37 protein-coding genes and 1 pseudogene (2 of these 38 running past the window's edge) are annotated in these 57,671 nt (G+C 64.7%); 12 read left to right on the top strand and 26 right to left on the bottom strand.

Annotation, left to right across the window (positions count from 1 at the left end; translation table 11 throughout):
• From IPM18_06360 to IPM18_06335, 6 genes and pseudogenes are all read right to left on the bottom strand, one after another.
• Positions 1 to 2,045 carry the 5' portion of a glucosamine-6-phosphate deaminase gene (locus IPM18_06360; protein MBK9119211.1) on the bottom strand. It extends 289 nt beyond the left edge of the window, so only the first 2,045 of its 2,334 coding nucleotides appear in the window; it begins with the start codon at positions 2,043 to 2,045; its stop codon lies off the left edge, out of view.
• 225 nt (positions 2,046 to 2,270) lie between these two features.
• On the bottom strand, positions 2,271 to 3,383 hold the full coding sequence (locus tag IPM18_06355) for a GntR family transcriptional regulator (GenBank protein ID MBK9119210.1): 1,113 nt from the start codon (positions 3,381 to 3,383) through the stop codon (positions 2,271 to 2,273).
• Between the two features lie 123 nt (positions 3,384 to 3,506).
• Positions 3,507 to 5,234: a hypothetical protein gene (locus tag IPM18_06350; protein MBK9119209.1), complete on the bottom strand. Its 1,728-nt coding sequence runs from the start codon at positions 5,232 to 5,234 to the stop codon at positions 3,507 to 3,509.
• A 66-nt stretch (positions 5,235 to 5,300) separates the two neighbouring features.
• Positions 5,301 to 6,260, bottom strand: coding sequence for a type II secretion system protein (locus tag IPM18_06345; GenBank protein MBK9119208.1), 960 nt, complete (start codon positions 6,258 to 6,260; stop codon positions 5,301 to 5,303).
• A gap of 107 nt (positions 6,261 to 6,367) precedes the next feature.
• Positions 6,368 to 7,477 carry a hypothetical protein gene (locus IPM18_06340; protein MBK9119207.1) on the bottom strand — a complete coding sequence of 370 codons (1,110 nt, stop codon included), beginning with the start codon at positions 7,475 to 7,477 and terminating at the stop codon, positions 6,368 to 6,370.
• Between the two features lie 340 nt (positions 7,478 to 7,817).
• A pseudogene (locus IPM18_06335) lies at positions 7,818 to 8,760 on the bottom strand (DUF4434 domain-containing protein).
• 288 nt (positions 8,761 to 9,048) lie between these two features.
• On the opposite strand from IPM18_06335, the gene IPM18_06330 reads away from it, so the two are divergent.
• From IPM18_06330 to IPM18_06315, 4 genes are read left to right on the top strand one after another with little or no spacing between them, the layout of a single operon-like run.
• Entirely contained in the window at positions 9,049 to 11,877 is a 2,829-nt protein-coding gene (locus IPM18_06330) for a family 20 glycosylhydrolase (GenBank protein MBK9119206.1), read from the top strand.
• 41 nt (positions 11,878 to 11,918) lie between these two features.
• Positions 11,919 to 12,365 (top strand): hypothetical protein, encoded by a 447-nt coding sequence (locus IPM18_06325; protein ID MBK9119205.1) that lies wholly within the window; start codon positions 11,919 to 11,921, stop codon positions 12,363 to 12,365.
• A complete protein-coding gene (locus IPM18_06320; GenBank protein ID MBK9119204.1) occupies positions 12,362 to 14,191 on the top strand; it encodes a hypothetical protein in 1,830 nt (609 codons plus the stop codon). Before IPM18_06325 ends, IPM18_06320 begins: the two co-directional genes overlap by 4 nt.
• A 22-nt stretch (positions 14,192 to 14,213) precedes the next feature.
• Positions 14,214 to 16,352 (top strand): hydantoinase/oxoprolinase, encoded by a 2,139-nt coding sequence (locus tag IPM18_06315; protein MBK9119203.1) that lies wholly within the window; start codon positions 14,214 to 14,216, stop codon positions 16,350 to 16,352.
• Between the two features lie 22 nt (positions 16,353 to 16,374).
• Here the strand turns inward: IPM18_06315 and IPM18_06310 are convergent, their stop codons facing one another.
• Positions 16,375 to 18,057 (bottom strand): hypothetical protein, encoded by a 1,683-nt coding sequence (locus tag IPM18_06310; GenBank protein ID MBK9119202.1) that lies wholly within the window; start codon positions 18,055 to 18,057, stop codon positions 16,375 to 16,377.
• A gap of 352 nt (positions 18,058 to 18,409) precedes the next feature.
• On the bottom strand, positions 18,410 to 19,078 hold the full coding sequence (locus tag IPM18_06305; protein MBK9119201.1) for a methyltransferase: 669 nt from the start codon (positions 19,076 to 19,078) through the stop codon (positions 18,410 to 18,412).
• Positions 19,079 to 19,179: 101 nt separating this feature from the next.
• On the opposite strand from IPM18_06305, the gene IPM18_06300 reads away from it, so the two are divergent.
• Complete coding sequence (locus IPM18_06300; protein MBK9119200.1) at positions 19,180 to 19,698, top strand: GNAT family N-acetyltransferase; 519 nt, start codon at positions 19,180 to 19,182, stop codon at positions 19,696 to 19,698.
• A 124-nt stretch (positions 19,699 to 19,822) separates the two neighbouring features.
• On the opposite strand, the gene IPM18_06295 is transcribed toward IPM18_06300, so the two are convergent.
• The 4 genes from IPM18_06295 to IPM18_06280 all read right to left on the bottom strand — a co-directional run bounded on the left by IPM18_06295 (position 19,823) and on the right by IPM18_06280 (position 26,894).
• Positions 19,823 to 21,916: an elongation factor G gene (locus tag IPM18_06295; GenBank protein MBK9119199.1), complete on the bottom strand. Its 2,094-nt coding sequence runs from the start codon at positions 21,914 to 21,916 to the stop codon at positions 19,823 to 19,825.
• Between the two features lie 390 nt (positions 21,917 to 22,306).
• On the bottom strand, positions 22,307 to 22,789 hold the full coding sequence (locus IPM18_06290) for a DoxX family protein (protein MBK9119198.1): 483 nt from the start codon (positions 22,787 to 22,789) through the stop codon (positions 22,307 to 22,309).
• Between the two features lie 29 nt (positions 22,790 to 22,818).
• On the bottom strand, positions 22,819 to 23,346 hold the full coding sequence (locus tag IPM18_06285; GenBank protein ID MBK9119197.1) for a winged helix-turn-helix transcriptional regulator: 528 nt from the start codon (positions 23,344 to 23,346) through the stop codon (positions 22,819 to 22,821).
• A 110-nt stretch (positions 23,347 to 23,456) separates the two neighbouring features.
• A complete protein-coding gene (locus tag IPM18_06280; GenBank protein MBK9119196.1) occupies positions 23,457 to 26,894 on the bottom strand; it encodes a serine/threonine protein kinase in 3,438 nt (1,145 codons plus the stop codon).
• Positions 26,895 to 27,050: 156 nt separating this feature from the next.
• On the opposite strand from IPM18_06280, the gene IPM18_06275 reads away from it, so the two are divergent.
• The gene (locus IPM18_06275; protein ID MBK9119195.1) at positions 27,051 to 27,590 is read left to right on the top strand and encodes a hypothetical protein; all 540 of its coding nucleotides are present in this window, start codon (positions 27,051 to 27,053) and stop codon (positions 27,588 to 27,590) included.
• Here the strand turns inward: IPM18_06275 and IPM18_06270 are convergent.
• Both IPM18_06270 and IPM18_06265 read right to left on the bottom strand, forming a co-directional pair.
• Positions 27,587 to 28,162, bottom strand: coding sequence for a sigma-70 family RNA polymerase sigma factor (locus IPM18_06270; protein ID MBK9119194.1), 576 nt, complete (start codon positions 28,160 to 28,162; stop codon positions 27,587 to 27,589). The two genes, IPM18_06275 and IPM18_06270, sit on opposite strands and share 4 nt — an antisense overlap.
• A 93-nt stretch (positions 28,163 to 28,255) precedes the next feature.
• Positions 28,256 to 29,917, bottom strand: a complete 1,662-nt coding sequence (locus tag IPM18_06265; protein ID MBK9119193.1) for a glycosyltransferase family 39 protein — start codon at positions 29,915 to 29,917, stop codon at positions 28,256 to 28,258.
• A gap of 95 nt (positions 29,918 to 30,012) precedes the next feature.
• Between IPM18_06265 and IPM18_06260 the strand changes: the two genes are divergently transcribed.
• Positions 30,013 to 31,176 (top strand): metallophosphoesterase, encoded by a 1,164-nt coding sequence (locus IPM18_06260; GenBank protein MBK9119192.1) that lies wholly within the window; start codon positions 30,013 to 30,015, stop codon positions 31,174 to 31,176.
• Positions 31,177 to 31,372: 196 nt separating this feature from the next.
• Here IPM18_06260 and IPM18_06255 read toward each other — a convergent pair whose 3' ends face one another.
• Positions 31,373 to 33,769 (bottom strand): S9 family peptidase, encoded by a 2,397-nt coding sequence (locus tag IPM18_06255; protein ID MBK9119191.1) that lies wholly within the window; start codon positions 33,767 to 33,769, stop codon positions 31,373 to 31,375.
• Positions 33,770 to 33,849: 80 nt separating this feature from the next.
• On the opposite strand from IPM18_06255, the gene IPM18_06250 reads away from it, so the two are divergent.
• Positions 33,850 to 34,443, top strand: coding sequence for a hypothetical protein (locus IPM18_06250; protein ID MBK9119190.1), 594 nt, complete (start codon positions 33,850 to 33,852; stop codon positions 34,441 to 34,443).
• 25 nt (positions 34,444 to 34,468) lie between these two features.
• Here IPM18_06250 and IPM18_06245 read toward each other — a convergent pair whose 3' ends face one another.
• Positions 34,469 to 35,782 (bottom strand): LemA family protein, encoded by a 1,314-nt coding sequence (locus IPM18_06245; protein ID MBK9119189.1) that lies wholly within the window; start codon positions 35,780 to 35,782, stop codon positions 34,469 to 34,471.
• A 167-nt stretch (positions 35,783 to 35,949) separates the two neighbouring features.
• Positions 35,950 to 39,336: a hypothetical protein gene (locus IPM18_06240; GenBank protein ID MBK9119188.1), complete on the bottom strand. Its 3,387-nt coding sequence runs from the start codon at positions 39,334 to 39,336 to the stop codon at positions 35,950 to 35,952.
• 444 nt (positions 39,337 to 39,780) lie between these two features.
• Here IPM18_06240 and IPM18_06235 point away from each other — a divergent pair, with 444 nt between their 5' ends.
• The 4 genes from IPM18_06235 to IPM18_06220 all read left to right on the top strand — a co-directional run bounded on the left by IPM18_06235 (position 39,781) and on the right by IPM18_06220 (position 43,903).
• Positions 39,781 to 40,575: a hypothetical protein gene (locus IPM18_06235; protein MBK9119187.1), complete on the top strand. Its 795-nt coding sequence runs from the start codon at positions 39,781 to 39,783 to the stop codon at positions 40,573 to 40,575.
• Positions 40,569 to 41,834: a glutathionylspermidine synthase family protein gene (locus IPM18_06230; GenBank protein MBK9119186.1), complete on the top strand. Its 1,266-nt coding sequence runs from the start codon at positions 40,569 to 40,571 to the stop codon at positions 41,832 to 41,834. Before IPM18_06235 ends, IPM18_06230 begins: the two co-directional genes overlap by 7 nt.
• Positions 41,821 to 42,603, top strand: coding sequence for a hypothetical protein (locus IPM18_06225; GenBank protein MBK9119185.1), 783 nt, complete (start codon positions 41,821 to 41,823; stop codon positions 42,601 to 42,603). Before IPM18_06230 ends, IPM18_06225 begins: the two co-directional genes overlap by 14 nt.
• Before the next feature lie 94 nt (positions 42,604 to 42,697).
• Positions 42,698 to 43,903: a hypothetical protein gene (locus IPM18_06220; protein ID MBK9119184.1), complete on the top strand. Its 1,206-nt coding sequence runs from the start codon at positions 42,698 to 42,700 to the stop codon at positions 43,901 to 43,903.
• 16 nt (positions 43,904 to 43,919) lie between these two features.
• On the opposite strand, the gene IPM18_06215 is transcribed toward IPM18_06220, so the two are convergent.
• The 9 genes from IPM18_06215 to IPM18_06175 form a co-directional block, all read right to left on the bottom strand.
• Positions 43,920 to 44,489: a metallophosphoesterase family protein gene (locus tag IPM18_06215; GenBank protein ID MBK9119183.1), complete on the bottom strand. Its 570-nt coding sequence runs from the start codon at positions 44,487 to 44,489 to the stop codon at positions 43,920 to 43,922.
• Positions 44,490 to 44,519: 30 nt separating this feature from the next.
• Positions 44,520 to 45,767: a transcription termination factor Rho gene (gene rho, locus IPM18_06210; GenBank protein MBK9119182.1), complete on the bottom strand. Its 1,248-nt coding sequence runs from the start codon at positions 45,765 to 45,767 to the stop codon at positions 44,520 to 44,522.
• A 221-nt stretch (positions 45,768 to 45,988) separates the two neighbouring features.
• Positions 45,989 to 46,780 carry a fumarylacetoacetate hydrolase family protein gene (locus IPM18_06205; protein ID MBK9119181.1) on the bottom strand — a complete coding sequence of 264 codons (792 nt, stop codon included), beginning with the start codon at positions 46,778 to 46,780 and terminating at the stop codon, positions 45,989 to 45,991.
• A gap of 43 nt (positions 46,781 to 46,823) precedes the next feature.
• Entirely contained in the window at positions 46,824 to 47,309 is a 486-nt protein-coding gene (locus tag IPM18_06200) for a hypothetical protein (GenBank protein ID MBK9119180.1), read from the bottom strand.
• Positions 47,310 to 47,543: 234 nt separating this feature from the next.
• The gene (locus IPM18_06195; protein ID MBK9119179.1) at positions 47,544 to 51,179 is read right to left on the bottom strand and encodes a S8 family serine peptidase; all 3,636 of its coding nucleotides are present in this window, start codon (positions 51,177 to 51,179) and stop codon (positions 47,544 to 47,546) included.
• A 396-nt stretch (positions 51,180 to 51,575) separates the two neighbouring features.
• A complete protein-coding gene (locus IPM18_06190) occupies positions 51,576 to 53,072 on the bottom strand; it encodes an MATE family efflux transporter (protein MBK9119178.1) in 1,497 nt (498 codons plus the stop codon).
• 165 nt (positions 53,073 to 53,237) lie between these two features.
• The gene (locus tag IPM18_06185) at positions 53,238 to 54,698 is read right to left on the bottom strand and encodes a Gfo/Idh/MocA family oxidoreductase (GenBank protein ID MBK9119177.1); all 1,461 of its coding nucleotides are present in this window, start codon (positions 54,696 to 54,698) and stop codon (positions 53,238 to 53,240) included.
• A 552-nt stretch (positions 54,699 to 55,250) separates the two neighbouring features.
• On the bottom strand, positions 55,251 to 56,549 hold the full coding sequence (locus IPM18_06180) for a beta-ketoacyl-[acyl-carrier-protein] synthase family protein (protein MBK9119176.1): 1,299 nt from the start codon (positions 56,547 to 56,549) through the stop codon (positions 55,251 to 55,253).
• Positions 56,550 to 56,601: 52 nt separating this feature from the next.
• Positions 56,602 to 57,671: the 3' portion of a beta-ketoacyl-[acyl-carrier-protein] synthase family protein gene (locus tag IPM18_06175; GenBank protein MBK9119175.1), read on the bottom strand. 271 nt of this gene lie beyond the right edge of the window; only the last 1,070 of its 1,341 coding nucleotides appear in the window; the start codon falls outside the window, past its right edge — the gene reads right to left on this strand; the stop codon is at positions 56,602 to 56,604.

Below are 57,671 nucleotides of genomic sequence, written 5' to 3'. Positions count from 1 at the left end.
GAACTCGGCACGTACAGGTTCGCCTCGGACGGGTGAAACTCGAACCACACGTTACGGTAGCCGAGGACGCGGATATCCATGCGGGCCGCCTGCTCCTGGTACATCTTCAAGCCGGCGGCGACGGCCTGCAGCACTTTGTAATGCGTATCCGGACCACTTCCTTCGGGATCGAAGGCGCACGTCACGATGTCCGGATTGACCTCGAGCAGCAGATCGCGGACCGGCAGCACGTCGCGGTCGATCGTGGGTGGCTCGGTGAAGATATCACCCTTGTAGAAGCCCAGTCGCAGGTGTCGCACGGCCTCCCCGGTGAATCCGTAGTAGGCCCATTTCAGGTCGGACTCGAATTCGCGCATGCGCCCCTTGAGCTGCTGCACGACGGCGATGTCCTTCTTCCCGGGGTATTGCGTCAGGAAGTAATTCCGCAGTTCGGCCAGACGCTGCTGGATGTTGGTGAGGTTGTCGTCCTCGTACAGTTCGATCAGGTTGCGCAGCAGGCGCTGCGCCGTGGCCTCGGCCTTCAGTTCCTCGCGCATGCTGGCCACGCCCTGGTGGAAGTGTGAAGTATCCAGCCGGCGGGCGAGGCGGTTCTTCGGGTCGAAGAAGTCTGTTTCCATCAGGGGGCGGAAGGCGCCGCGTTCCAGCCGTTCGTGCAAATCCTGCATGACGCTGTACATGTAGCTGTTTGTGACCGCGTTAAAACCGCTCGTCAGATACGCGAACCAGTGTTTCGTGCTGCGGCGGCGCACGGCATTGGTCACATAGGGGAGGTAGCCCAGGATGATGTCATCGTGGTGCGGCGCGGTGTGCAGCAGCGTCTTGTGCTCCACCGGGGCGTGCCCGCGGCGCAGGTTCTCGAGCACGCGCTCCTCGGTCTTGGCACACAATTGTTCATGGTTCAGGCCGGTTTTCCGCAACAGCTCAGCGCCGAAGCGATCGTCGAGAAACTCATCGCGGCGCAGGTGCCGGATCGGTTTGCGGCAGTTGAGTGAAAGATCCATCACAATGCGGTGCAATTGCTCGTCGAGCACCGTCTCGCGGCGCTGCAACTCGACAAAGAGCCGGTTGGTCAACCGCACCGCGGCCCCACTGGTCAGGTAGAAGCGGGCTTGTGGCAGCAGTTGCAGCACCGAACCAGGAAACTCGTTCGAAACCGAACTGTGCAGCGTTCGCGCCACGATCTTCGCCTTGGCTTCACCCGCGGCGATGATCAGGGCGACCGCCGCCGGGTTGTATGTGATCGTGGCCAGTCCGATCGTGATCACGCTCTTGTGCCGGGCGACCTCCATGCCGCCGAGGTCGGCCGCTGCGCCCGCCTTCGTTTCGTAGTTGGGATCGAGCAGGCGTGTCGTGGAGTACACGTCTGATCCGCGGATGTTGAACGCGATGTGTCCGTCCGGTCCGATGCCGCCCAGAAAGAAGCCGATCCCTCCCAGCTCACGCACCTTACGCTCGTAATCTGTGCAGTACTCATCGACGGCCTTGAGCACTTCCTGTTGCCGCTTTTCCAGCAGACTGGTGGCTTTGCGCACGCGCAGGGCCAGGTCCACCGCCAGATCCGGAAAAACGTCCTTCAAGGCCAGCCCGCGCGGCAGGCCGATCTCGTTCGGATCGATCAGCAGCGCACGGTCCGGGTTCATCCCGAACCCCTTGAGATAAAACTTGTTGACGAAGTAGTAGAAGCTGTTGTGCTGCTTGGTGTCGATGGGATAGAACTCGTCGATCTGCACGAAACGCAGACCCGAGAGCCGGGGCTTCTGTGCGGTCGGCACCCCCACCGCTGCGAGCGCTTCCTGTACGTCCCGCTTGTCCCAGTTTTGCAGCCAGTGTTGCGTAAACTTGATGAAGTATTCCGGGGTTTTCCCGGTCGGCAGGGCCACCACCCCCTCGGGATTGGCGAGTACCCATTCCAGAAACCGCGCGGCCGTCAGCCGACCCAGCGCCGGAAAGTTCGGCACCACGATCGAAGGAATTTTCTCCTCCGGACCATAGATCAGTTCGTATCCGCTGCTATCCAGGGCGATCTGCTCGACTCGGCTGGACAGTGTGAATGACGATTGTGCCGCCGGTTGCTGCGCAAGCTCCACTGCCACGCCCGAATCCTCCTGATTCGCTGCCGACACCGCGCCCCGGTGCGGCTTCTCGGTTGAGCTCATCCAAATCCCGCGGCCGCTCGCCGCGAAACCACCCCAAGATAACAGTTTACTCGATCGTGCCGGCGCTTTCCGCCCCCCAAGTGGCCGGGCGGGCTGAGGGTTCCGCCCCCGGTGCTACCGCTCGTGGAGTACTGGGCCGGTTGAGCCGCGCACCACCAGTTCGGTCGGCAGTGTGCAGGCCGTGCCCGCTACCGAACGGCGATTCGCAATCGCCTCGCAGATCAGCCGGTAGGCCTGTGCGGCCATTTCGCCGAGCGGCTGTCGGACAGTTGTCAGGGGGGGGTCGAGCAGTGGTGCCGATTGGGGATCGTCGAATCCAACCAGGGATAGGTCGGTCGGAATGCTGCGCCACGCGCGTCGGGCCAACTGCATCACCGCCAGCGCGAGGTAGAAACCACCCGCGAGTACGGCCGTGGGACCATCGCTCGCGCGCAGCCGGTTTTCCACCTGGGCGCGCGTCGACTCGTCGAGCACCACGCTGTCCAGCGAGATCGGCTGATCAACGGGCGATACGGAGAGCCCCGCGGCCGCCAGCTCATCCAGCGCCCCTACCGCGCGGTCGCGTGAATTGCTCAGCACCATGGGTCCGGACAGGACCATGAATCGCCGATGGCCCAATTCGAGCAAGTGCCGGATCGCCGCCTTCGCGCCGCTGACGTTGTCGCAGTCTACGGCCGCTGCGGGCACGTCTGGCACCGTGCCGCCCAGTACGACGAGCGGGGCCTGCCGCGCATATCTTTCAACCTCAAGCCGTGCGTCGAGGGGCGGGTGGAACCAGATCGCCCCGATATCGCGCCGGTTGCGCGCTGGGGTCGGCCGATCGAGAAAGGAGAAATCCACGCGCCGTGTGTCCATCTGGGCTTCGCGCCGCAGGCGATTGATGATCGTGCTGTGGTAGTAGTCGTCGATGTTGACGGCCTGGTCCAGAAGCAACCCGATACCGATCGACGTCTCGTGCCAATGGGCGGGATCAAGGTCGTCACGTACGTAGGTGCCACGCCCCACCTCGCGCCGCAACCAGCCGGTTTCCACCAGCCCCTCGAGCGCCTTGTGGGCCGTAATCAGACTGATGTCGATCAGGGAGCTCAATTCCTTGGTGGAAGGCAGCTTTGCCCCCGGCGTCAGCACGCCCCCCCGAATCGCGCGCACCAGAATTTCCCGCGCCTGCAGGTATTTGGGCGTCGGATCGCGTTCATCGACCTTTGGAAGCGTCAGCACGCTGCTCATGCCCGCCACCTTCCCAGCGACCGCGGGTTCACCGCGGCCGGGTTCCAGGATGGATTACCAGGGCGCGCACTGCCACGCCCATTGCGCACGGCACTGCGCCTCGAAACGGCGCAGACCGACCGGTCAAGGCACATCGCCGAGTGTATCCCAAACCTCCACCAGCGCGAGGAAGTCCTCAAAATCCACATCACAGTCTTCATTGCTGTTCATACGCATGCATGTCAGTGAGAGCGTACCGCCCGCTTCCGACCCCGTGAAGCAGAGCTGGAAGCCGGCCAGATCCCGCAGGTTGAGCGCGCCGTTCCGGGTGTAATCGAAACGTGGAATCATCGGCCCTCCGACGAGCTGCGCACGGTACACGAACAGCAGCCGGCGTTCGAACTCCAGCACGACCAGCGTACCCGTCTCCGGGTCGTAGTCCATGTCGTAGATCGCCACGCCGCTCGCCGGGCTGACGGCTGGTAGGGGCGAACACGGCAGCAGGAGGCGCGCTGTTTCGTCACCCGCGGTCGTGAAGAAACGCAGGTCGGTCGCCTGATTTGCACCGAAGACCGCACGGTTGTTCGCCAGCAGCCAATCCTCATCGAGGGCTGCCAATACGTCGGCCGTGATCACCGCCAGACCCTGGCCCTGGGGGTTGTTGCCGGCGGGGAAGCCGTCGGGATCATTCGGGCAATTGCCATCCGGATTGCCGACGATACGGCTGGTCACCAGAGCCGATGTGCTGAGAACGTCGTCACCCGCCGGCAAGGTGTCGAGCACGCCATTCGGCCCCACGCCAATGATGTTCTCCGACGGACCGACCAACGCGCCGAGCGGTACGAGCTGCTCATCATCACCCTGGGCCAGGGTGTCCGCGCTGCCGTTGCCGCCGGCGCTCGGTTCGCGAATGAAGCGTGCGTACGGCCGGAATGGCGCAACCTGCTGCCGCGTATCGCGGGGCACATACTGGATCCCGTTCAGCACGCGGGCGTAAAACTCCCCGGTGACGGGGTGGAACTGCGTTCCCCGGAAGGCGGTCGAGCCGCACTGCAACTGCTCGCCATCCGTGACGAACACCAGTTGTGGGCCGGCGTTGGGATCGAGCGTGTTGAAAAGCGCGAGCGTACCGAAGCCCTGCACCGGGTGCACGATCCAGGTTGGATCAAGGTTGTCAACCGCAAGTCCGCCCAGCAGCCGTTGCTCAACGCTGGTGCCGGGATAGACACCGGCGAGAGGATTCTGCCGTTTCCACAGGGCCTGTCCGTACGTCGGGCTGTCCTCGTCCGCGTCGATGGCCGCAATATAGCTCTCGTAGAATTGCCACGGTAGCCCGGCGTTCGGCAGAATCGCAGGGTTGGGTGGGTTGTTGGCGTCATAGGCCACATACAGAATCTTGTGGGCAGCGTCATAGTCGATACCGGTCATCCAGTCCGTGTTGAGGATGCCCGGTCCTACCTGCAATGTGCCAGGGTAGCGCACATGGTTGCCGCCGAAGCCGGACTGGGTCCAGATGTCGCGGACCTCCGCGACACCCGTTGCGGCATACCAGGCGGCGCGGTTCGCATCGACAGGGCCGAAACGGTTGAAGTTCGCCCCGTTGTAGAAACCTCCTACCCAAGCCCGGCTCCCAGCCACCGCGACCACCGACGGGTTTGTCCCGAGCCGGGGGGCCGCGGAGTATTCCGCCCAGTTGGAGGGTGTCTGCGAAATGGGATCAAACTCGTTGTCGAAACCGCTGATCGAGAACAACTCGAACAGATCCACGACGTTCACCAGGGTGAACGGATGATCATCGGCCCGTGCGGCGCTGCTCAGCGACAGGGCCAGGCCGGCCGCTCCCACCCATAGAAGACCCACAATACGCTTCATGACCGCTTCCTTCTCTCTCGGTTAGGCCTGCGCGCCGCGGGAGGCGGGCAGACGCGACGTTTTTTACTACCACCAGTAGGTCGGCCGGTTTGAGCCGCCCGTAAAGGCCCGATCAATAAGCAGTCGTGGCCGGACCTGCCGCTGCGTGCGCCACTCGACGTGACCATCGACATAAGCGAAATTGCCGCCCTGCACCCGCAGACTGCTCCCGGGAGTGTGGCCGGTCCAGGGGTGGTTGCCCGCTTCGGGCAGCAGGCGCTGGGCTTGAAAATCCGTTCGGATCTGCGGCGCCAGGCGGTTGAAACTGGCGAGGTAGTCGCCGTACATCGGGACTTCGCTGCTGCTGTTGGGCACGCGACGATGATCGAGGCGCGCCGCGCTGAAAGGCAGTTCGTACAGCGCCCACTGATCACTCGGATTGTTGGGATCGCCCGGCAGGACGTTCTGATCGTCATCCAGCACGCGGTAGAATCCGTCAGCCGTCAGCGCCTGCAGCTTGCCGCCGATGCGCATGGACGAGGGGCCGATCCAGCCCCAGAATTGTGCGTAGTCCATGAAGCTGCCGAAGGTGGACGGATTACCCCACGTCGGGAAGTTCGCCGTTGCCCCGTTCGCGTTGCCGGTCTGCGGGCAGTAGAAGATTTTGCCATTGCGCGCCGACAGCGCAAGATCTTCATCCCGAAATTTCAACCCCGCGTTGCCGCGCACGGGTGGATCCATGTTCATGTAGGGCATCAGCAGTTCACCCAGGTGCCACTCGTTGCCGAGTGCCTGGATCGTTGAAGAGTTGCGAACATAGACGTAATCCGGCTCCGGGCCCTGGTGCACGGGGACCCGATCCCGATTGTCGAGCGTGTAACTGATGGTCGCCTGCGCGATGCTACGCAGGTTCGCCGAGCAGACCGCTTTCTTGGCCTGATCGCGGGCTTGTTTCAGAGCTGGCAGCAGGATGGAGATGAGGAGTGCGATGATGGCCACCACCACCAGCAACTCGATCAGCGTGAACCCGCGTCCACGTCGCGTCATGGCTGCACCTCTGCCTTGTCGTTGCAGGCGGCCACGCCGACCGCCGTTCACCGGCGCGACGTCCGGCCCGCGGGCCGGACGCCGTCGCCGAAACACGTTCTCACCACCTATCGCCGCCGCGCCAGACCCGCGGCGACCGCGAACAACAGCAGGGCCGCCGGCTCGGGCACCGGAATGGTTTTGAACTGGTAGACCTGCCGGTTCGTGAAATCGAGCACCAGCAGCGTCTCGTTCGCCGCATTCCAGGCGAAGTCGTAGTAGCCGTTTCCGTTGGCGAAACCGAGGCCGAGCGCATCACCCAACCCATCGAGCAGTTGGGCTGCTGCCGGCGTACCGTCCGGGTTAATCAACTTGACGACATCGCTCCAGAGCTGGCCGAGACCCGCGTTCGGCCGGGCGTTGTAGATCACGAGATCGCCGCCCGGCATCCCCGCGAGGTAACCGATGTTTTGTCCGTTGACGAAGTCGGCGGTGGTCTCGTCGGCCACCAGCACGCGATCACCGACCGCGTTCGCACCCGTGCGCGGGGCCGATATCACCTTGTTGCCGCTGCGGAGCCAGATGTCGCCGTTGGGCGCAAAGTCCATGTCGCGCCAGAACGTGCCGACGCCCCCCAGCGAGATGATCATGCCGTCGCTGGTCGTGTAGATGTCGGCGCCGGTGGCACCGTTCTGCAAGGCCCGCCGGCCTGAGCCGAACGTGGTCCACGCCGCGCCCAGGCCTTCGCCACCGAAACCGGGGTCGACACCGACGCCGCTGCCACCGCGGACGTTCTTCGCCCACAGTTGCGCGCCACTGGTCGCATCCCAGCCCGCCAGGCCATTGGGACTCGCCGCGCCATTGTCATAGGCCGAATACACGGCATTTACGGCTGGGTCATAGGTGAGACCGCTGAAGCCGCGCGCGCCGGGTGTGCCGGCGATCGAGGTGACCTGCACCGCGCTCGGCGCGCCCCAGGGGTCAAGAATCTTGACCACGCCGGCGACCTGGTTGACGCTGGTGCCACCGTTGAACCCCGCGATGAACAGACTGCTGCCGTCTGTCGCGATGGCCGAGGGGTTGGTCCCATACGGCGACTCATTGTTGAAAAGTGGATTGGTGAAGAAGTTGCTGTTGCTGAGGTCGAGCGTGTTGTGCAGGTACAGATTGGCCGGCGCCGCCGCCGCCACAAGACCAAGACACGCGAAACCTAGCCCGATTCGAACTGCGCTTCTCATGGTCGTGGACCTCCTCCGAAGAAAGTGATGGGACAGCAGAAATGAACTCCGAACGCCTCCAATAGCCCCCGGCCGTGCCGATGTGCGGGAGCAGTGCGTGTCGGTATGCGGCGGGGCCGAAGCGAGGGTACAGATGCTCCGGGTCGTCGCGCTGGATCTCGGCAGATATGTTGTCCGAGTGTCCACGTACTGTTCCTGCCTCTTGGGCTATTTGTAAGGTTATATAATTATAAAACCAATTTCAAGATACTCGCGCGCGGAATTCTCGGCCGCAGCAGCGCTATGGCGTGCGCGTCCGATAATCGGTTTGTGGTCCCTCCAAGAAGGACGTAATTCAATGTTAAAAAATAGGTTGCGCGCTTTGTGCAGCCAGATCCGCTGGTAGGCCGAACCGCTCGCAGTATCGCCGAAAAAGCTGCCGCGCGCTGGGATACATCGAGTGGGGGCTCAGGAAATGTGCGAACTCGAAGGTAATCAGCTTATCCACTCCCGCCTCCCGGGCGGCATCCATTTTGAACTCCAGCTTCCGCCAGTCGATCGGAGGGAACTTGATCGGCATGTCTCGGTCAAAAGTCTCGACGTTCGACCAGCAGCGAATTCCGGCTTCGCGTGCCAGACGGAGATTCATCTGCAAGTATTCCGGCAGATCCAAGTACTCAATATGCCCATCCTGGAACGCGACAATGTCAATGCATTCTCGGATGCGCGCGAAGATACTCCGCCATTCATCCTCGTGCTGCTGCCGCGAGACGGCCTGTTCGCCCGGTGGCGCCTTGGGGACCCGCCATATAGGGGGATATCAGCGTGGGCAAGTCGGGTGATAGTGCTTTGGCGGTGCGGCCGGCTTCAACCACCAGTTCCACCTGGTGCGGCTGGTTGCGTGACAACTCGAAGGTTACATACCAGCCCCCGAATGCTGGATGCCCGCCGAACTTCTGCTGCACCTCGCCCATGAAGCGCTTGTTGAGGCCCAGGGCCGCGTAGGCGTCCAGCATCCAATCACCGGGGTCGTAGATACCCCAGAACAGTTGCATGCCATTGGCTTGCGCGAGGTCGAGGAACAACTGTCCCAGGTTGATCCGTGTGGGCAACATCGGGCGCGATTCGCGCAGAACCCACGAGTTGAACACCGCCTGGTCGCGGTAGCCCGAACGAATGATGATGACCGTGTCGATTCCAATCCGGCGCATCAGGTCAAATTCGGCCGCCCACTCTTCCGGTCCCCAGTTCTGTGCAGGAATGTCGTGGGTGATCTCGTCGATGAAGGTGCCGGTGATCCGCATACGCATTTGTCTCCATGCACCGCGGCCAGCCGCCGCACGAATCCGGAAGTATAACCGCGCCACAGATCACCGCTCACGGGCGTTGCTAACGGTCATGAGCAGAGGGTTTGCGTCCTTCCGATGATCACCGTATGCTAATCGTTATATAATGAACAGCCGCCAGCGCCTCATTTCAAGACTGCTCCAGGTGCCGCCATGCTCTCCTGCACAGGCCTTGGTTCCCTTCCTGCAGCACCATCCGCACAACCCTGCGGTCCGATTGTCCTGCGGTTCGCCCTAGTCCTGGCCATGAGTGCGCTGCTGACGTGCGGCAATGTGACAGCCGCAGCAGCCCCACCCACCCATGAGCAGGCCGCGAATCCCCACCGGCGGGTGCTCGAAGTCGGCCATGTGCGCGTCGTCGTCGAGCCCTGGCAACAGGGTGTCAGTATTTTCTGCGACGGCATCCCGATCAGCACCGGCAGCAACATGGTCGTGACCACCCCGCCCTGGACTCCCCACTTTTATCTCGGTCCGGATCAAGCCGCGGTCGCGGGTGCCACCGTTGCAGAGGTTGAAGGCGGGCTGCGGCTCACGATGCGACACCGCGGACGACACGATGCGTTCCTCGCTGAGGATGTCATCACGGTGACCGCCGGTCGCGTCGAGCGTGTCTTGACCGGCGAGTTCACTCCGGAAGAGGGCGAAGCCCTGATCCAGTGGCGGGTTGCCTCCCTCGCACCCACGCCTATCATGGGACGGGGCTTTCGGGCGACCTATCCGCAGCGTGAGCCGCACGTCGGCACGGTGCCCGTTGTCGCGATCAGCGGTGACGTCGAGCCGTCCACGGTTGCGAACCGCTTCGAGACACTCGAATTCGACACGCGTATCGGCCCAGTCCGTCTGACCGTAGATGCGCCGCATGCGCTCATCTGTTACGACTTCCGAATGAACAAGTGGGCGGACCCCGCCCGACCGTTCTTCTGGGTCGGCGACACGGGGACGCGCTTCCGCAAAGGGACGCCGCTCCGCTACCGTTTTCTTTTTGAGCTGCCGCCGCCCGCGGCCGCCACGGAGGAGCGCGCCGTGGAGCACAAGCTAACGGTGAATACACACCCTGCGGCGCAGACCTTCCCATTGGACGAACCACCGGTGCTGATTCCTCGGCCGAAGGAGGTCACCTGCACCGCGCGCGACTTCGAGCTGGGTCCCCGGGGGGTCACGGTGGACCGTGCCCTGCCGGCGTTCATTCCGGCTGATGACCATCCGGCACACGGTCCGGCGCTGGTGCTGGCGGAATTCCTGCGGAAACGGGTGGTGTTGAAGGAAGGTGGTGCCGAGCGGTTGCAATTTCGTATTGTGCCGGCCGACGCTTCCCGGAGTGAAGAATGGTACAAACTTTCGGTCAGTTCCGACGGAATTGAGCTGGGTGCGCAAAGTACGGCCGGCTTCTTCCACGCCGTGCACACCTTGCAGCAACTCTTCGCGGAACGGCCCGATGGCAACGCGATCTTCCGCGGTGCAGAGGTGCAGGACTGGCCGTCGCTGCCGTTCCGCGGCATCCATCTCTTCAGCGGCGGCCGGGGTCCGGAGACCCACCTGCGGTTGATCGAGCACCTGCTTGGGCCGCTCAAGCTCAATCACCTCGTCTTCCAGTGCGAGTACATCCGCTGGGACGCTGCGCCGGAGATTCATCATCCGCGCTATGGCATGCCGAAGGATGATGTTCGCAAGATCCTGGCGGCGTGTCGTCGGCTCGGGATCGAGGTTACTCCACTCGTCATGTCCCTGGGGCATTGCGACTGGATGTTCATTCACAACCAAAACCTCGACCTTGCCGAGGATCCCGAAGCGAAGTGGGCCTACTGCGTGACCAACCCGCGGACCTATGAGTTCATCTACGCGATCTATGCCGAGGCGCTGGAGCTGTTTCAGCCGAAGTGGTTTCATATCGGGCATGATGAGTTCACCGAGCGCGGCCGTGTTCCGTATCGCGAGTCAAGCAGACCCTATACAGCTGAAGAACTGTTCCTGATGGACACCCAGCGTCATCATGAGTGGTTCGCCGAGCGGGGCGTGCGGGTCATGATGTGGGGCGACATGCTTCTCGGGCCGGGTGAGGCGCCGGATGCCGCCCACGCGAAAAGCGTCGAGAGCGCCCGGCGCAAGCGGGACGCCTTGCCGAAAGACATCCTGATTGCCGATTGGCACTACGTCACGACAACACCGGAGAACTACCGCAACCTCGAGGTATTTCGGGACGCCGGCTTCACGCCGATCGCCGCGACGTGGTATCGACCTGCGAACATCACGAATTTTGCACGGGCCGCCTACGACCGCGGCGCGCTGGGGTTGCTTCAAACGACCTGGGCGGGTTACTCCCTCGATCCGGAGAGTTTCGAGCGTGAGTTGCACCAATACGCCGCGTATGTGTTGGCGGCCGAAGCCGCCTGGAACGCCGACAACCCCCCGTCTCCCGACGAATACCCCGCCGGTACCTTTTTTCTCGACCTGATGGGTATGAGCGCGCTGCCGCCGGCCAACCGCCGTGGCTGGACCGCGGACCTCGCGACAGCCACCAATTACGATCTCGCCGCGCACGATGCCGCCGGCTGGTTCGGGTTGGGGCCGGATCACGATCTGCGCTCCGTGCGAGCTGGGAATGTGCGGCTCGGAGGTGTGAAGTTCTGTCTGTCAGCCGGTGCGGCAGAAGGCACCGCCCGGGGCGTGCTTTTTCGCAGCCGCCTCACGCGCGACGAAGCGCTGCCGACCCAGATGACCTTCCGCCTGGAAGGGCCGACCGATACACTTGCGTTGCTGCTGGTGTCCGGATTCGCAGCGGCCACGGGGGAGGACGTCGGAACCCTTTCTGCGACATGGGACGATGGTACGACGGCCGAGCTTGTGCTGCGCTATGGTGAACACGTCTTTGCCTGGAACGATCTCAACGCCGCTCCCGCCGCGCCGATTGTGTGGCGTGGGCGCTCCTCGTCCGGCGAGCTGGCCGCCCTGCGGGCCGTCATCTGGAACCTGCCGCCGAAGAGCAGTCGGCTGAAGTCGCTCACCCTGCACAGCGCTGCCGGCGCCGGGGGGCTGTTGCTGCTTGGAATCACCGGTCTGGAGCATGCCCAGCCCTGAATGGGGCCATTCTGGGCTCCTGTATGTCTGCGAGAGACGTGATGCATCCATCCACGTCAATGAACCAGCCACCGCCGGTCGCCGTCGCCCCGGCCGCCGCGGCGCGCTACTGGGCAGCGCGCAGTGCAGGTGCCGCGCCCCACACGTGGCTGGGGGAGCTGGGTATTACGCTGCGCGTGTGCCGTGCCGTGCTCGAAGGCCGTCATCGCCGCATCTGGGGAGCGTGGGATCCGCTCTTACGTCGCATCGAGCTTTATGGCTGTGAAGGTGTGCGTTCGAATGCCGCGTTGGTGACCACCCTGGGTCACGAATTGGCTCACGCCCTGGCGGAAAACCCCTGCGACGAGGGGGCGGCGGATGAGTTTGCTGCGGCCTGGTGCGCTGCGCTCGGCGCGGCGCGGGTCGCGCGCTGCGCGGCTGCGCTGCGTGCTTGTGCAAGCAACGCCGAAACGGATGTACCGGAGTCCGTGACGGGGACCTGGCTATGACAGCCATTGTCGGCTTGATCCTCATCGCCGCCTTCCTGACGTTCGCGGTGCTCCTCTTCCTTGAACGACTCTCGGCATTGCTCGCACTTCCGCTGATGGCGCTCACATTTCTGCTGGTTGCGACCACCGCGGATGTACTGCAACCGGCCCGACTTCTCCAGCCGCAGATCAGCGTCACGGTGGACGAATTCGGGCGCCCGACCCGCGCCATGGCCATGGTTGAGCAGCCCACGCGGTTTGCGCAGTGGGTGGACTTGCGCCACAATGCGGCCGCCCGACTCGCCACCAAGGCCGCGCTCTATCGGCAAACAGTGACTGAATTGCGGGCGCGGATTGTTCAGAACACGGATGAGGCGGCCCTGCGGGCACAGGTCGCCGCGGCCGCCGCGGCGGAAGCGGCGTTCGACCGTGAAACGCTTGCCCGCCTCGCGCCTTTGCAGCAGTACTTCACCCGCGAGCCGCATGATCCCGGTCCGCTGGCTCGCTTCCGGACAGAGCTGCGCGCCATCGCCATGACCAGCACGCTCAGTACGCTCGTCACGCTGCTCGACGAGGGGCAGTCCCCGGACGGTCCGGCCGTGACGACGTTGCTCACGCGGGCCGCGAGCGACGCCGAGCGGGCCATGCGCCGCCATGCGCCGCCGTCACCGGCCGAAACGCCTGCCTTTCGAGTCCGTGCCGCGCTGGACTACCTCGGCACCGCAGTGGCACACCTATTCCGTGCCGGTAGTCTGCGCCTCTCCGCCGCCATCATCGCGACGATCTTTGGTGGCATGTTCGCGATGTACGTGAAGAACCTGAAGGTTGCGGAGCGCGCCGTCTACTGGACGGCCGAGTATGCCGGCGAGCACCCGTTGTGGATCACCCTCGCCGTGTTTCTTGTGACCGCGGGCATTTTCACCTCGATCGGCGGCCTCGGTACGGTCATCATGCTGGGCACGATCATCCTGCCGATTCTTCGGTCGATCGGCCTTGGGCCGATTGTGGCGGCCGGCACGTTTCTTCTCGCGATTTCGATGGGCGGCACCCTGCAACCCGTCTCGCGCCGCATGTGGCTGGAGTTGTACGGCATTCCGGCGGTGGAACTCGATCGGGTGCTGTGGACCATGGTGGGAGTCTATTTCGCCTGTGGCCTGGGATGGATCTGCTGGGGCACGCGCCGCCGCCTGTTGAGCAGTTTCCAATCCGAAGCGGGCGGGTCTGCCCGTCCCGCCGGCGAGGTTCCGGCACGCCTGATGGTCGCGCCACTGTTCCCCGTGGCGCTCGTCTATTTCGGCGGTGTTGAGGAGATTACCGCGTTCTCCACCGCCATTGTGTACATGTTCGTATGCGTTTGCCGGCGCCCCGGCGCCGTACGCATCCTCGCGCGGTCCCTGATCGAAGGGGCCCAGACCGTGATGCCGCCTGTGCTGCTGATGCTTGGCATCGGCATGTTGGTAGGCACCCTGGAGACCGCCCCGGTCCAGAGCGCGCTGCACCCGCTGCTTTCGGCCGTGGTGCCCAACACCCAGCTTGGGTACATCGTGCTGTTCGGGCTGGCGGCGCCGCTGGCACTGTACCGCGGTCCGTTGAGTGTCTGGGGCATGGGGCTCGCGGTCGCGGGGTTGCTGCTGGCGACCTCGCCGCTGCCGCCGGTCGCGATCCTCGGCGCATTGCTTGCGGCCGGCATGCTCCAGGGTGTCTGCGATCCGACCAATACGGCCAACGTCTGGATCGCGGGCTTCCTCGGCGTCACCGTAAACCAGATTCTGCGTTACACGTTGTTGCCCGTGTGGGCGGCGGCGATTGTGGCCGTTGTGATCTTCGGCCTGCGATATCTTTCGTAGCCCTGCGGAGGTTGCTGCGCGCGTGTCCCCGGCCTGTTCCGTTCGCATCGGCATCGACGTCGGCGGCACCTTCACGCATGCCGTTGCGCTTGATGCCGCCACGCGCGCCCTCATGGGTAAAGCCAAGGTACCCACCACACACAGTGCCGCCGAGGGTGTCGCGCGGGGGGTCGTGGACAGTCTCCTGAGGTTGCTGGGCGACTGCGGTCTGCGCCCGGACCAGGTTCTACTGATTGCGCATTCGACGACACAAGCCACGAATGCGTTGCTTGAAGGAGATGTCGCGTCGGTTGGCATTGTGGGTGTGGCAGCCGGCCCGAGTGCCCTGCTGGCAAGGCGTCAAACGGCAATTCGATCGATCCCGCTGGCCCCGGGGCGCTACTTGCGGACCACGCACCGCTTCCTGCGCGCTGAACAGCTCTCCGACGCTGCCATCGACACGGCGCTCGACCAACTCACGGACGCCGGCGCCGTCGCCATCGTCGCGGCGGCGGCGTTCAGCGTGGATGACCCCGCCATCGAGGAGCACATTTGCGCCCGCGCACAGGCCCGCGGCTTGCCGGTCACCGCGACGCACCACGTCAGCCGATTGCACGGCCTCGGCATCCGCACCCGCACCGCGGTGATCAATGCCAGCATGATTCCGCGCATGCTTGCGACTGCGAACATGACTGAGCAGGCCGTCCGGGCCGCCGGGATCCAAGCCCCTGTCATGATCATGCGCAGCGACGGTGGCGTGATGGATATCGCTGAGATGCGTCGCCGCCCCATTCTCACAATGCTATCCGGACCGGCCGCGGGCGTGGCGGCCGCACTGCTCTACGCCGGCATTTCCGACGGCGTCTTTCTCGAAGTTGGCGGCACCAGCACCGACATCAGCGCGATCAAAAACGGCCGCTGTCGGATTCGCAGTGCCGAGATCGGCGGCCAGAAGCTGCATGTCAGCACGCTCGACGTGCGTACGGTCGGCGTCGCCGGCGGGTCGCTCGTCTACCTGCGCGATGGTCAAATCGCGCAGGTGGGCCCACGCAGTGCCCACATCGCGGGCCTCCAGTATCTCAGTTTTGCGGATTGTCCCCCCGCGGCGCTGTCCGCCGCCCCGTTCGAGTTCGAGGGCGAGCGTTTCCTGACCGCCTCCGCCGCCGGCGAGCCCCTCGCCGTTACGCCGACGTGTGCCAGCAATCTGCTCGGCCTCGTACCCGCGGAAGATCCCGCCCGCGGCCGATCCGCAACGATCGCGGCCGGCTTCGAGCAGCTCGCGACGGTCGTGCAACCCGCGGCGGACGCGCGCACCCTTGCGGCCCGGATTCTTGATCTGGCAGCACGTGCCGTTGCTCGGATCGTTGAGGGTTTCGCGCGCGACTACAAGCTCGACCGCAGCATCATCCGGCTGATCGGCGGCGGTGGTGGGGCCTCGGCCATCGTGCCTTATGTCGCCCAGGACCTCGGACTGCCGAGTGAACTGGTGCGAGATGCCGACGTGATCAGTGCGATCGGCGTTGCCCTTGCGCTGGTGCGCGATTCCGTCGAGCGCACGGTCATCGAGCCCGGGGAGGAGGACATTCGTCGTATTCGTGAGGAGGCCTTTCAGAGCGTACTGCGCATGGGTGCTGCGCCGGATACGATCGAGGTTTTCGTCGAAGTCGACAGCAAGCGCAACCTGCTGCGCGCCACCGCCGAAGGTTCCACCGAAATACGCCGGCATGCGCAGGATGATCGGGTCCGTGACACAGCCGAGCGGGCAGCGCTCGTGACCGCCAGTCTGCCGCCCGGCCCGCCGCCGGAATGTGCCGCGACCGCCGGCGGGTTCGAAGTCTGGACCGCGCCGCGCTCCGTCGCGCGGCTCTGGCGCCTGTTGCGGGAAAAGCGGCTCGCCGTGCGCGTGCTTGATCGCCGCGGCAGCATCCGGTGGGCCAGCAACCACGCCGATCTGCGTACCGCCACGGTGGCCACCGCGGAGCGCGAGTTGACCACCCTCGCCGAACGGTACACGCGCTATTCAGATGCGGGCGCCACCATTCCCCGTTGCTTCGTTCTGGTCGGTGGCCGCATCATCGATCTCTCCGGCTTATGCGAGTTACGGCAAGTGCTTGAGGTGCTGCGGCTCGACCTGCAACGCTATCCCGGCCAGGACACCTGCCTGTTGCTGGTTGATCGCTGAGCGCCGGCGCTGCGGCCCGCTCCTATTCTTCTTCCAGGCGCAAGGTTGCCAGGCGATTCTGCAGTGCGCGCCAGGTCGGCACGTCCGGCTCGGCCGCCACGGCCGCCGCCGCCGCCTGCGCTGCCTCTACCCATTTGCCGGCCACCGCCAAAGCGTTTGCGCGCAGGGCATAGGCCTCGGCTGGTGCCGGGTCACGCTGCGCTGCCATGGCATACCCATCGGCCGCCAGCTCATACCTTTGCAGCAGTTCCGCCATGGCAGCCCGACCATAGTGCCCTGCGGGCAGATCCGGCCGGAGCTGTACTACCGCCGCGTAACTTTGCATGGCGGGGGCGAACTCACTCCGGGCCGCGGCAAGTGTGGCGAGTTCAAGGTGCACGATGGCGGTACGGGGCTGCGTTCGACCGATGTGCTCCCATAAGGTGCGCTCGTCGGTCCACGCGGGTAACGTTCGCGCTGTGAGCCAGGGCAGCACTGCGGTAACGAGTAGCCCGATGATGCTGCCGGCATAGGCGCCCGTCCGCCAGTTCTCGTGGCGCTGTGTGTAGCCCCACGCAACCAGTACCGCGAGTCCACACATGATCGGGATCAGGGCGGTGTAGGCGTAACGGTCGGCGGCGCGCTCATGGATCGACTGCGTCAGCAGCACGGTCGGTGCGAGCAACGCCAGGTATGCAACCACCACTGTGAACAGGCCCGGCAGGCGGCGCGCCAGGGCGCCGGCGCCCAGCAGTACTACGACCGTGGCGGAGATCGCCAGCCCAAGCCCGGTACTCCAGGCGAACTCGGCCGGACGCTCATAGACCGCCGGCAATGGCAATGGCCAGATCGTCCGCATGAGGTAGAACACCGCGCCATCGGCCCACTGTGCCGTGCGCTCCACGAGTGGTGCTGCCGCCTGTGCAGTGTGTGTGGCGTGCAACCCGCCCGCCATGCCGGCCACGATGATGAAGGGAATCTTGGCAAGCCAGGCGCTCCGGCGATGCAGGCGCTGCAAGGGGAAACCATCTAGCGTCAGCAACACCACCGGCCATACCACCGTGAGCGGTGTCAGTCCAATACTCACGCCCTGGAGGGCAAGCGTGCAGAGGCCGCCTGCGATTCGCACGCGCGGTTGCGCGGCACATGCCGTGTTGAGGTAGATCACGATCCCCAGCAGCAGAAGGAGCGTGCCCGCGGGCAGGGCGGGATCATGGGGCAGGGCGAGTGCTTCGATCCGCAACGGATGCAACGCCCACCACAGCCCGGCAAACAGTGCGGCCAGCAACCCAGGCCACCTGGAGGTCTCGGTATTGCTGATTTGTGCGCGGTGTGTGGCGAGCAGCAGTGTCCAAATCCGCAGAGTCAGCCAGGCAACCAGCACGCCACACAGGCAGTGCAGGACAAGTATGGTCGTGAGCAGGGAGCCCTCGCGACGCCCGTCGACAAACAGTTCGCGGAGAACCGTGTCCCCCAGGGGTTGCCAGGCGCGCCCGCGCCAGTTCAGCAAGGCCCGGTCTGTGACTCCCCAGGGTGTCGGTCCGGTCTCCCAGCCGAGTTGCCGGTGGAGTTGATCCAGACCCGACAGCGCGATTTTTCGCAGCGGTGTGAACGTGAACCATGCCGCCACTGCGACACCCAGCAGAACAACCACGGCTGCGGCGCAGTTGCGACCACCGGCAGTTCGTGTTTTCCGATCAGGTAATGGTTGGGAATCGGCAGCCATGCGCACTCCGGTGTGAACGTCTGCCGCATGGTAGTCGGGCGGCCGGTCGGCATGAAGTATTCGACGCCGATGGCGTATTCCGCTGTCGGCGGTGCGTTCAGGGGGCTCGACGCGCTCGGCCGCCGGCATTGGGGGGTCGTGTCGATGTACCGGACGAACCCTGGTTCTTGCGTCGTCGCCACTCGCACGGCCGATTCTTGTTCGTAAGCTCCCCAAGCTTACGGCACCACACCGCTGACATCGTACGACAGATCCCGGCTGTCTCCGCCGGGGGGAAGTCGGCATGCGGACAGTCGAAGTCGCAGATTTCCGGAATGTTTACAGTGACCTTCCGCGCCAAGGCCCGTACCTCCTACGCCCGCCGCAACACGAAAATCCTTCCGCGCACCGGGATGCCCGCGCGTTGTTCGTCACGATCGCCGAGCCGCACCTCCACATGCAACCCGGCGCTCTCGGCCAACACCGCGAACCCGTCCGCGACGGAGCGGTGGGCGTCACTGATCCAGGCCTCACCGTCATCGGCCAGGTGCGCTGCAACAAATGTCGCCACCGGCGCCAGGTTCCGCCGTTCGTACAGCACGTCCGCTGCCACGATTCGCGACGGCTTCAGATCCGCATAGCGCTGCCGCCAATCGACCAGTCGCGTGGCCGGTTCCGGCAGTCCGTTGGCCCGCGCACTCGCCCGGACGAATTCCAGCGCATCGGCATCGTAGTCGCTCACCAGCACGCGGGCCCCGCGCGCCGCGGCCACTAGCCCGACCAGTCCCAGGCCGCTGCCCAGTTCCAGCACCTCACCACCCGCCAGCGCCGCACCGTGCCACTCCGCTACCGCGTCGGCCAGCACCAGCGCTGCCGGCCAGAGCGTCGCCCAGTAGGGCATGTACTCGTCAGCCGCGAAGCGCTCCGCCACGCGCGGATCTTCGAGCAGGGCCTCCTCGTCCGCCGGCATCAGCAGCACGTACGTGCGTCCGCCGACCGGCACCGCGACCCGCCGCACAGGATAACCCGCGATCGTTTCCAACCGTACGGCCTCAAGCTCGGCGGACACACCCGTTGGCGGCCGACGCTGGCCACCGTTGAGCCGGGATCGTATGATGACAGGCAGCTTCCGGACACGCACCCATGGCAGTCACCCCCCAAAGCTCGGCCGGCGCGCGGTCCCGACTGGTTCCGTTTGAACCGGGTTGGGCGGAACTCATCGCCTCCTGGATTCATACAACGGAGGAGGCCTACTGGCTCGCACCGAAAACGCGCCCACCGCTTACCGCGACGGCCATCCTGCGCTGGCACCGACCAGACGGAGCGCCTTTCGTCCTTTGCGCCACGGAGCGACTTCAGCCCGTTGCTTATGGGGAATTGAATCCGCTACGGATGCAAGGACGTGAGTACTGGCTAGGGCATCTCATCGTGGATCCGGAACTCCGTGGGCGGCGCTACGGCCTGGCATTGACGCGGGCATTGCTGCGTGAGGCGTTCGAGCACCGCGGCGCGCGGCGCGTCACGCTGGTCGTGTTTCCGGAGAACACAACAGCCATCCGTTGCTATCACGCGGCGGGAATGCGAATCGATGGCTACGAGTGGCACGATTTTCCGCTCTTCGGGCGACGCGAGTGCCTGATCCGGTTCGCGAGTACCGGGTAAAGCCAACCCTCACCTGTTCCATGCACAGTGCGGAACTGCGGTTCCGCCCCGTCGCAGGCGAATGCGAAGCCAGGGAGAGGCGGCCCATGGCGTCCGGTGCGGCTGCCCTCCGTCTGCCGGGTTACTACCGCTTCGCGGCGGCGGCGGCCTTCGCCTTGGCGATGACCTCTTCCTGTACGTCGCGCGGCGCAACGCGGTAATAGCCGAACTCCATCGCGAACGTCCCGCGGCCCTGCGTCATGGAGCGCAGCTCGGTTGCGTAGCCAAACATGTTCGAGAGTGGTACGTCCGCCTGGATCACGGTGACTTCGATCTTCGACTCGGTGTTGTGGATGATGCCCCGGCGCGAGGTGATGTCACCCACCACGCTGCCCTGCTGTTCCGTCGGACACTCGATTTCGACCTTCATGATCGGTTCGAGAATCGCGGGCTTCGCCTTCAGGTACGCCTGCTTGAAGGCCTCACGCGCGGCCACCTGGTACGCGATGTCGGACGAGTCCACCGAGTGCGTCGTGCCATCTTCCAACACCAGCTTCACGCGGACCACTTCATAGCCCGCCAGCGGGCCGTTCATACGTGCCGCCTGGAACCCCTTATCGCACGACGGAATGTACTCAGTCGGGATGCGGCCGCCCGAAACCTTGTTCTCGAAGATGTAGTCGCTTTCAGCGCTCTCGTCGAGCGGTACCATGCGGCCGACGACATGGCCGTACTGGCCCGAGCCGCCGGTCTGCTTCTTGTGCTTGTAGTCGAACGGGGCTTCGGCGGTCGGGGCCTCGCGGTAGTTCACACGGGGCGCGCCCGTGACTACCTCGACGCCGTACTCGCGGCGGATGCGTTCGACATAGACCTCGAGTTGCAGCTCCCCGATGCCCGAGATGATCGTCTCGCCGGACTCCTGGTCGGTGCGCACGTGGAAGGTGGGATCCTCACGAACGAACCGCTGGAGGGCCTTCGCGAGTTTGTCGCGGTCGGCGCCCTTCGAGGTATTGATCGCGAGGGAGATCACGGGCTCGGGCGCGTGGATGTTTTCCAGGGCGTAATTGATACGATCGTCGCAGAACGTGTCCCCCGAGGCGCAGTCGACACCGATCAGTGCGACGATATCGCCGGCACCGGCAACTTCCACGTCTTCCTTGTCGTTGGAGTGCATGCGCACCATGCGCCCCACGCGGAAATTGCGGCGTGTACGGGTATTGCGCAGACTTGTGCCCTTGGCGATCCGACCCTGGTAAACCCGGGTGTAGATGAGCTGGCCGAAGCTCTCCTCGACCAGTTTGAACGCCATTGCTACGGTCGGCGCCTCGGTGTCGGCCGTGATGGCGACTTCGGCGCTGTCGTTATCGTTGTCCTTGGCGTAATACATGATATCGAGTGGGGAGGGCAGATAGCGGACGATGGCGTCCAAGAGGGGCTGTACGCCCTTGTTGCGGAAAGCCGTGCCCATCATCACCGGGACGATATCGCGCGAAATCGTCAGCCGGCGGATCGTTTCGTGCAACCGCTCCAGGGTCGGTGCCTGCTCCTCCAGCAGCATCTCCATCAGCTCATCATCGTACAGCGAGAGCGTGTCGAGCAGGCCGTGTCGGGCGCGCGCGGCGGCCTCCTGAAAGTCCGCGGGGATCGGCTCACGGCGGATCTTTTCACCCATGTCGCCGTCGAAGTACAGCGCCTCCATGGTCAGCAGATCGATGATGCCTTTGAAGTCGTTCTCCAGCCCCATCGGCAACTGCAGCGGGACCGCCTCCAGCCCCAGCTTGTTCTCGATTTCTTGAATCACGCGCGACGGATCGGCCCCCACGCGGTCCAGCTTGTTGATGAACGCGATGCGCGGCACGCCGTACCGCTTCATCTGCCGATCCACCGTTAGTGACTGTGACTGCACCCCGCCCACCCCGCACAGGACCAGAATAGCCCCGTCCAGCACGCGCAGCGAGCGCTCCACCTCGACCGTGAAATCGACGTGCCCCGGCGTGTCGATCAGGTTGATGTTGTGACCCAGCCAGCCCACGCTCGTCGCCGCTGACGTGATCGTGATGCCGCGCTCCTTCTCGAGCTCCATGTGGTCCATCGTCGCACCCTTGCCATCGCGCGCATGCACCTCTCCGATGCGGTGAATGCGGCCGCTGTAAAAGAGGATGCGCTCGGATAGGGTGGTCTTGCCCGAGTCGATATGGGCCGAAATACCGATGTTGCGGATTTTGGCGATCGCTTGCATGACGGTGCTCATCTGCTCGTAAGGTATTGCGAACTCAACTGGTTAGATTCGCTATCACGGGTCCTGGGCGGCGGCTTCGGGGCAGTCATTCCCCGGACCGGCCACACGACCGGAACCTCCGCGGCTTTGCTCACACCTGACACGAATGCGCCATCGGAACGTCGGACGCTGGGTCTCAGCGAGGCGCTGTCGCTGAGGAACCCCCCGAGTCGCGAGGGTGTCGGTCTGCCACCAATAGAATCCGTTGGAGGCCGCGTTTCACGCGGATGCACATCCGCTGTAACCGGCACACCTCCGGTTGACCGAACAATGAGAAAGAATAGCAGCGCTTGGGGATCGAATCAAGCCCCTCAGACGTAAGTCGTGGAATGAGCCAATCTTAACGAGCTACTAAACGGAAGCCCGGTCGGCCTGAAATCTTGGGACGGTTCCGCCCCGAACCAGTGCATCCAGAGAGAATCTTCCCGGACCCGCCAGTACGATCGCCACAAGCACAACCAGCAGCGTAAGCGCATACTCCATCCCGCTGTCCCGGGCGTCGAAGGCCTTGTTGTGAACCTGCGTGACCGCGACCAGCATGGCGAATGCGAAGGGCAGTGCCGCCAGTCGCGTAAGCAGGCCCACGATCAGCAGTACACCGCCGAAGAACTCCGCCCCACCGGCGAGATACGCACTGAGCGCCGGAAAGGGCACCTCAAGAGCGGTGAGTGCGTCGGTGAAGCCCGAGATGCCCGGTCCGTCGAACCAGCCGAAGAGCTTCTGCGCGCCGTGGAACACACCGACGACTCCCACCATCACTCGAATGAGGAGCCAGCCCGCATCGGGTTGGTGTGCCCACGCTATTCCGCGGGGCAAACCAGAGCTTTGAGACATGCGAATTCTCCTTGGTGCCGTGATTGGGGTCACGAAGTACTGCGCGGATGATCGGAATTGGCTTTCCGCGTGGATGAGTCGGTGGTCCGGGTGCGGACTGCGTTGCGCAAGGCAGCCAGTTGCCCGATAAGGCGCTGTTGGTCGTCCGCGGCCACACCGGCGAACTGCTGCCTCAACAGATCTCGTACAGGTGCATCCAGCTCCGCCAGTGTCGTTAGGCCCTTTTCGCTGATACGGATCCGGATTTTGCGACGATCGATGTCCTCGCGGTGGCGTTCGAGCAGTCCGAGGTTTTCCAGTCGATCCACAAGGCGGGTCATATCCGGCACTTCGGTAACTACCTGCGAAGCGATTTCCGACGCGCAGCGGCCTTCTGCTCCGGCCCCGCGGAGGATGCGGAGAATGTTGTAGCTTGCGGGTGTCAGATCGTATGCGCGGAACAGTCGGGCATGCTGGCACTGTAGGACCACGCCTGTTCGTACGATGCTGAGATAGGCCTCCTCTTCCGGGAGGTCAAAAGGGCGGCGCTTACCGAGTTCTGCTGCAAGTGTGGCCATTATGCTGCCTCCTCGCCGTCGAGCACCATATACATGTTGCAACAGTGATATGAACAACAACTGTCTTGTGGGGAGAATTCCCTGTGATGCCCGACCGCTGAATCTCATTATCATTTGGATGGGAGACCCCAATACCGGGTCTGTAATCGCTCAGCCCACGCGGCGCGTTCGATGAGCGACCAGGTTGGCTCGGTGCGCCGGTGCAGTTCAACCACCCAATGAAGCGCGTTCCCGGCGATGTGTCGTTCGAAATAGCGGAGATCCCACAGTCCGACCCAGCCGCCCGCTCCAGCCGCCAGCAGGGTGGGTTCGTGGGGTGCGAATGCGACGTGGTAGATTTCGCCGGTGTTGTTGTCGAGCGTTGCGAGGCATTCGCCGGATTCCGTATCCCACAATTTCAGCAGGCCGTCGTTGCTCGCCGACGCCAGCACCAGTTCATCGTCGATGACCTGAAAGGCGACGGAATTCACGAGTTGCTTGTGGCCATGCAGTGTACGCACCCGTTCGCGCGTTTGGAGATCCCACAACTCCACGGTTCGCAGCCATGTGCCGACTGCGAGCGTGCGCCCATCTGGTGCGACTGCCAGGCACCACGGCATGGTCCCGTAGGTCGCGTGAAACCAGAAGCGTTCACGGCCGGTTGGCACATCCCAGACCCGGATCACGCGGTCGCGGCCCGTGGAGATCAGCGATTTTCCGTCGGGCGTGTAGGTGAGCGCGATCACCTCCGCCGGAGCGCTCATGATCGTGAGCCATTCACCCCAGACCGCTGTTGATACCAAGGTGATGCGGCCGTTGCCGCGGCCGTAGGCGAGCCACGCGCCGTCCGGACTGAATGCGAGTGCAGCGCCGCTGGTGGCGAGGCCGTAGAACTTGGCGATGGGCGTGAGGGTGGCGCGGTCCCAGATGTAGACGGTGCCACTCCGATCACCGGCCGCAAGCCAACGCCCACAGTCGCTGTACCGGACGATGGTTACGGGTTGGGTGGGACCGGTTAATTCGTGCGTCCGTGTTCGTGTGGCCCGATCCCACAGTCGCACAACCGGCTCTTCACCGCCCGTGGCGAATTCGTGGCCCTCGGGGCTGGCGCTGGCGGAGAAGGTACGCAGCTCGTCGGCACGCACCTGCTGCAGACACCTGAGGGGTTCAAGCTCCCAGACGTGCAGTTGGCCGTAGAACTCCGAACCGTCGGTCGACACGATGTGACCATCCGGGGTCAGAGCGAGATCGAAGACCGCGCCGAGCAGGCCGAACGAGGTCCGGCGCGTGCCGAGTTCGGCATCGAAGAGGTCAATCGTCCACCAGCCGCCGACGGCGAGTGTGCGACCGTCCTCGGTGAACTCCAGCGCGCGTATCGTTCCGTTTGACGGTGCTAGGGTCTGGCGGCGAATTCCCGTGGCGACATCCCAGAAGTGCACGACGCGATCGGTACCGCCGGAGACCAAGGTTTGCCCATCGGGGCTGATGGCAGTGGCACTGACCGACCCGGTGTGACCCGTGAAATCGCGCCGACGCAGGAGCTCGAGTGCGGCGATGTCCGGAACGGCAGCATGTGAAAGCAGTTCCCAGAGCAGTAACCGTCCGTTCTCCGTGCCGATCGCCAGCAACCACGAGTCTGCCTCAAGGGCGGCACTGCGCAAGGTTCGTACCTGTCCTCCGCCGGCGTATTCCTCGAGTAAGCACCGGCCGGTGCGCAGGTCCCAGATCACGACATAACCCGCGTCGCCGCCGGTCGCCACGAAGCGGCCATCCGGTGACGGTGCGCAGGTCCAAAGCGGGGCACTGTGTGGCAGAACTGCGATTTCGCGATTTGTCCGCAAGTCCCAGAGCCGCGCGGTTCCGTCTGCGGACACGCTGACGAGGTGCTCGCCGTCGGGTAGATAGTGGGCGTCGAAAATCGCACCGGTGTGTCCCAGCAGCGCGCCGCTGCCGCTCATGGTCGCCAGATTCCAGCGCAGAATCTGGTGATCTTCAGTGCCGGTGGCGACCTCGTGTCCGTCTGGATGCGCGGTGAGCGCGCGCATGTCGACGACGCGTGTGGGCAGCGAAAGCAGCCGTGGTTGGCGCGCGTAGAGCTCCCACAGGGCCCAGCGTGCGAGGCGGTTGCCCGGGCTGTCCACGAACTCCTTCCAGAGCAGGGTCTCGGCCGAGCGCATGTCGCCGCTCAGGCCCAGCAGGCGACCGCGCTCGATGCTGCTGGTCGCCAGTTCGGCTGCCAGGCGCGCCGCGGTATCGTCGGCCCGGCGTCGTTCCCGTTCGGCTTGGACCAGCGCAAGTTCGCGTTCCACGCGGGTGCCGCGCTCACTGAGGACGAGTCGGCGATTGGATTCGGCCTGCAATGCCGCCACGACACCGAATATCAGCACCAGCACGACGAACAGACCGCCCGCCCAGACCGTGCGACGATAACGCCGCAGCGTCATGTGCAACATGTACATGGCCGAGTCGCGCTTGGCTTCGATCGGTTCACCGGTCAGGAAGCGGCGCAAATCGCTGCCGAGTGCGTGCGCCGACTGGTACCGCCGGTGACGGTGTTTCTCCAGTGCCTTGGCGACGATTGTCTCGATTTCCCCCCGCAACTCGCGGCGAATCTGGCCTAGCGGTATCGGTACTTCGTCGCGGATGCGCTGTGCCGCCTGAGTCAGGCCGCACTCGTGCAATTCGAGCGGCAGACGCCCGGTGAGCAGCTTGTAAAGGATGACTCCAAGTGCGTACACGTCCGTGCGCGTGTCGACATCATGGGCCCGTCCCCCGATCTGCTCGGGGCTCATGTACGGCAGTGTGCCGACGAGCTGTCCCGCGAGGGTCAATACCGTGCCGAGATGCTGGTCAACTTCGGTGCTGCGGGCTACGCCGAAGTCGAGAATTTTCGGCTGGCCATGTTCGTTGACCAGGATGTTGGCCGGCTTGAGATCCCGGTGTATGACGCCCATCTGGTGCGCGTACTGCACGGCATCGCAGACCCGTGCCACGAGTTCAAGCCGCTCCGCCACGGAGAGGTCATGTTGATCTGCGTAAACATCTAGCGGCTCGCCGCGAACGTACTCCATCGCAAAAAACGCGCGCGCGGTGGCCCCTCCCGAAACGGCACCCGCTTCGTAGATCTGTGCGATCCCCGGGTGTTGCAGGCGACCGAGTATCTGCGCCTCGAACTCGAAGCGTTTCAACGTGCTCGACGACACGAATGCGGGGCGGATGGCTTTCAGCGCCACCATGCGCCGCGGGTTGGCCTGCTCCGCTTCGTAGACCGTCCCCATCCCCCCCTCGCCGATCAATCGCAGGATGCGGTATTGCCCGGTTGAATCCGGAACCGGAGTTACGGCTTCCGTCGACAGCCGTGTGGGGTGCTCGAGGTCCAGATCCTCCAACTGCTCGCGGAGGAACTCTCCCGGTCCGCCGTGGCCGTCGATCGGTCCGCCCGCTTGGGCGTCGGCCGCGAGGAGTGCCTCTACCTCCGACCGCAGCTCGGTATCGGCGCCGCACCGCTCTTCGAGCACAGACTGCCTGGCAGCCGTATCGAGACCGCAGACCTCTGCAAAGAGGTCCAAAGCGCGGCGAACACGAGAGTCAGGAGTCGAAGAATGTTCCATCTTAGAAGCAAGGCCGCGGCCCGCGGACCGTGTTTGACCTATTGTACCATACGTTGGTGCGATCCCGCGCTGTGGTTGTGCCGGGTTTGGATTCGTATTGGAGGAGCACCGGCCATGGAAATCACCCGTCACCCGCTGGCCGGTGCGGATACCGATCAGGAGTTGGGCGACCTGCCGGCCGACGAAGCCCTGATCGGTCGCCTGACCCGCAGCTTTGCGCGTTTCCTCCCGCAGGGGTCCGTGCTTGCCGAGCGGTTCTATGAGCGCCTTTTTGAGCGTCACCCGGAATTGCGCCGGCTCTTCCCTGAGGATCTGAGTGAACAGCGGGCTAAGCTGCTCGCCTCTCTGACCTGGGTCATAGGGCACCTCCAACAACCCGAGAAGGTGCGCTCAAAATTGCTCGAAATGGGGCGCCGTCACGTAGCTTACGGTGTGCAGCGCGAACATTACCCCCTGGTGGTAGCCGCTCTGGTCAATGCCATGGGCACAGTGGCGGGTAGTGACTGGAGTGCGGACCTGGAGGCCGATTGGCTCGCGGCCCTGCAACTCATCAGCGAGCGCATGTGTGAAGCTCACAACGAGGTCCCGCCGGTGAACGCAAAATCGCACCCCACCGGTTACGTGGTGCACGGGGACGGAAGCGCACGCTCTTAGGCATTCCGAGTCAGCTCGAGGTTTAACCACGCCCGCGCCGCGCGCCAGTCACTCTCCGCGGTGGTCTTGGAGACCCCCAGCACCTCGGCGGCCTCATCCACTGCCAAACCAGCAAAAAAACGCAGTTCGACCAGGCGATGTTTGCGTTCGTCGACCTGTTTCAGCCGCTCCAGCGCATCGTGCAATGCGAGTACATCAAGTCCGTCACTCCTTGCACCGCTACCGATCGCATCGTCCAGCAGCACGCGGCGCTGTCCACCACCACGTTTCAGGGCTTTTCGCGCCAAGGCGTGGTTCACCAGGATCTGTCGCATGGCCATCGCAGCCACGGCAAAGAAGTGCTGGCGCCCGTTCCATTGCGGATCGGTCTGATCCACCAGCTTGAGAAAGGCCTCATGGACGAGTGCCGTCGGTTGTAGAGTATGATCAGAGCGCTGGCGGCGGAAATAGCGCCCGGCCAGCGACCGCAGTTCATCGTAGACCAAGGGGAGCAGTTGCTGCGCTGCGCTGGTGTCGCCTTGTCGGAGACGTTCGAGCAGGAGTGTGGTCTCGTGGCACGGATCCGTCACCATCCCGGAGTCCTCACAGGGCCGAGGAGCGCGGTGCCATTGTAACGCAATGAGTACCTGGCGCGCTGCTCTGCAACCCGGTCAACATGCGCCGCGTTATCGGGCGGGTTCCGTGACGTCGACGATGAGATCGTCAGTACGCAGCACCCAGACGACCGCCCACCGGCCTTTACCGAGATTGAAACCCTCGTAGCGCGCGGCATGAGGCCCCGGCTTCCAGTCGAGCGCCACTCGAGTTGGCTCAGCCACCACCAGCACGCGCGGCGGGCCTGTCGTGACGGCGACGCGCAGCTCGTCGCTGCCAACCGCACGGCCAACCAGGCGCGCATAGTAGAACAGGGTCGGTTCATCGTAGCCGCAGGCGAAGAATGGCACCGTATCGCCTGGCATTGTGCGAGCGTTCACGGCCGCCGCGAGATTGCGGCTTAACCGGTGCGATTCAAGTGCGGGTCCCACCCCGACCCCCAGCACGGCGTGGAATCCGATTGTCCCGGCCAGTGCCAAGCGCCAGCCGTAGTGCAATTGCCCCCGTAACAGCGCCCGGCTGGCCACCACGAAACCCGTGGCGAGCACACCGCTGGCCAGTAGCGCGGCCGGGGTCCACGGTCCTTGCCAATACAAGGCAAGTCCGCCGGTGACGACACCGACACCTGCCACGCTGCCCGCCCAGAGCACGAGTGCCCAGCGCTGTGAGCGGGGTGGTGGCGTTGGGCGTGGTCGCGCCCACATCCGTCCCAGCAGGATCGCCAATGGTACATAGCAAGGCAGGATGTAATGCGGCAGCTTGCTCGGTACCAGTTCAAGGAAGAGCCATGGAAGCACCAGCCAGACGAGCATCAGCCCGGCAGCAGGTTCACGTTTTCGCCGCTGCCATGCTTCCAGCAGAGCACCGGGCACGAGCGCGGTCCATGGCAACAGGGCGGCCAAGCTCAGCACAAGGAAGTACCCCGGCGGCGCCCCACCGCCGTGTGCGCCTCCTTGCAGCCGCGCACCGATCTCGTAACCGAAGAATTGCTGCCAGAGTGTGTCGCCGGCGCGCAGAGTCACCACCACATACCACGGTGCCGCGATCAGGAGCGCCACCGGGGCCACCCACCATAGGCGCGGCACCAACAGCATCCGCCGACCGCGCCGCCAGAGCAGCAGGGCGGCTCCGCAAGCTCCGACGAACACGACAATCGCCGGCCCTTTTGCCAGCAAGCCCAATCCGCACACCATCCAAAATGCAAGCGCCCGCCACCAGGTCCAGCCGCGCCGCACTCCACGCACCAGGAGCCACGCCGCCGCCGTCACGAGCAGCACGAGCAGTGCATCGGTCAGCACCAGCTTCCCGACGATGACCGTGAGTCCGAAAGTAAGGAACGAAGCCGCGGCAAATCCGGCGGCACGACGGCCGTAGAGTTCGGCGGTGAGACCGGCGACCCACTGCACCGTGAGGGTCATCGCCAACACGCTTACCAGCCGGGCGGCGAAAGCCGTCTCGCCGAACAGGTGAAAGCTGGCCGCGATGCACCAGTAGAGCAATGGCGGCTTGGCCAGCCACGGCTCGCCGAGGTAGGTGGGCACGAGCCAATCACCGCTGGTGTGCATCTCGCGTGCGACTTGGGCGTACCAACCCTCGTCGCGATCCGTCAGACTGACCCCGAACGTGCCGGGCAGCAACAGGGCGAGTGACAGCACGACGAGCACGCCCCGTAGGCGCCATGGCAGTGTCCGCTTCGTCGGACTCGGGTCATCCATCGAACGAATCGCGCGCATGAATCCTCCGAGCAGGGGCGGCCGTGTGGACCGCTCACTGCCAGTGCAGGAACGCCCAATTGTGTCGGCGCGGCCCACGCGCTACCATCCCCCGCGTGGATCGTATTCTTCTGTATAGCGTGCTCATCTGGACCCTTGCGGCTGGTGCCGGGTTGGTGGGTGCCGGATTGCTGATCTGGCGCCTGCACGGCGCGCCGCAGCCGTTCGCCTGGTTGCTGCTGCGCCGTGAGCTGGGGTTGGCGCTGCTCGTAACCGGGTTGGCCTGCGTTCCACTATTGATAGTGGGTACGGTTGGCCGAATCTTCGGTTTCATCCATGCGATCTACGCCGGCCTCACACTCACCATGCCATTGCTGGGGCTCGCACTCGTATTTGCAGTGCTGCCCCGTGCCGCGCCGCGTACGCGCGGGCTGCTTGCCATTCCGACCATCCTGGCGCTCCTCCCGGCCGTTGCCGGTCTCTACGCATCCAAGATCGAGCCCACCTGGCTCGAGATTGTTGCGGTGGATGTCCCGGTTGCGAATCGGCCGGCGAACTCACGCCCCATTCGCATCGTCGTGCTGGCCGATCTCCAGTTTCGCACGGTGACACCCTACGAACGCGGCGTGATCGAGACCGCGCTCGATCAAGGCGCCGACCTCATCCTGTTGCCAGGCGATTTTGTGCAGGCCGACGACGCTCACTTCGAGGCCCACCGCGAATCCTACCTCGAACTTCTGCGCCCGCTGCGAGACCACCCCCACGTGTACGCGGTACTCGGCAACATCGACCCCCCCGAACGCACGATTCGCCTCCTCCACGAGGCCGACTTGCGGCTGCTCAATGACGACGTGATTCGTGTCACGATCGGCGATGTGCGCATCGCTCTCGGCGGTGTTGACTACTGGCGCCAACGCGCCCGCCCGTCGCCCGTCTACCGGGATCTCGCCGCCACTTCCGCCGACGTGCGTATCCTGATGTCGCACGTCCCCGACGGCGTCTTCGCTGCCCGCCCGGAGCATGCGATCGATTTGATCATCGCCGGACATACGCACGGCGGACAGGTCGCGCTGCCCGGCTTCGGGCCGTTTCTCACGTTCAGCGCCGTCCCACGGGCGGTCGCGGGTGGCGGTCTGCACGCGGTGAACGGCCAGCCGATCTACGTGAGCCGGGGGCTCGGCGTCGAGCGTGGTGCGGCCCCACCGCTGCGTCTTTTCTGCCGGCCGGAACTGACGGTACTCACCCTCCGGGGTACGGCCCCACCAGCGTCGATCGACTGATCCACAGCGGATCAACCCTCGACATCCGCGGCCCCGGTGAGCCCGGTATTGAAGTTATCCCATACCCTTTCGTTTCTGGGGGAGTGGACAGGCGCGGGGCGCTACTTCAGCGGATTCTCGACCCTGCCCCTACCCCTCCCTGCAAGGGAGTGAGGGAGGGATTCGCGGCATGTGCGTGCGCGTGTTGAGGGATGTTCTACAGGTGGTCCCGGATGTACTCCCACCGCAGCCGCAGCCAATGCCCGCCGTTGCTCGACAGTCCGTGGTCGCACCGCGGGTAGATCATGAGGTCGAACGGCTTGCCGGCCCGCTGCAACTGGTCCGCCACCTGCAGTGTACTCTGCACGTGCACGTTCTCGTCCAGCATCCCATGCGCGATCAGCAGCCGCCCGCGCAGGTTCTCCGCCGAGACGACTGCCGATGACACTTCGTAGCCGTCCGGGTTCTCCTGAGGCGTGCGCAGGAAGCGCTCGGTGTAGATCGTGTCGTAGTTCCGCCAGTCCGTCAGCGGAGCCGCGGCCAGGCCCAGCTTGAACATCACGCTGCGCGACAGCGCGTAACAGGTAAGATAACCGCCGTAGCTGTGCCCCAGGATACACACACGCTCGAGGTCGGCCGCTTCGTGTGCGCCCAGCCACCGCAGGCCGGCCTCCAGATCCTCCAACTCGGTGACACCGAGTCGGTCCGCCGCCAGCCATGCGCTCTGCCAGCCCTCGCCGCTCGCGCTGTGCGGGTCAAGGACCCACACAAGGTACCCGTGCTGCGCGAGCATGCGTTGGAACATGCCACTCGACCCACCCCAGCGATCGTGCACGGTCGGTATATGCGGCCCGCCGTAGACGAAGTGCACCACCGGAGCCCGCTCTCCCGGTGCGCGTCCGGGTGGGCGCAGGATCATCGCGTTTAGCGTGCGGCCATTGTCCACGGTGATGCGGAGAAACTCGGGTGCAGGCAGATCATACTCGGCCAGCAGCGCCACGGGGTTGTCACTCAGCACCCGCACGAGCGCGCCTGTGCCAGTGTGCAACTGCACGCGCGGTGGCGTGTTCGCATTGCTGAAGGTGTCGATGAAGTACTGCCCCTGCGGCGCGACCACCGCACTGTGATGAAACCCTGGCGCGGTCAGACGCTCGATTTCGCCGCCGGCCAGCGGCACACGATAGAGATGTTCCGCGATCGGAGTGTCGGCCGTCCCGCTGAAATACACCCATCCCGCTTCATGCGCCACCGCCTTTACGTCACGAACCTCCCACGGGCCCGCGGTCAGCCGGTTGCGCAGCGTACCGTCGAGTGCGTAGTGGTACAGGTGTGGCCAGCCGTCGCGCGCGCTGAGCCACAAAAACGAGCCATCCGGCAGCCAGTGGGGCAGACCAAGATGCTCGACCCACGCAGGGGCGGTGGGCGGTTCCTCACGGACGAGCACGCGGCGCTGCCCGGTACCGGGATGCAGCAGGTTGAGCTCGAGCCAGCGGGCCGTGCGATCCTGCATGGGTGCGACGAACCAGCCATCCGGCGTCCACGCCGGCGGCAGCACGAGCAGATTCTCCGCGTCGTAAGCGGACAGGTCGGCCCATACCAGCGTGCCATCCGCCGGCCGCACGAAGCCGACGCGCGGAACCGGGTTGGCGTCTCCCGCCTTGGGGTAGCGCAAGGTGATAAGTTCGGGCGGCGTGGGAAGGTGGTCGACCATGGTATGCACGGGCACGCGGCGTTCATCGAGTTGCAGGAAGGCGAGTGTTTGCCCGTCTTCCGACCACCAGTAGCCGCGCCAGTTGCCGCGGCCGTAGAGCTCCTCCTGGTAAACCCAGTCGAGTTTGCCATTGTAGAGCTCGTCGCCGCCGTCGTGCGTGAGGCGCTGGACGCTGCCATGGCTCATGTTCAGCACGTACAGGTCATTCGCGTGCACGAAGCCGAGGTGCTGCTTGTCCGGGCTCAGCGTCAGCAGTTCGCGCTCCGGGTCGGCCTCAGCCAGGCGCAACAGCAGCCCATCCGCGAAATCGTAGCGCCAAATGGCGCCTTGATGCACAAAGATCAGCACCTCGTAGTCGGCGCTGTGCAGCGTCGGTCGTCGCGCGAAGCGGTACGCCTCTGCTGCGGTGAACGCCCCACTGTTGACGAGCGCGGGCTGCACGGCGGTGTAATCGTAGGCCGGCCCCGCTTCGCCGGTGGCCGCGGCCACACGCATCGACAAACCGTTGCGCACCTCAAGATAGTGCGTGCCATCCGGCAGCCAGCGCAATCCACGGACGTACGAGCCGGAGAAGTTGAGCGCGGTGCGCCCGTAGATATCCTCCAGCTCGAGCAGGCGCGCGGCGGGTGTCGTGGTGGGCTGCAGACAGCCACCCAGCAGGGGCAGCAACACCAGCGCGGCTGCGAACGCCGCCGGCGAGGGAAAACTCCGGGAACGGAAGCGCAACAGGCGCATCACTTCGACCTCCGGGAATGGGCCATGGTGCCGCGGAATGTTGTCGCCGCGCACGGTGCCGTTGTAACCGACGTGTGATGCGGCGACAATGGCGGGAGTGCTCTCGCGCGGGCTGCGCAATTCACGTACAACAATGCCTCGTCCTGTCAAGCGCTGTGTCGAAAACATCTCACACCGCAACTTGCGCCCGACTTGCGAACTCGCGGCGGGCCGTATCTGATACACGTGCTTGAGATGTGGAAGACGGCATGGATTTTCACAACGCGACCGATCTCGACAGCGCCCAACTCGCACAACGGCTGCTACGGCACACTTTACCGTATCGGCACGACCGGCTGACCGTGCGCATTCGATACAGCCGCGGCGCCGATTTCTCCGGCACGTGCTACTACGCCACGGCGCGCCTGTTTATCAACCTCGGCCGCGACAACCGTTACCCGTATCTGCTCGGCACGCACATCGCGCGGTCGCAGTCGAATCGCACGCACTGGTGGCGCGAGACGTACCGACTCCGCCTCGAGAGTGCCGAACAGCTCGTCCTGTTTGTGTACCTGCATGAGTTGTATCACTATCTCGTGCATGCCGCGGGCCGCAATCCGCGACGCAAGGAATCCCTTTGTGACCGGTTCGCGACGCGTGTACTGGTGGATCATTACGGTGCGCGCGTCATCGACGCACAGGGACTGTCCGTGCCGCGGGACGCCTGGGACATCAAGGATGTGCATGCCTTTGTGGCGGCGGCGCCGCGGGCACCTGCCAGCAGCAGCCCGCGCCCGCCGGCGCGCGATATTCCGGTGACGATTCTGGGGATCAGGGCCGGGCGCAAGGCCCGTCGAAAGTGAGCTGTGCCGAGGCCGGGCGGAAGACTCACTCGACAAGCCGCACAGTCACCGGTGCACGTTCGAAGTCGGTTGCCGCCAGCAGCGGCTGCGGCTGCAGACCGGCCAATGCCGCTACGTAGCGATCGGGGAGCGTTTCAAGCCGGTTGTTGTAGAACGTGGCGATGTGGTTGAAGTAGGCCCGCGCCAGCGCGATGCGCTGCTCGGTAGCGACCAGTTCCTGCTGCAGCCGCAGGAACGCGTCGTCCGCGCGCAATTCGGGGTAGCGTTCCACGGTCAGCCGCAGCAATGCGGCGCAGCCATGCGGGTCGGGACCGGGGGCGCCCGGTGCCGTTGCGGCGAGCTGGCTGCGGAACTCAGCCAGTTCCGTCTGCAGCGTTTGTTCGTGGTCGCGCAATCCACGGACGATCGCTACCAGGTTGGGGATCAGGTCCGCGCGCCGCTTGAGCTGTACATCAATATTGGCCCACCCCTGCCGGACGCGCTGTCGCAGGTCCACCATGCTGTTGTAGGCCATCCACAGCCACGCGAGCAGTGCGACGAGGAGTACGCCGAACCCCGCGGCGACATACACGGGCACACGGCCGGCAGGTGCGCGGTCGCGCAGCACATCGGCCGCAATCCAGCCCCCGGTGCCGAGCAGCACGGCGAGAAAGGTGAGCAGCCAGTATGTGAGCCGGTAGCTCCCGCGCACCGACTCCTCTGTGCGCGTCGAGATGAGAAAGAGCGGTGCGTCGCGATCGTGGCGTATTTCGGGCGCTACGATGTCCGAGCGCTCGCGGGCAGTGCCGACGACGTAGATCGGCGCATGCAGCGGGATCGCTTCCTCGGCGAAACGGCGCCGGTGATCGGAATTCATGATGGCGCGGCGCGGTCCCTTGGCGTAGTAGAGCGGATCGTTCCGGCCGCAAGTCTGGCTGAACACGGTGCGCGTGTGCAGCTTCGCACGGGCCGGCTGAACCCGCACGACCCCGGCGTCGTCGCGCAGGTAGAACGGAATCTGCTCACCACCGTTCGCGACCGTGGTCCAGCCGCTCTCACGGCGCGTGCGTGTCCGTGTCTTTCCATCCTTGTCGGTGTAGGTCTCGGTGACGGTGCGCGACCAGTGCTCGGCCACACTCCACTCGTAGTGTACGCATGGCAACTCGGCCAGGAAGCTCTGCAACGGGTGCTCCGCCTCGGCCGTGCCCTTGAGTTCAACCAGGCCGATGAAAACGCCGCTGGTCTTGCTGGTGGGCAGGTTGTCGATGAGGCGCTGCCGGCGACCGGCGCGCAGTGCAGCCGTGATGCAGACGAGCGCCAGCAGGGCGCCGACCAGGGGGGCCATAACCACGGGTTCCATGCGGCCGGCATGATAACAGCAGGGCAGCACGCAACCGAGGGGCACTCCGCTGTGCAGCTCGCAACGAGCAAAGCTGGGACGCGGCCACCGGAAGAGCATCCGGTCGCCGCGTCCCGCAGGGTGTCAACGTCTCGACGGTCTCAGCGTGGAACCGTCGCGCCGGTGCGCTACGGTACGGTCACGCACGGTACCGGGTTGGCCTTGATCGCGGCGATGAAGCCGGAGATGTCCGCGAAGTTCACGAGGCCGTCGCCATTGAGATCGCCGTTCAGGTAAGCGCACACGCCTCCGGCCGGATCGTACGTCCAGTTCGCACTGCTGCCGGCCTTGATCGCCGCGATGAACAGCGAAATATCGGCGAAATTTACGAGTGTGTCGCAGTTCATGTCACCGGGGCAGGTGTTCGTGGGCGGCGCCACAAACGGCTCGGGGCCGGCATTGTAATTTTGCACAATCTCTTCCGGTGCCAGGGCACGATCGTAAATCGCCACCAGCCGATACTCGCCGAGCCACGTATTCGTGTTGTTGAGATCGCGTCCGAGCGCGAGCCGGTAACTCGTTACCCAGGTATCGAGCGTACCCCCGAGCACGCTCTCCGCCGGAAGCTGCGGAGAGCCGTCTACATAAAGTTGCGTCGCGCCGTCCGTGCCGCGCGTGTAGGCCACATGGGTAAGACGAGTCTGCACGAGCGGATCGGTGGCCTGCACCGCGCCCGAGCTGCCGGTGGTTGATGTCCGCAGCCGAACTGCGTACAGCGCACCCGTGCCGGCGATCGTGTTACCCTGGCCGAGCGTGAAGTTGCGGAAACTGCTGGAGTTGGAGGACATCGTGACGATCGCGGCCGGACCGAACTGGGTCGTGTTGGCCGGGCTGATCCAGGCCTCCAGCGTCAATTCGCCGCTCGTGCGAAGGGTCGTGGCCAGCTCACTCGCGGCTCCGGCGCTGCGAATCGCGGCGGGCTGAACCACCTGCAAGCCACCGTCAGTCCACTGCACGGCCGCCGGAGTCTCGATGGTCAGGTTCAGAGGGTTGGCGTTCTCAGACATGTCGAAGATGACGTTGCCGGCACCTTCGTTGAATTCGTACAGGGCCTGCAAGCCGGCACTGACACGCGGAATGGGTGCGTAGACAAAATTCGCAACCGTCCCCGGCGCAATCGGGTTTCCGGACAGGTCCGTTACTCCGTCAACCGCCAGTGTGTACATTGCATAAAGGATCATCGGCGATGTGGACAGCCGCACGGTCGAACCGTTCTCCGCTACCACGGCCGCACTGATCAACAACCCCTCGATCGCATAATTCGCGAGATCTTCGGCCGTCGACGGGTCCACCGCTTCGGAGAAGTTCACCCGGACCACGTCCTCCTCGGTCGCCACCACGGACACGAGTGTCGGCGGGTTCTGGTCGAGCACGTCGGTGCCGGCTGCCCAGATCTCGGTGGTACGGGCGGTCCCCAGGTTGCTTGAGGCGCTTTCAGCATGCCAGACCACGAGATCCGTGCCGCCGAGCGACGGCCACCAGTTGTCATACGTCGTGTCCGTCAGCCGGCTGATCTGACCATTGCGGCGTTCGTAGATCTGCCAGTATTGGCCATCGAAACCCTGCCAGACGATGCGGCCGTCGTCGTCGATCTGCGGGTGCTGGTCGTGCGTATTGTTCGCGGTCAGGGCGGTCGCCCCTCCGCCGGTCGCCAGACTGTACCAGATTTCCCAATCGTCCTGACCGGCCGCTGAATTCGCCCGGCGCATCCACACGACCTCGGCCGGATTAGCATTGTTGATCTGCGGCCACCAGTTGTAGCCGGCTGCTGTGCTCAGCAGCACGGGTGTCCCGCCCGTGGCATTCGTGCTCCAGATCTGGGTATTCGTCTGATTGGACCAGGTGTGCCAGACTACGCGACCGGCGTCGTTGATCTGCGGATACTCATTTTTGCTGGAGTTGGCGGTCAACTGCACCAGTCCGCTGCCGTCGGAGTTCGCCGAAAAGATCTGCCAGAAGCCGTTGATGTAGCCCATCCAGACGATGCGCCCTTGATTGTTGATGCGTGGCCACACGTCGTCCGGGCGTGCTCCACCGAGATGCTCCCGGTAGGTGATCCGCACAAGATCACTGCCATCCACGTTGGCACTGAAGATTTCGTAGTTGTCGCCCACCCAAGCGTACCAGACGATGCGCCCTTGGTTGTTGATGTCGGGGTGGAAATTGTTGTAGTCGTTGTTTGTAATCTGCCGCAGATCTGAGCCGTCGGCGTTGGCAGTGAAGATCTGGAAGGTGCGGCCATTGAAACCCATCCAGACGACCTGGTTGTGGTCGTTGATGCGTGGTGCTTCATCGTCGAAGGCGTTGCTGGTCAGGCGCGTGAAGTTCTCGCCGGTGGCGTCCGCGGAGAAGATCTCCAGTTGGCGACCGACAGCTCCGTACCAGACGATCCGGCCATGAGCATTGGCCTGGGGTGCCCAGTCGTCCTGGATGTCGAGTGTCAACGTACGCTGGGGTGTAGTGCGCAGCGGCGGCGGCGGGGTGGGATTGGCCACCACAGCGTGATCGCCACCGCTTTCTGTGTGCGCATTGAAGTTGAAGGTGTACTCCCACCAGTTGTTCAGCCGGTTGAAGCCGTCATGGTTGTTGCGACCGGCGACGTGCGGCATGTGCTGGTACCACCACTTGAAGAACGAAAGCTCGTAGTTGTTGGTGGGTCCGGGACCCCAGGTCTGGGAATTGATGGCAATCGTCTGGCCGCCCGTACCGTTGAAATTGGGGAAATCGTTCATCCAGGAGGGCGCCTGGCTGAAAGCCGGAACGGCATTGGCGTAGTCATAATCCGCGAGGCCATTCGGGGGGTAGTGTGCTGAGCCCACACCGAATGCGCCGCCGGCGATGGGCGACTGTCCCACGTTCCATCCAAAGCGGTCCCAGAGATGCCGGTTGGCGTTCACGTTCCAGCCGTTGTACGTACGCGTCATGATCGACTCGGCGCGGTGTCCGGTGGCGTGCAGCGAGACAATGCGCTCGTAGTTCCATCCCATCATGATGAAGATGCGCGCGGAAGCGATGCGGTCGAGCGCCGGAGAATTACACCAATAGCCGCCGAAGCCGGCCATGCGTGATTCGTAATAACCGAAGTAGGGCGCACCGTAGATCCCGACCTCGCGCAGCTCGCCGCGGTCGGTCTTGCGATGCAGGTTGTAGTCGCGGACGATCGCGTGATAGTCGACACCGTCCGGCTGGTGCCATTGTCCGGCGAGGTATTGTGGCTCGGGATACTGGAACCCATCGGCCTTGATGGGGAAGAAATCGACCTCGAGATACTGCGAGAGCCGCATGTGCATCACGCCATGCGACCCAATCCGCATGCCTTCGATCTCGTCAATGATCTCGCTGGCCGGATTGTGCCAGTTGAAATACTGGTGCAGCCGAACGTTGTTTTGAGTCTTCAGCACCGGGTTAAAACTGATAACCTTGATACGTGGGTACTGCGTTTCGACCGGCTGTGCTCCCGCGACCAGTGCCCCGGAAAGGACACTCGTCACCATCATCCAGCGCAGTTTCTTCATGATGTCACTCCTGCTTGAAGACTCCGTAGCCGGTCGGCGGCGCACTGACGCAAACCGGGGGAACCGCAGACCGCCGGGGACGATGGCGGGTGGCTCTGGCGTAACCAGCATCCGCTGAAGGCAGGGAGCGGACACTAAACCGTTTCACGACTCTACGGCAGGGTAATCTGCGAATCAACCACAATCCGATTTCTTGTGAAGCATGTTCCCTTATCGGACGCAGCTACCGCCGTCTCCACGGTGGTCACATCGTCCGTTGAAGCTGCGCTCGCCACCTGTGTTGTGTTCGCATGCTCGGTGCATGTGAAACGGCCGATAAGAACGTCGCGAACGTTTCCGGTGGCGGCTGTGATGGCTCCGGGACTCCGCTAGACTACTCGGGTTATGTTTGAATCGGCCCGCCGGGTGCCGGATCGCGGCGACCTTATTGCAGGCAGTGAAACGATGGGAGAAGACGAACTCTTCGTGCTGGTGATTGCGGGTATCGGCAGTCTCGTCTTGTGGGGCTGGTGGTACTCCGCAGCCATGCGCCCCTCGGCGTTCATCTCACCGCACCTCACACGTTGGCCTCTGACCGTCCTCCCGGTGCTCTGCGGCGGCCTGTTGTTGGGGGTCTTGCGCTATCTCGCTGCCAGCGATGTCCGCGATGCCCCGGTCTACCTCATCCTTTACTTTTTCCTCGGTGCCGCCTGGGTCGGGGCTACGCTGCTGCTGATCCCACTGTTTGGGGTGCAGCCGCGCGAAGACATCGTAGAGCGCCGGAACCCTGCGGCCGCGCCCATGGTCGCCGGCACGCTCCTGGCGCTGACGCTCTGTTATGCCGGCGGCAACATCGGGGACGGGCCCGGATGGTGGGTAGTGGTGTACAGCGCTGCGCTCGCGACCGGCGCCCTGCTGCTTCTGTGGCTGGTTGTCGAACTCGCGACCGGAATCGGCGCGGTGATCTGTGTGCATCGCGATTCCGGTGCTGGCGTGCGTTTCGGACTGTTCCTGCTCGCCAACGGCCTCGTGCTCGGCCGTGCCGTCGCGGGTGACTGGACTACGGGATCCGAGGCGGTTGCCGATGTTCTCCGCCTCGCCTCGCCCCTGCTCCTGCTGGTCGCTGTGGAGATCGGCGTCGCGCTCGTGACTCGACCGACGCCCGCGCATCCCTATTCACCGGCGTGGCTGGGGGCGATTCCGGGGATGGCCTATGTCGCGGCCGCCGCGGCCTACGTCGGATGGCTCGGACCGTGGTAGCCGTGCCCTACACCCTCGGGCCGGGGCTTTCGCCAACGGCCTACGCGGCCATGCGTCGACACACGATCTTCCGTTGTAGCAAGTGGGATCCGCAAGTCGGGGATGTTGCGGTGCTGGCACGGCACCCGCTGATTCTCGCGCCTTTCGTCGCCCGGAAACTCGCCGGCTGGGCGGAACAACTCGCTGCGGAGGCGCTGGCCGCCGAAGATGAGCTGCGACAACGTCCTGACCTGGTGGCGCAACTCGGGTTGCCCCGCGCCATCTGCAGAGCGGTGCGCCGTGGTTCTGCGAACGGGCCACTGCCCCCGGCGCCGCGCTACGTACGTTTCGACTTTCACTACACTTCTGAGGGTTGGCGCATCTCGGAAGCAAACACGGATGTTCCCGGCGGTTTGCTGGAAGCTTCGGGCTTCACGGCCGCCATCGCTCGTGAAACCGGTGCCGGTCATGGCACGGCCGATCCGCTGCTGCGTCTCGCCGAGGCGTTGGCAAGAGCAGCCGGCGGAGACGGTGGCCGGGTTGCCCTCGTACATGCCACCGCCTACACGGATGACCGTCAGGTTGTGATTGCGTTGCGCACGGCACTCGCGCAACTTGGAGTGTCAGCCGAGCTGGTGAGTCCGGCGCAGGTGCGCTGGGATGGCGGGCTGGCCCGGCTGGCGTGCGATTGGAGCCGTGCGGAAGCGCAGGCCGTGTTCCGCTTCTTCCCGGGCGAGTGGTTGCCGAACCTGCCGTGGGGGTGTCACTGGCAGGCCTATTGCGAAGCCACACGCACACCGCAATGCAATCCGGCGACCGCGCTGCTGCCCCAGTCGAAGCGGTTTCCGCTGATATGGGATCGTCTCGCAACGTCCCTGCCAACGTGGCGGCACTTGTTGCCCGAGACCCGTGCACCGCAGAACGTCCCCCGGCGCGAGCGCGCCGCCTGGGTGTGGAAGCCCGCACTGGGTCGCGTCGGCGAGGGCATCGGCATCACCGGTGTCACTCCGTCCGAAGAGTGGCGCCGTATCCGCCGCGGATTATGGTGGGCTCCGCAGGAGTGGGCACTCCAGCGGCGCTTTGACGCGCTCCCGGTGGACACGCCCGACGGGCCCCGCTATCCGTGCCTCGGCGTGTTCGTCGTCGACGGACGTGCCGCGGGCATCTACGGACGCTGGGCACCCGTCCCTTTGATCGATGCGCGGGCGCAGGATGTCGCGGTGCTGGTTGCGCAACAGGTCACTGCCGTGCAGAAGGAGGTGGTGGGTGGATGGGTTTGAACGAATCGACGGTGAACTCCTCTATGACCTTTGGGCACCGGCTGAATCTCCGTGGTCGGCGTGGGCTAAACCCGTACTGTTTGCGCACATGACTTCCGCAGAGCCGGCGCGCATCACTCCGCCGGCCCTGGAGGCGGTTGACTGGAGCTGGTTACCGGGCGGGAACCTGGATACCGCCCTGGTCCTCGACCTGCCCGGGCAGGAAACCGTGTATGCGGCCGCGGCGGTAGCGCAACGCGGTTATCGTCCGGTGCCACTTTTCAATACCAGCCCTGGCCCGGCTGCGGCCCTCGACTTGGCGCCGGTGATGCGCGGACTGGCGGACTGCGGCGCGGCACTGGTGCGGGCGGCGCTACCCGCGGAGGCGCCCCCGGCGTTCATGCTCGATGCGGAGCGTTTGCCCCCCGGGCGGCCGCCTGGCCCCGGCAAGTTTGACAATCGCTGGATCACGTTTCCGCAGGATTTCCCCTCCGGCGTGCGGTTGCTGGCGGCAGGGGTGCGGACGGTGTTGGTGCTGCGGCGCTCGAACAAGTCGGTAGCTGACGACTTGCGCGATGTTCTGCTGGGCTGGCAAAAAGCGGGTTTACTCCTCCAGATCAAGGATATCAGCCGCGACGAGGCGCCGACCGCGCTGTCATTGCCCAGTTTCGGACCGTTGCGCCTGTTAAGTTTTTTTACGAAATGGGGATTGGGTCTGCGGCGCAACAGTGCCGGCGGTTTTGGTGCGACCGTCCCCGAGCCCAAGAGTGGTGGCGGGCATTATGGCTAGCAGCACGGTGGCAATACCGCCGATACCGCTATCATGCGTTATCAGAAGGGGTCTGTGCCGTGGCGCAGCGCGGGATATCGTGCAGGAGTATCGCATGGATCGGTGTGAGCGCGTGATAGGAGATCGGGGCAACAAGGGTTGGCGTTCGTTGCGTATCTCTGCTGCGCTGCTGGGTTTCCTCCTGACAACAACCGGGACCGATGCATCCGAGCCCTTTGAAGCGCTCTCCTTCGAGGCCGCCCTGGCGCGGGCTGCCAAGGTTGACCGTCCAGTCTTCCTCTTCTTCGAAGCCCCGTGGGTGCCGCAGGCCGCTCGCGGAGTCTGGTATCAGCCGGAAATCCTGCAGATGTTGCAGCAGCGCACGGTGGCGATACAGCTCGACATCGTCCGCGATGAGGAGCTTGCGCGACGTTTCCGGATCGAGACGGTCCCGGCCCTCCTGCTCGTCGGAGCCGACGGCCGCGAGCGTGATTACATCGTCAAGCCGGCGAGCGTGCCGGAACTGATTGCCGAGCTGCGTGATGCCCTTGACGGTATCGACGGAATTGCCCGTGCACAGCGCCGCCTCGGTGGGCTCAACCGCAAGAACCCGTTTCGCCGCGAGGAGCTGGCGTATGCGCTCGACCGTCAGGGGCGTGCCGAAGACGCGCTGCGCGAGTACCTCGTTTGCCTTGACGACGGCCTCGATAATACTTTTTACGCCGCGGCGCGGCGCGACTGGCTCGCCCAGGCCATCTGGCGGCTCGGCACGACGCACGAGCCCGCCCGTGAGGCGCTGCGTACACGCCAGGAACAGTGGGAACGGTCGCTTCGTGAGGATCGCGACGACGTCAATGTGGCTCGGAACGTTGCAGCACTCCATCGCGGCATGGACGCACCCGAACGAACGCTGGAATTGTTCGATCGCCTGCCCCAGGAATCCAAGGCCCGGCGCGTGGTCTTCGATTACGTGGTTGCGGAGTTGATCACGGCCCGACGTTATGCCGACGTCGTCGCGATGGTCGACCCGCAGAAACACTTCGATGAGCAGGTTCGCAAGGCGCGCGGCGGCATCGCCTGCCCCTGCTGCAGCGTCAGTTCGATCGACCAGTATGGCGTCGAGGGGGCTGTTGCACAGCATGGCGCGCGCCTCGTCGAGACCCTCGCGGCACTCGGACGCGACGCGGAGGCCCGCGCCTTGCTTGCAGCCGTGCGTGAATTTCGCCCTGGGGAGGTGACCGAAGGCAAGCTGCGCACACACCTGGAAAGGGCCGGGCGGATCGAGCTGCTGGCGGGTCCATCGGAGTCGCAAGCGGGGTAGGCCGCGCGGGTGCGCGTCAACGCCGCAGGGAAGATACTTCGACCGGCGAATTGTTCGCGGGTTCGTTCTCGTCCACACGCCAGAAATGCAGTTCATCCTGCTCCAGCGACAACGTGGCCACGGTGTGCACGAGCGCCCGATGGAGCGCGCCGGGATTGATGAGGCGTACGCCGCAGACCCGTTCGTCCCGCAGGGTGTGCGTGTGACCGTGCAGGATGTAGTGGCACGCCGCCATTCCCGGAGGCCGCGCCCCCGTCTGCTGGAGATTGCGCTCGAGGCGGCCAAACTCCGGCTCGTGCCCGTGGAATAGGAGGAAGTGGCGGCCCAGCAATTCAAAACGGGCCGGGGCCGCATCGGCCAGAGTCAACCCCAGCACCCGGGCGTACTCGAGTTCCCGCTGCGTGGGGAAGTCGGTGTTTCCGCGCACCAGCCAGACCCGGCGTCCGGCGAGCAGTTCCAGCACATCTGGTCCCCCGATGTCGCCACAGTGTGCGAACACGGTGGCGCCGCACTGTTCCAGCACGCGCAAGGCAGCGGCCGTCCGCTGCACCCGCCCGTGCGTGTCAGAGAGGATGCCGAGTACCACGGTGGTCTCCGGATACGCCCGGCGGCGCGCCTAGCTGCGCAGGTTCGCGAGGAACTCCGCCTGCGTGTTGAAGCGGCCCATCCAGTCCAGCAATGTCGTCATCTGCTTGGCGAGCGGCAGGTCGTTGAGCTGCCGCCGCAGCAGGTAGACCTTCCGCAGCGTATCAGGCGCGAGCAGCTTCTCTTCCTTGCGCGTACCGGACTGGTTCAGGTCCATGGCCGGCCAGATGCGCAGGTTTGCCAGCTCGCGATTCAGCACCAGCTCCATGTTGCCGGTGCCCTTGAACTCCTGAAAGATGAAATCGTCCGCCCGGCTGCCCGTCTCGATGAGCGCCGAAGCGATGATGGTCAGTGAGCCGCCACCCTCGATATTCCGGGCAGAGCCGAAAATCTGCTTCGGCTCCTGCAACGCGCGAATGTCGAGGCCCCCGGTCATCGTGCGGCCGCTCGTGCCGATGTTGGAGTTAAAGGCCCGCGCGAGCCGCGTGATCGAATCGAGCAGGATGATGATGTGCCGTCCCTGCTCGGCCAGGCGGCGAGCCCGCTCGTTCACCAGCCGGGCGATGCGCACGTGCGAGGCGATGTTCTCGTCATTACTCGAGGCGATGACTTCACCACGGACGTTCCGCCGCATCTCGGTGACTTCCTCGGGCCGCTCGTCAACGAGCAGCACGATCATGTACACCTCCGGATGGTTCTCGGCGATGCCGTGCGCCATCTGCTGAAGCAGGATCGTCTTGCCGGTGCGCGGCGGTGCAACGATCAGCCCGCGCTGTCCGCGTCCGATCGGCGTGAATAAATCGACCACCCGCATCGTCACCGGGCCGCCGGGGGTATCGAAGTGCAACGACTCGGTCGGATCGACCGCCGTGGTTTCGTTCAGCGGGGTCGGCGGCTGCCATTCGCCCGCCGGCACACCGTCGATCGCGTCAATGCGGCTGACCTTGCTCCGGCGGTTGCCCTTGTTCTCGACTCGCGCGATTTGTCCCGTGATGCATTCGCCGCCCCGCAGACAGAATCGGCGAATCGCATCCGGCGAGACGTACGGATCATCCGGACGCACGGCGAGATTGCGCTCCTGAGAACGCAGAAAACCGGCCCCCTGGTTGTCCAGCTCGAGCACGCCCGACTGCACCCCGATGGGTTCACCCGGTCCCTGCGGAAAGGGTGCCGCGGCCGGGCCCGCAGACTTCTGGGAGTTCGGCCGCCGATGTTTGGGAGAGGTGCGGCGCGAAGAATGTGGTCGCCCCTGACCACCCGAATGCCTGGTCTTTGCCATGCAGATTCCTGCAAGTCGCCGCCCGCCAGCGCAACAGGCGCGGCGCACGACGAACCCATGGATAAAGCGGTCGTCGAAAGCTCAGAGAACCCGTAAGAGCTTTCCCTCCCCCGAAAGCAGGAACACCCGCCGACCCACTGGCCGCCGCTGCGTCCCCGAGAACGCCAACACAAGGAGGAGTGTAGCGATTCCCGCGGGTTCAGACAATAGCCCGATTTTCCTCAACTCGCTGCTGTGACGGTGTTCACGAGCGTGCCAATCCCTTCAATTTCCACTTCGATCCGGTCTCCGGGCTGTAAAAACACCGGTGGTGTGCGTGCGAATCCAACTCCTTCCGGAGTCCCGGTCAGGATCACGGTCCCCGGCAGCAAAGTAAACTGATCAGAAAGGTAACTGATCAGTTCCCGGCACGAAAAGATCATGGCGCTCGTGCGGGCGGACTGCATCTCGGTGCCGTTCAGTCGACTCCGCACCAGGCAGTCACTGGGGTCGAAGGCCTCGACTGTTACCAGCCAGGGACCCAGGGGGCAGAAGGTGTCGAAACCCTTGGCACGGGTCCACTGCTTGTCGTTCCGCTGGCAATCCCGGGCCGAGACGTCATTCGCGCAGGTATAGCCGAGGACATGATCGAGGGCGGCGGAGGGTGGTACGTGGCGCGCTGTGCGCCCGATGATGATGGCCAGTTCGGCCTCAAAATCGACCTGTGTCGGGGCAGCCGCCGGCAGACGGATCGTACCGCCCGGTGCCAGCAGTGCCGTCGTCGGCTTGGCGAAGATCAGCGGCCGCTCGGGAACCTCGGAGCCCGTCTCCGCCGCGTGCGCACGGTAGTTGCGGCCGATTGCGAAGATGTTGGGCGGGTCAATCGGCGGCAGCAGTTGGGCGATGTTCACCGTTCGATCGGCGAAGGTTCGCTGTCCGAACAACTCGCCCACGAGGGGCTGGGCGGTGGTCTCCGTCACGATACGTCCGACGGTCAGGCGCCCGTCGGAACTGATGAAGCGTGCGAGTCTCATGCCGCGAAGGGCTCCGGGTGTGCTGCGGACAAGTTGCCGCGGCTCAATAGAACAAGGTCACGATCAAATGCGGATCGGAGTGCTTGCCTTCAACCACGCCAATGGTGCTCGTGGCGAACTTGATCTCGATGTCGTCGTCGCTGTCAACCCACTCGTTGATCTGCTGGTTCATATGCACTAACGGCCCATCTGCAAGCTTGCAGTGAAACGTCCGGCAACGAGTCGCGTGGGGCGAACCTTTGAGCAGCGGGCGGCGATACTTCGTGGCCTCCGCCGAACCCGCACCCAGTCCGGGCAGCCCGGATCCGAAACTCAGAATCGGAGTCGGTTTGCGCTCCGCGTTGAGCGGCTCATCCCCACTCAACAGGGCCGGCGTGCCCATGGCAGACTCCCCGCGGCGCTCCCGCAAACAGTGCGGACACAGCATCCGGCCTTCGAACGAGCCGGCCGTCTGCTGCTTCACATGCTCGGGATAGATCGTGGCGCCACACGCCTCGCAGGCAGCGAAGGTTTCTTCATCAGCGGCCATCGCCTCAGCTCCTCTCGCGTGGCTCGCCGCACGGGCAGCGGGGGGCGCTGCGTCCAACCCAGCACCCGGCCCGTGCCGGACCGCAGCAGCGCGGACGTGTGCGGCCGTAGACAGGTGCGGGCGAGTATAGCGCATGGCGCGCATCGGCGCCAAGCCGGCGGCGCAGACCGCGGGCCGGCATCCGCAAGGGATTGCCGGCCCGCGGGGGCTACACCTACCTGGTCAAAGGTCCCCTTACGGGCACGCGCTCACACACGGAGCCGGTGGGGCCTTGAGCAGACCGATGAACGGCGAGATGTCGGCGAAGTTCACCATGCCGTCGCCGTCAGTGTCGCTGTTGAGGTACGGGCCGAAGCCGCCGGGCAGGTCGCAGGTCCAGTTGGCGGCGCTGCCGGCCTTGATGGCCGCGATGAATGGTGAAATATCGGCAAAATTCACCACGCCGTCACCGTTGGCATCGCCCGGGCAGGTCTCCGGTGCCTGGCACTCGTCGGGAATGCCGTCACCGTTGAGGTCCAGACTCGTTCCGTTCAGGAGGTCGACATGGTCATTGAATCCGTTGCCGTTGCAGTCGACCAAAGGCCGGAACCACTGGAGCGTCGTGTTCATCACGGCGGCCCGACCTTGTGCCGTTGCAATGGCCTCGAGCGGGAAGCCGAAGAAAACCGCGCGGAAGATCGGGCTGTCCACCATGGTGGCGGCACTGCCCTGATCGCCCATGAAGGCGGTCGCACCGAGTGCATTCGGATTCACCACGTCGCTCCAGTTGAAGAACGGATACGACAGGGTATAGGGACCAAGGCCGCCGTACACCGCGCCGCTACCCGTCGCCGACGTTTGCGAACGATCGTTCAGGATGGAACCCGCACCGAGGTAGTTCTGCATGAACGACGTCAGGCCGCGGTCGTAGAAGTAATCCTGTCCCACGATCATCACGTTGCGTCCGCGATTGAGCAGAGTCGCTAGCGCGGCTTCCGCGGCCGGACTGGGGCCGGCTTTCGGATTGCTGGTGCCGCCCCACGAATCGCCTGAGAACCAGATGATGTGCGCATAAGGCATCATCTCTGCCAGCGACGGCTCGCTCTGTCCGGCCTGCGTATCCCACACGTCGAACGAGAGATTCAGCGTTCCGATCGCCGTCGCATAGAAGCTCCGCACGTCCGGCGAATTGTCGTCATCGTCGACCAGCAGGATCGCGGGAAACGCCTGTGTTGTGAAACTCGCCGCGGCGCTCGCGCCGTAGCCGCACGGATTGGCCGAACGGACACGCCAGTGGTATTGCGCCACCTGGTCGAGTGGCTCACCCAGGGCGTAGCTCGCTTCGGTCAATCCATCGATCGAGAGGATGATGTGGACAAAGTCCGCATCCGTCGCGATTTCAAGTTGGTGTGACAGCGCGTTCGGTGCCGCGTTCCATGACAACGTCGGCAGGATGCCGATGTTGATCGCACCATCCGCCGGGCTGACTGGAATGGGCGCCGCCGGCACTCCGGCAAAGACCTTCAAGCTGGTGGTCGTGGACCGGACCAGTTCGCCGGACGTGCCGACAATCTGGAACTGGAACGTGCCGTCCGGCGTGGCTGCGCTGGTCTGCACGTCGATCGCAACCGATTCCCCCGGCAGAGCGGTCGCCGGGGTCACCAATGCAGTCGTCCCGTTCGGCAGGTTCTCGACCGTGACCGTCACCGGCTCATCAAAACCGGCCACGGAGACGATCGGCAGCGTGTAGGTGACCGCCCCGCCGCCACAGGTCTCCTGCGCTGCCGGTCGCGAGAGTGCGAAGCCGGGCTCCAGTGTGCAGTTGTAGCAAACCACGGCGAAATCCTGATCCGTCAGGTCGCCATAGTTCGGCAGACCGTCCGACGAGATGTTCGCCGCCAGTACGCGAATCATGTACGTCCCGTCCGCGGCCGGCCCGATGAACACCCCTTCGGTGTTGTTGCGGTTGTCTTTCACGCCGTTGGGCGTGGACCAGCCGTTGGCACCGAAGTCATTGCCTCGATAGGTGATCGCGCCGGCGGAGACCTCGAGGTCGAGGTCGTTGTTCCAGGCGGGGGTGCTGCCACCCAGGCCGTGCCCGGGCGCATCCGTCCAGACCAGCATGATCTTCATGGGTTGGGTCGGATCCGCCGCGGAGACCTGCTGCTCCCAGAACTCGCCGGTGTTGTCGAAGATCACCGGGTTGTCCCAGTAGCGCACCGACACTTCCGGAGTGACCACCGCGGCGAGGTTCATCCGGCCCCAGCCCTGCTTGCTGTCGAACGGTACACCGAGGAGCCCGTTGTTGGCATCGCGAAAACCGGCAAGGTTGTGTGCCACCGGCAGGAAAGCGGCCTTGATCAAGGCGGGGGAGGGGTCGACTTCGTAACCGTCCAGGTTGCGATAATACTCGATGAACAGGGCCACAGCACCGCTCACGTGGGGTGAAGCCATGCTGGTCCCGCACGAAAGGCCGTAACCGGTCGTCGAGTTCGACGAGTCGATGCGGCAGCCGGGCGCGACCATGTGCGGGATCTTGCGGCCGTCGAGGCACGGTCCATGGGCAGTGTTCGAGGACAGGTCGTTGATCTGAAGGATCTGTGAGCCGTCCGTGTTCTGTCCCTTGGTCGAACCGATGGTGAAGAGGTTCTTCCCTTCGTCGGGCGTGCCCTGTGTGCTGGTGCCGCCATTGCCGTTCATGATCGACAGGACATACGTCAGCGGCTGGTCACCCGGTACGTTTGCGTCCGTATCACGGACGCCGATGTCACACTGCATTGTGTGGTTGTCGTAGCCGCGGGGTGAACCTGCCGGTCCCCAGCTATTCCCGGAGAGCAGCGCGCCATTCGCATAGGAAACACGCATCAGCGTCAGCATGCCGCCGGCCGAGGTGTACGTCGGCGAGTAGAGCTGCTCCACGAGGTTCGCACCAGGGGCGATACCCAGGCCACGCAGGAACCCGAAGGCGTCGCGCGTGCCGGATGCCCCCGTGCCGGCCATCGTGCCGGCAGTGTGCGTACCATGACTCGACCCCGTCGACGGAACACCGCAACTGGTGCCGACACAGGGCAGGAAACGTCCGGCCAGGTCCGGGTGGCCCTGATACACGCCGCCATCGACGTTCGCGATCGCGACCCCGGCGCCCGACAGACCCACGCTCGCAAGCCACAGGTCATAGCCGGGATAAGCCGCGTTATTCGCCGCGACGTTGTTGACGCAGACCTGGTTGAACATCTCGCCACGCAAACCGCCGTCGGTTGGTGTCGGCTGCACGGTGTATACGCCGGGCAGGTTTGCGACTGCGGGCAGCAAGGCCCCCGGCAACTCGAAAACCACGTGCTCGAACGCGCGGCTCAGCACCGCCGAGCCATGCACGGTGGCGCCCATTTGCTCCAGAGCTCGAACGATGTGTTCCGTGCCGGCAAACCGGACTACCAGCACTTCCGTCCGAATGCTCGTCGCATCAAGATTGCGGAATTGCGGCAACAACCTGTACGCCGGCAGGAACTCACCCGCCCAGCGCAGGTGACTGCCGTTCAGCGTGGCGCGCTGCCCCGCGGAGCCCCATACGATGTAGGTGTAGGGGTGCACGTACTGGACGATCTCCAGTCCGGCGGCCTGCAGTTCCTGCAGCCACTCATCCTGCGTCGGACCGGCAAACTGGACGAGTCCCAAGTCACCGCCGGAACTCGTCTGATCCAACCCCAGCGGGGGCGCGGGCACGCCTGCCAGTGGGTCGAAGGTTTGCTCACCCAGCGTCAGGACATAGTCCGGATTCGTTGGCGCTGCGAGCGCTACGTTGTCATGGGCGGCCGCTGTAGCTGCGGCCAGAGATAGGGCGCCGAAGACGACACCATGTGCCAGACAGATCACCACTCCAGGAATGCGCACGTTCTGCTCCTTTGACCATGCGGCCCTTGACATGGGCTCCCCGTTCAGCACACGGGGACACCAGCGCGCGTGTGCTATCGGTTCGCAACGCGCCGCGGCTTCGTACTCAGTTCGCGGTAAGCACCCCGTTCCGCACCATGCGGACGACGTACCAGAACAGGTCGATAAGAATTGCCTGCACCGGTTGACTGGGCATTCAGCCAATAAGTCATAGGACCATTCTAAGTCCCGCCGCAGTGGATCACAAAGGATTTTTGATCGCGTGTATCGGTAAGGTATGCTTGGGCGCCCCGCAAAAGTCCAGTAATCATGACTCGTGGTTTGTCCGATAAGTGGCGCCAACTCAAGCCGCCGGGGGGCTCTCCACTAGTCGCCGGAATCGGTTACGCCGGCGCATCACACCCGGACATGTCGCCAGCCCCCCTGTCGGAAGCGACCCCAGGCCAGCACAAAGCGCCCGATATTGTCCGCCCACATTCCGCACCATGCGCCGATCAGTCCCCAGCCCAGTCCGATTCCACACGCAAAACCCACCGGCACTCGCAGACCCACACCTGAAATGAACGAGATCACCATGGTTGTACGCGCGTCACCAATTCCCCGCAACGCGCCGTTGTAGATGATGGCCGCGCCGAGCACCGGCTGCACCAGTCCCAGCAGGCGAAACGCCGGTGTGCCGACCACCCGCACCTCGGCATCCGCACTCATCAGCGTGTAGATGCCTTCGGCAAAGAGTACGAATCCCAGTCCGACGGCACCACAAATCAGCGCACCCTGTCGCACCGCCGCCCGCACACTCCGTTGGGCCAGTTCCGGTGCACCCGCACCGAGATGCTGACCGGCGAGAGTCGCAGCAGCCGTCGCCCAGGCGATCGCCGGCAGGAAGCTCAGCGCCTCCATGCGCATCGCGATGGTGTGGGCCGCGAAGTTTACCGTGGCGGCCGCGCCGGTGGCCGTATGGGCCACCACCCAAAGGAAGACGAGCTGCGTGGCCGACATGACCGCCGCATCCCCGGCGGCCGGAAGGCCCACCCGTAAAATGCGACGAAGAGTGGGTCCGTGTGGTCGCAACAGCCGCCCACCGACCCGGAATCCGCAGGGGCCGCGCAGCATGACCACGATCATCGCCACGCCGCCATAGCAACGCGCAACCAGCGTGCCGAGCGCGATGCCGGTCGCACCGAGCGGTGGGCCGAACCAGCCCTGCACCAGCGCGATCGACACTACAGCGTTGATGATGTTCACACTGATCATGATGCGCATCGGCGTGCGCGTGTCGCCGGCCGCACGCAGCAGGCCGGATCCGATGCCCGTCAGACTCAACAGCGCGTAGCCCCCCGCGTCGATCCGTAGATAGCGTTCGCACAGCCCGCGCGCTTCGACGGTCTGGGTCAGTAACTGGGCAAGCAGCGGTGCGCAGATGAACGCCAGCAAGCTGGTAGCCAATCCGGCCGCACCGGCCAACAAAAGCGCCTGGTTCACGGCTCGGTTGCGGGCGCGATGCTCGCCCGACCCGGTGGTGCGCGCCACCACCGCCGCGGCCCCCGTTCCGACCAGCGTGAAGAGCACGGTCAGCAACCAGCTTGCGTAGGTCGCCATTCCGACCGCGGCGTTGGCCTCCTTGCTGATACGCCCCGCTAGAAACGTGTCGACAAAGCCAATCAGGAAATTGAAGTACAGCTCGCCGAGCATGGGCAGTGCGAGCATGAGCACCTGCCACGGAATCGGCCCGGCCGGCAGTGCGGTGAGCGCCGCGCGTTTCCCCGCGAGTGGGGCTGTCGCCGGTACGGTCCCGACGGGCCCGGCCGGTGCGCCACCCGCGTGCGGGCGCACCGTGTATGACACACCGGCGGCGCTATCGGAGCTGGGGTCGTCGGGCGCTGAGTGGGGCATGGTCGTGGTGCGTGACTCCGGAAGCGCAGCGGGTACGCCGTTTGCTGCGTGCGGGATGCTGCCGTACTACGGTGAGCGCGAAAACTGCCGCACTACGCACAGGACATCACCGGCCGCCGCGGAATAGCGCAGTGCGGCTACGTTCACCAGTGCCGCGCAATCGGTCTACACGCGCCAGCCCGCGCGGTATTCTTTCGTGAGAAACGCATTGGCTTCCGGCACGTTGGTGATGCGCAGATTCGCGCCATCCCATTCCAGCCGCCGACCAACTCGCAGCGCGACGTTGCCCAGCAATACCGTCTCACACATCGGACCCGAGTAGGCGAACCGCGACTTCGGAAAATCGATCGACTCCAGCCCGCTGCAAGCCAGCAACCACTCTTCCACATGCCCTGGAGACCGCTCGAGCAACTGTGGCGGCTTGCCCACCTCTTTCATGCGCGCCTCGGGGATGATCCGGGACGAACTGCCGTAGTCCCCGCTCACCACCAGCGCTGCGTCGGTGCCGATGAACAGACTTCCCGTTGGCGGGATGCGCCGGCCGTACTCCAGCACCGCCGGCGTCGTGGGTCGCAACCCGCCGTCGTACCAGTACGCCGAAAAGGCCTTCCGCTTGCCACGCTTCGGGAAGTCCCAGCGTACCACCGCAGCGTTGGGGAAGGCCTCCTCCGTGATCGCACTGGAGGCCACCGGCTCGACGGACGTCGGATAGCCCGGGTCAAGTGCCCAGAAGATGCCATCCATCGTGTGGCACGCCATGTCACCCAAAGCGCCGGTCCCGAAATCCCACCAACCACGCCAGGTGAACGGGTGATACACCTTCTCCACGTATGGCCGCTCCGGAGCCGGGCCGAGCCACAGATCCCAGTCCACGTGCGCGGGCACCGGTGACTCGCCTTCCGGCCGGCCCATGCCTTGCGGCCAGATCGGCCGATCGCTCCAGGTATGTGTCTCCACGATGTCGCCCAACACACCACTGTGCACGTATTCGTAAACCAGGCGCCAGCCCTCCAGGGCGTGGCCCTGGTTGCCCATCTGGGTCGCAAGGCCGTAGCGTGCGGCCGCTTCGGTTAGCTGCCGAGCTTCCCATACCGTGTGCGTGAGCGGCTTTTGGAGGTACACATGCTTGCCCATCTGCAGGGCGAGCATGGTCGCCGGATAGTGATGATGATCCGGTGTGCCGATCATGACCGCGTCGAACTCGCTGCCCATCTCCTCGAACAGGCGGCGGTAATCCTGGTACGCCTTCGCGGCCGGATACAGTTCGCGGGCCATGTCCATGCGTTGTGTGTCGACATCGCAGTAACACGGACAGAGAATTCCGGCTTCTTTCGTGGTTTCCAGATGATGCCCGCCGATGCCACCGGTCGCGATGAACGCGATGCGAAGTTGCTCACGGCGTGGCGCGCGCAGCGGCCGCGCAGCGGGCAGACTGCTCGCCCAGCGCGGGCCGGGTTCACGCTTCCCGGGTGACGCGCAGCCCGCCAAGCCGCCCACGACGGCCATGCCGGCTACGGCGAGTCCGTGCTTGAGGAACTCGCGGCGGGAATTGCCGTCGGCAGTGACCACGGGTTCGGTTGCGGTGGTGTCCAGGGATGATTCTGGGTGTGTGTTTGTGAGAGGCACGGTGAAAAACCTCGCTTGCGGTATTTCCGGCCGGCGGAAAACTGGCTGAGCGGCCGTCCGCGCGGGCGGTCGTGGCCGGATTGCCGCAGCGCGCGGCATGGTAGCGAAGGAGGCCGCGATTCGCGAGCCGTGGAGGTCCGGTCGGGCTTTCGGCCGGCGTGCGCCTGGCCTCAGTCCCCGCGGGCTTTGTCCGACTCAGCGTCCAGGGGCAGCCCGCAGTGTACGCATGCCGCAGCAAAAGGCCGCCACGTGCCGGGATCGCTCAGTCGTCCCCCGGCGAAGAACCAGTGTGCGCACCGTGGACAACGGCTGCACAACATGCGCAACCAGGCGAGATTCACAACCACGGTGCTCAGGCCCAGACCGCGCACATACCCCGGCCACGCCTTCGCCCACTGCCCGTGCCAGAGGGCGTGTACGGCGAAAAGCACGAAAAGGAGCACCACGAACCCCGCGAGGAACCAACAGAGCCGCCGTCGGGTGCGGACTTCCCCCAACTCCACCGCGATCTCTCGTTCGCTTGGTGGGCGCGGCGCCATCGGACGACCGCCGCTAGTCCTGCGGCGCGCGGATGACGAGCGTATCATTCTGGCCGCCGAAGCCGAAGCTGTTGCTCAGACAGACACGCACCGGCCGGCGGCGCGGTTCGTTGGGCACATAGTCCAGATCGCAGTTCGGGTCGGGCTCGTGGTAATTGATCGTGGGCGGGATCACCTGCTCGCGCAGGGCCAGCACGCACGTGATCAATTCCACGGCGCCGGCGCCCGCGATCAGGTGCCCAAGCATGCTCTTGACGCTGCTGATCGGCACCTTCTTCGCGTGCTCACCGAAGACCGTGCGAATGGCGAGCGTTTCGATCTTGTCGTTCTCTTCCGTGCCGGTACCGTGGGCGGAAATGTAGTCGACATCCTGCGGTTGCAGACCGGCCGCCGTGAGTGCCCCGCGCATCGCACCGATCGCTCCGCGCCCGGTCTCGTGCATGTCGGTGACCCGGAAAGCGTCCGCCGTCGAGCCGTAGCCGAGAATCTCCGCCAGGATCGGCGCCCCGCGGCGCTGGGCGGTCTCGTACGCTTCCAGGATCAGGATGCCGGCGCCCTCGCCCAGCACGAAGCCGTCGCGCGTGCGATCGAACGGGCGTGAAGCCGTCACGCAGGCATCGTTTCGTGTCGAGAGAGCCGTCAACCGATTGAAACCGGTGACGCCGAGCGGGTGAATCATGCTGTGCCCGCCGCCCGAGATCATGATGTCCGCATCGCCGCGGCGGATGATCATGCTCGCTTCGCCGAGGGCCTGCGTACTGGCGGCACAGGCGGTCAGGGTATTGATATTGGGTCCCTGCGCGTTGAATCGGCAGGCAATGTGGCCCGCGGCGCAGTTGGGATCCTGCTCGAACTCACGGTCCGCCGACAGAACACGGGCGGCCACTTCCGCCCACCGCACCGCGTTCAGCTCATGCCGCTCCGGATCCCAGCCGGCGACGCTGGCGGCGACGAAGTTCTCGAAATCGATCGGACCCTCGCCGGCGCCGAGGTACACGCCGACCGCATCCGGCTCCACCGGAGCTCCGGGATGATCCAGGCCGGCGCTCTTCCACGCCAACTCCGCCGCCGCGAGTGCGAAACCGGCATTGCGGCTGCAACCCCGGTGCTGCTCGTAGTATGGCCCGAGGAAATCCTCCAGCCGGAAGCCCTTCACTTCGGCGGCAAACTGCGTGGGATAGGTCCGCGCGTCGAAGATGGTCATGGGGGCGATGCCGCTTTCGCCGGCCAGCAACCGCCGCCAGACCGTCTCGAGATCGTGGCCCAGCGGTGTGATCCAGCCCATGCCGGTGATGACTACGCGTCGGTTCATGCTGTGCATTTCCATCGGCGCCGTGCCGGCCGAGCCGGGCACGTGGCCGTCGTCAACCTTCGAAACGCTTGATGACCAGCGCCGCGTTCTGGCCCCCGCCCAGTGCGTACGCCGTCGAGAGCGCGTATTCCACGGCAACGTCCCGCGGCCCCTCGGTGTAGACGTTCAGCCCGCAGGCCGGATCCACCGGCGTGCTGTTGAACGCGGCCGGCACGGTCCCGTGATGCACCGCCAGCACCGCTGCGATGAAGTCCAGCGCCCCGCTGCCCGCCCCATTGTTGCCCAGGCCCGCCTTGACATTCATCACGGGTACTTCGGCCGCTCGCGCGCCCAGCGCCGTATGCAGGCCGCGGGCTTCGGCCCGGTCATGTTCGACCAGCCCCGCTGCCGCAGTGATGACCAGATGCAGGCGCTCCGGGGTGATGGCCGCATCCCGCAGAGCTTTCCGCACGGCAACCGCCGTCCCGCGCCCCTCCGGGTGCGGCGTGCTGGGCTGCCGGCAGGAATAGGCATCGTGTCCGGCCCCGAATCCCACCACCTCCGCGTAGATGCGTGCCTTGCGTGCCTGAGCGTGTTCCAGGGCTTCGAGAATCACAAGCCCACCCCCCTCGGAAACGACGAATCCATCGCGGTCAGCCGCGAAAGGGCGACAGGCCGCTTCCGGCCGATCATTGCGCCGGCTCAGGCGGCCGCCCAGCGACTGTCGCAGCACGGCCATCGGGTTGTCTTTGCTTTCGGCCCCGCCGCAGATGCAGACGTCGGCCGCGTTGCGTGAGATCAGGCGAAAGGCCTCGCCGATCGCGAGGTGGCTGCTGGCTTCGCCGCAGGTGATGGTGTTGCTGGGGCCCTCTGCGGCATGCACGATCGTCACATGACACGCGAGCATGTTGGGCAGGAACTTGAGCAGCCACAGCGGCGTGAGAGTCTGCATACCTTCCAGACCCCACTTGCGCAAAGTGAATTTGCCATCCTCGACCGCCGTGGCGAGGGCCTCACTCAGTTCCGCGAGGTCGGCGCAGATCAGGCCGGAGCCGATATTCGCACCAAAGCGCGGCCCGGGGACGGTCGGCGGGCCCTCGACCTCACCCCGGTCGATCAGGCACTTGGTCCGCAGGCCGGCGT

The organism is Phycisphaerales bacterium (genome assembly GCA_016716475.1).
Taxonomy (GTDB): Bacteria; Planctomycetota; Phycisphaerae; order UBA1845; family Fen-1342; genus JADJWG01.
This window is presented reverse-complemented; position numbering and strand designations above follow the sequence as displayed.

Excerpts from the sequence above, each read along its gene's own strand:
- IPM18_06355 (MBK9119210.1), bottom strand. The coding sequence starts at position 3,383 with ATGAGCAGCGTGCTGACGCTTCCAAAGGTCGATGAACGCGATCCGACG.
- IPM18_06350 (MBK9119209.1), bottom strand. The coding sequence starts at position 5,234 with ATGAAGCGTATTGTGGGTCTTCTATGGGTGGGAGCGGCCGGCCTGGCC.
- IPM18_06345 (MBK9119208.1), bottom strand. The coding sequence starts at position 6,260 with ATGACGCGACGTGGACGCGGGTTCACGCTGATCGAGTTGCTGGTGGTG.
- IPM18_06340 (MBK9119207.1), bottom strand. The coding sequence starts at position 7,477 with ATGAGAAGCGCAGTTCGAATCGGGCTAGGTTTCGCGTGTCTTGGTCTT.
- IPM18_06330 (MBK9119206.1), top strand. The coding sequence starts at position 9,049 with ATGAGTGCGCTGCTGACGTGCGGCAATGTGACAGCCGCAGCAGCCCCA.
- IPM18_06325 (MBK9119205.1), top strand. The coding sequence starts at position 11,919 with ATGCATCCATCCACGTCAATGAACCAGCCACCGCCGGTCGCCGTCGCC.
- IPM18_06320 (MBK9119204.1), top strand. The coding sequence starts at position 12,362 with ATGACAGCCATTGTCGGCTTGATCCTCATCGCCGCCTTCCTGACGTTC.
- IPM18_06310 (MBK9119202.1), bottom strand. The coding sequence starts at position 18,057 with ATGGCTGCCGATTCCCAACCATTACCTGATCGGAAAACACGAACTGCC.
- IPM18_06300 (MBK9119200.1), top strand. The coding sequence starts at position 19,180 with ATGGCAGTCACCCCCCAAAGCTCGGCCGGCGCGCGGTCCCGACTGGTT.
- IPM18_06295 (MBK9119199.1), bottom strand. The coding sequence starts at position 21,916 with ATGCAAGCGATCGCCAAAATCCGCAACATCGGTATTTCGGCCCATATC.
- IPM18_06290 (MBK9119198.1), bottom strand. The coding sequence starts at position 22,789 with ATGTCTCAAAGCTCTGGTTTGCCCCGCGGAATAGCGTGGGCACACCAA.
- IPM18_06285 (MBK9119197.1), bottom strand. The coding sequence starts at position 23,346 with ATGGCCACACTTGCAGCAGAACTCGGTAAGCGCCGCCCTTTTGACCTC.
- IPM18_06275 (MBK9119195.1), top strand. The coding sequence starts at position 27,051 with ATGGAAATCACCCGTCACCCGCTGGCCGGTGCGGATACCGATCAGGAG.
- IPM18_06270 (MBK9119194.1), bottom strand. The coding sequence starts at position 28,162 with ATGGTGACGGATCCGTGCCACGAGACCACACTCCTGCTCGAACGTCTC.
- IPM18_06265 (MBK9119193.1), bottom strand. The coding sequence starts at position 29,917 with ATGCGCGCGATTCGTTCGATGGATGACCCGAGTCCGACGAAGCGGACA.
- IPM18_06255 (MBK9119191.1), bottom strand. The coding sequence starts at position 33,769 with ATGTTTTCGACACAGCGCTTGACAGGACGAGGCATTGTTGTACGTGAA.
- IPM18_06250 (MBK9119190.1), top strand. The coding sequence starts at position 33,850 with ATGGATTTTCACAACGCGACCGATCTCGACAGCGCCCAACTCGCACAA.
- IPM18_06245 (MBK9119189.1), bottom strand. The coding sequence starts at position 35,782 with ATGGAACCCGTGGTTATGGCCCCCCTGGTCGGCGCCCTGCTGGCGCTC.
- IPM18_06240 (MBK9119188.1), bottom strand. The coding sequence starts at position 39,336 with ATGAAGAAACTGCGCTGGATGATGGTGACGAGTGTCCTTTCCGGGGCA.
- IPM18_06235 (MBK9119187.1), top strand. The coding sequence starts at position 39,781 with ATGGGAGAAGACGAACTCTTCGTGCTGGTGATTGCGGGTATCGGCAGT.
- IPM18_06220 (MBK9119184.1), top strand. The coding sequence starts at position 42,698 with ATGGATCGGTGTGAGCGCGTGATAGGAGATCGGGGCAACAAGGGTTGG.
- rho (MBK9119182.1), bottom strand. The coding sequence starts at position 45,767 with ATGGCAAAGACCAGGCATTCGGGTGGTCAGGGGCGACCACATTCTTCG.
- IPM18_06205 (MBK9119181.1), bottom strand. The coding sequence starts at position 46,780 with ATGAGACTCGCACGCTTCATCAGTTCCGACGGGCGCCTGACCGTCGGA.
- IPM18_06200 (MBK9119180.1), bottom strand. The coding sequence starts at position 47,309 with ATGGCCGCTGATGAAGAAACCTTCGCTGCCTGCGAGGCGTGTGGCGCC.
- IPM18_06190 (MBK9119178.1), bottom strand. The coding sequence starts at position 53,072 with ATGCCCCACTCAGCGCCCGACGACCCCAGCTCCGATAGCGCCGCCGGT.
- IPM18_06180 (MBK9119176.1), bottom strand. The coding sequence starts at position 56,549 with ATGAACCGACGCGTAGTCATCACCGGCATGGGCTGGATCACACCGCTG.